General features: G+C 62.4%; 53 protein-coding genes. 11 read left to right on the forward strand and 42 right to left on the reverse strand.

Annotated features, from left to right (window positions below; all coding sequences use genetic code 11):
* Positions 1-756: 756 nt before the first annotated feature.
* The 3 genes from tyrS to KSW38_RS12315 all read right to left on the reverse strand — a co-directional run bounded on the left by tyrS (position 757) and on the right by KSW38_RS12315 (position 5115).
* The gene (gene tyrS, locus KSW38_RS12305) at positions 757-2067 is read right to left on the reverse strand and encodes a tyrosine--tRNA ligase (protein WP_216925215.1); all 1311 of its coding nucleotides are present in this window, start codon (positions 2065-2067) and stop codon (positions 757-759) included.
* 37 nt (positions 2068-2104) lie between these two features.
* The gene (locus tag KSW38_RS12310) at positions 2105-4333 is read right to left on the reverse strand and encodes a HelD family protein (protein ID WP_216925216.1); all 2229 of its coding nucleotides are present in this window, start codon (positions 4331-4333) and stop codon (positions 2105-2107) included.
* Positions 4334-4467: 134 nt separating this feature from the next.
* Positions 4468-5115 carry a DNA-3-methyladenine glycosylase gene (locus KSW38_RS12315; protein ID WP_216925420.1) on the reverse strand — a complete coding sequence of 216 codons (648 nt, stop codon included), beginning with the start codon at positions 5113-5115 and terminating at the stop codon, positions 4468-4470.
* A 94-nt stretch (positions 5116-5209) separates the two neighbouring features.
* On the opposite strand from KSW38_RS12315, the gene KSW38_RS12320 reads away from it, so the two are divergent.
* Positions 5210-6685, forward strand: a complete 1476-nt coding sequence (locus KSW38_RS12320) for an AlkA N-terminal domain-containing protein (RefSeq protein WP_216925217.1) — start codon at positions 5210-5212, stop codon at positions 6683-6685.
* Between the two features lie 548 nt (positions 6686-7233).
* On the opposite strand, the gene KSW38_RS12325 is transcribed toward KSW38_RS12320, so the two are convergent.
* The 9 genes from KSW38_RS12325 to argC form a co-directional block, all read right to left on the reverse strand.
* Entirely contained in the window at positions 7234-7971 is a 738-nt protein-coding gene (locus KSW38_RS12325) for a maleylpyruvate isomerase family mycothiol-dependent enzyme (RefSeq protein ID WP_216925218.1), read from the reverse strand.
* A gap of 76 nt (positions 7972-8047) precedes the next feature.
* Positions 8048-9463 carry an argininosuccinate lyase gene (gene argH / locus KSW38_RS12330; RefSeq protein ID WP_216925219.1) on the reverse strand — a complete coding sequence of 472 codons (1416 nt, stop codon included), beginning with the start codon at positions 9461-9463 and terminating at the stop codon, positions 8048-8050.
* A complete protein-coding gene (locus KSW38_RS12335) occupies positions 9463-10668 on the reverse strand; it encodes an argininosuccinate synthase (RefSeq protein WP_211711897.1) in 1206 nt (401 codons plus the stop codon). Before KSW38_RS12335 ends, argH begins: the two co-directional genes overlap by 1 nt.
* A 74-nt stretch (positions 10669-10742) precedes the next feature.
* Complete coding sequence (locus KSW38_RS12340) at positions 10743-11279, reverse strand: arginine repressor (RefSeq protein WP_216925220.1); 537 nt, start codon at positions 11277-11279, stop codon at positions 10743-10745.
* On the reverse strand, positions 11279-12286 hold the full coding sequence (argF, locus tag KSW38_RS12345) for an ornithine carbamoyltransferase (RefSeq protein ID WP_216925221.1): 1008 nt from the start codon (positions 12284-12286) through the stop codon (positions 11279-11281). Before argF ends, KSW38_RS12340 begins: the two co-directional genes overlap by 1 nt.
* Entirely contained in the window at positions 12283-13548 is a 1266-nt protein-coding gene (locus KSW38_RS12350; RefSeq protein ID WP_216925222.1) for an acetylornithine transaminase, read from the reverse strand. Before KSW38_RS12350 ends, argF begins: the two co-directional genes overlap by 4 nt.
* Positions 13545-14489 (reverse strand): acetylglutamate kinase, encoded by a 945-nt coding sequence (gene argB / locus KSW38_RS12355; protein ID WP_216925223.1) that lies wholly within the window; start codon positions 14487-14489, stop codon positions 13545-13547. Before argB ends, KSW38_RS12350 begins: the two co-directional genes overlap by 4 nt.
* Before the next feature lie 10 nt (positions 14490-14499).
* Positions 14500-15666, reverse strand: coding sequence for a bifunctional glutamate N-acetyltransferase/amino-acid acetyltransferase ArgJ (argJ, locus tag KSW38_RS12360; RefSeq protein ID WP_216925224.1), 1167 nt, complete (start codon positions 15664-15666; stop codon positions 14500-14502).
* Positions 15663-16694 (reverse strand): N-acetyl-gamma-glutamyl-phosphate reductase, encoded by a 1032-nt coding sequence (gene argC, locus KSW38_RS12365; RefSeq protein ID WP_216925225.1) that lies wholly within the window; start codon positions 16692-16694, stop codon positions 15663-15665. The genes argJ and argC overlap by 4 nt, the downstream gene beginning before the upstream one ends.
* A 178-nt stretch (positions 16695-16872) precedes the next feature.
* Here argC and KSW38_RS12370 point away from each other — a divergent pair, with 178 nt between their 5' ends.
* On the forward strand, positions 16873-17961 hold the full coding sequence (locus KSW38_RS12370) for a fatty acid desaturase family protein (protein WP_216925226.1): 1089 nt from the start codon (positions 16873-16875) through the stop codon (positions 17959-17961).
* 85 nt (positions 17962-18046) lie between these two features.
* The gene (locus KSW38_RS12375) at positions 18047-19012 is read left to right on the forward strand and encodes a quinone oxidoreductase family protein (protein ID WP_216925227.1); all 966 of its coding nucleotides are present in this window, start codon (positions 18047-18049) and stop codon (positions 19010-19012) included.
* A 113-nt stretch (positions 19013-19125) separates the two neighbouring features.
* On the opposite strand, the gene pheT is transcribed toward KSW38_RS12375, so the two are convergent.
* From pheT to KSW38_RS12390, 3 genes are all read right to left on the reverse strand, one after another.
* On the reverse strand, positions 19126-21669 hold the full coding sequence (pheT, locus tag KSW38_RS12380) for a phenylalanine--tRNA ligase subunit beta (protein ID WP_216925228.1): 2544 nt from the start codon (positions 21667-21669) through the stop codon (positions 19126-19128).
* A gap of 2 nt (positions 21670-21671) precedes the next feature.
* Entirely contained in the window at positions 21672-22733 is a 1062-nt protein-coding gene (pheS, locus tag KSW38_RS12385; RefSeq protein ID WP_216925229.1) for a phenylalanine--tRNA ligase subunit alpha, read from the reverse strand.
* A 152-nt stretch (positions 22734-22885) separates the two neighbouring features.
* Positions 22886-23818: an LppM family (lipo)protein gene (locus tag KSW38_RS12390; protein ID WP_216925230.1), complete on the reverse strand. Its 933-nt coding sequence runs from the start codon at positions 23816-23818 to the stop codon at positions 22886-22888.
* 107 nt (positions 23819-23925) lie between these two features.
* Here KSW38_RS12390 and KSW38_RS12395 point away from each other — a divergent pair, with 107 nt between their 5' ends.
* Positions 23926-24345, forward strand: coding sequence for a hypothetical protein (locus KSW38_RS12395; RefSeq protein WP_216925231.1), 420 nt, complete (start codon positions 23926-23928; stop codon positions 24343-24345).
* A complete protein-coding gene (locus tag KSW38_RS12400) occupies positions 24342-24974 on the forward strand; it encodes an SIMPL domain-containing protein (protein WP_216925232.1) in 633 nt (210 codons plus the stop codon). The genes KSW38_RS12395 and KSW38_RS12400 overlap by 4 nt, the downstream gene beginning before the upstream one ends.
* Here KSW38_RS12400 and pcp read toward each other — a convergent pair.
* Positions 24943-25590, reverse strand: coding sequence for a pyroglutamyl-peptidase I (gene pcp / locus KSW38_RS12405; protein ID WP_216925233.1), 648 nt, complete (start codon positions 25588-25590; stop codon positions 24943-24945). The genes KSW38_RS12400 and pcp overlap by 32 nt on opposite strands.
* Positions 25591-25667: 77 nt before the next feature.
* Between pcp and KSW38_RS12410 the strand changes: the two genes are divergently transcribed.
* Positions 25668-26762, forward strand: coding sequence for an Rv2578c family radical SAM protein (locus KSW38_RS12410; RefSeq protein WP_216925234.1), 1095 nt, complete (start codon positions 25668-25670; stop codon positions 26760-26762).
* A gap of 25 nt (positions 26763-26787) precedes the next feature.
* On the opposite strand, the gene KSW38_RS12415 is transcribed toward KSW38_RS12410, so the two are convergent.
* Positions 26788-27222, reverse strand: coding sequence for a (deoxy)nucleoside triphosphate pyrophosphohydrolase (locus tag KSW38_RS12415; protein ID WP_216925235.1), 435 nt, complete (start codon positions 27220-27222; stop codon positions 26788-26790).
* Between the two features lie 134 nt (positions 27223-27356).
* On the opposite strand from KSW38_RS12415, the gene KSW38_RS12420 reads away from it, so the two are divergent.
* Positions 27357-28568: an MFS transporter gene (locus KSW38_RS12420; RefSeq protein ID WP_216925236.1), complete on the forward strand. Its 1212-nt coding sequence runs from the start codon at positions 27357-27359 to the stop codon at positions 28566-28568.
* Positions 28569-28677: 109 nt separating this feature from the next.
* Here KSW38_RS12420 and KSW38_RS12425 read toward each other — a convergent pair whose 3' ends face one another.
* The 5 genes from KSW38_RS12425 to infC form a co-directional block, all read right to left on the reverse strand.
* Positions 28678-29595, reverse strand: coding sequence for a cation diffusion facilitator family transporter (locus KSW38_RS12425; protein WP_216925237.1), 918 nt, complete (start codon positions 29593-29595; stop codon positions 28678-28680).
* Between the two features lie 92 nt (positions 29596-29687).
* Positions 29688-30608, reverse strand: a complete 921-nt coding sequence (locus KSW38_RS12430) for a TrmH family RNA methyltransferase (RefSeq protein ID WP_216925238.1) — start codon at positions 30606-30608, stop codon at positions 29688-29690.
* A gap of 26 nt (positions 30609-30634) precedes the next feature.
* Entirely contained in the window at positions 30635-31315 is a 681-nt protein-coding gene (gene rplT / locus KSW38_RS12435; protein WP_216925239.1) for a 50S ribosomal protein L20, sunset domain variant, read from the reverse strand.
* Between the two features lie 119 nt (positions 31316-31434).
* Positions 31435-31629, reverse strand: coding sequence for a 50S ribosomal protein L35 (rpmI, locus tag KSW38_RS12440; RefSeq protein WP_059387794.1), 195 nt, complete (start codon positions 31627-31629; stop codon positions 31435-31437).
* Between the two features lie 119 nt (positions 31630-31748).
* Positions 31749-32924, reverse strand: coding sequence for a translation initiation factor IF-3 (gene infC / locus KSW38_RS12445; RefSeq protein WP_308169360.1), 1176 nt, complete (start codon positions 32922-32924; stop codon positions 31749-31751).
* A gap of 225 nt (positions 32925-33149) precedes the next feature.
* Between infC and KSW38_RS12450 the strand changes: the two genes are divergently transcribed.
* Positions 33150-33554: a DUF1844 domain-containing protein gene (locus KSW38_RS12450; RefSeq protein WP_216925240.1), complete on the forward strand. Its 405-nt coding sequence runs from the start codon at positions 33150-33152 to the stop codon at positions 33552-33554.
* A 169-nt stretch (positions 33555-33723) separates the two neighbouring features.
* On the opposite strand, the gene KSW38_RS12455 is transcribed toward KSW38_RS12450, so the two are convergent.
* From KSW38_RS12455 to KSW38_RS12490, 8 genes are all read right to left on the reverse strand, one after another.
* On the reverse strand, positions 33724-35028 hold the full coding sequence (locus KSW38_RS12455) for an MFS transporter (protein ID WP_216925241.1): 1305 nt from the start codon (positions 35026-35028) through the stop codon (positions 33724-33726).
* A gap of 53 nt (positions 35029-35081) precedes the next feature.
* Complete coding sequence (locus KSW38_RS12460) at positions 35082-36011, reverse strand: SseB family protein (RefSeq protein WP_216925242.1); 930 nt, start codon at positions 36009-36011, stop codon at positions 35082-35084.
* Positions 36011-36754 carry a bifunctional 1-(5-phosphoribosyl)-5-((5-phosphoribosylamino)methylideneamino)imidazole-4-carboxamide isomerase/phosphoribosylanthranilate isomerase PriA gene (gene priA, locus KSW38_RS12465; protein WP_216925243.1) on the reverse strand — a complete coding sequence of 248 codons (744 nt, stop codon included), beginning with the start codon at positions 36752-36754 and terminating at the stop codon, positions 36011-36013. The genes KSW38_RS12460 and priA overlap by 1 nt, the downstream gene beginning before the upstream one ends.
* Positions 36755-36788: 34 nt before the next feature.
* Positions 36789-36947, reverse strand: a complete 159-nt coding sequence (locus tag KSW38_RS12470; RefSeq protein ID WP_216925244.1) for a hypothetical protein — start codon at positions 36945-36947, stop codon at positions 36789-36791.
* On the reverse strand, positions 36948-37709 hold the full coding sequence (gene hisH / locus KSW38_RS12475) for an imidazole glycerol phosphate synthase subunit HisH (protein ID WP_216925245.1): 762 nt from the start codon (positions 37707-37709) through the stop codon (positions 36948-36950).
* A complete protein-coding gene (gene hisB, locus KSW38_RS12480) occupies positions 37706-38332 on the reverse strand; it encodes an imidazoleglycerol-phosphate dehydratase HisB (protein ID WP_216925246.1) in 627 nt (208 codons plus the stop codon). The genes hisH and hisB overlap by 4 nt, the downstream gene beginning before the upstream one ends.
* A 46-nt stretch (positions 38333-38378) precedes the next feature.
* Positions 38379-39497, reverse strand: a complete 1119-nt coding sequence (locus KSW38_RS12485) for a histidinol-phosphate transaminase (RefSeq protein WP_216925247.1) — start codon at positions 39495-39497, stop codon at positions 38379-38381.
* 77 nt (positions 39498-39574) lie between these two features.
* Complete coding sequence (locus tag KSW38_RS12490) at positions 39575-39934, reverse strand: LysM peptidoglycan-binding domain-containing protein (protein ID WP_216925248.1); 360 nt, start codon at positions 39932-39934, stop codon at positions 39575-39577.
* A gap of 354 nt (positions 39935-40288) precedes the next feature.
* Here KSW38_RS12490 and lexA point away from each other — a divergent pair, with 354 nt between their 5' ends.
* The gene (gene lexA / locus KSW38_RS12495) at positions 40289-41032 is read left to right on the forward strand and encodes a transcriptional repressor LexA (protein WP_216925249.1); all 744 of its coding nucleotides are present in this window, start codon (positions 40289-40291) and stop codon (positions 41030-41032) included.
* Between the two features lie 9 nt (positions 41033-41041).
* Here lexA and KSW38_RS12500 read toward each other — a convergent pair whose 3' ends face one another.
* A complete protein-coding gene (locus KSW38_RS12500; protein WP_216925250.1) occupies positions 41042-43099 on the reverse strand; it encodes an ATP-dependent DNA helicase in 2058 nt (685 codons plus the stop codon).
* Positions 43092-44654, reverse strand: a complete 1563-nt coding sequence (hflX, locus tag KSW38_RS12505) for a GTPase HflX (RefSeq protein WP_216925251.1) — start codon at positions 44652-44654, stop codon at positions 43092-43094. Before hflX ends, KSW38_RS12500 begins: the two co-directional genes overlap by 8 nt.
* A 490-nt stretch (positions 44655-45144) precedes the next feature.
* Between hflX and KSW38_RS12510 the strand changes: the two genes are divergently transcribed.
* A complete protein-coding gene (locus KSW38_RS12510; protein WP_216925252.1) occupies positions 45145-45759 on the forward strand; it encodes a class I SAM-dependent methyltransferase in 615 nt (204 codons plus the stop codon).
* Here the strand turns inward: KSW38_RS12510 and dapF are convergent.
* The 6 genes from dapF to KSW38_RS12540 form a co-directional block, all read right to left on the reverse strand.
* Positions 45740-46708 carry a diaminopimelate epimerase gene (dapF, locus tag KSW38_RS12515; protein WP_216925253.1) on the reverse strand — a complete coding sequence of 323 codons (969 nt, stop codon included), beginning with the start codon at positions 46706-46708 and terminating at the stop codon, positions 45740-45742. The genes KSW38_RS12510 and dapF overlap by 20 nt on opposite strands.
* A 61-nt stretch (positions 46709-46769) precedes the next feature.
* Positions 46770-47675: a tRNA (adenosine(37)-N6)-dimethylallyltransferase MiaA gene (gene miaA, locus KSW38_RS12520; RefSeq protein ID WP_216925254.1), complete on the reverse strand. Its 906-nt coding sequence runs from the start codon at positions 47673-47675 to the stop codon at positions 46770-46772.
* A gap of 20 nt (positions 47676-47695) precedes the next feature.
* Positions 47696-49279: a tRNA (N6-isopentenyl adenosine(37)-C2)-methylthiotransferase MiaB gene (gene miaB, locus KSW38_RS12525; RefSeq protein WP_216925255.1), complete on the reverse strand. Its 1584-nt coding sequence runs from the start codon at positions 49277-49279 to the stop codon at positions 47696-47698.
* On the reverse strand, positions 49279-49821 hold the full coding sequence (locus KSW38_RS12530) for a regulatory protein RecX (protein ID WP_216925256.1): 543 nt from the start codon (positions 49819-49821) through the stop codon (positions 49279-49281). The genes miaB and KSW38_RS12530 overlap by 1 nt, the downstream gene beginning before the upstream one ends.
* The gene (gene recA / locus KSW38_RS12535) at positions 49811-50851 is read right to left on the reverse strand and encodes a recombinase RecA (protein WP_216925257.1); all 1041 of its coding nucleotides are present in this window, start codon (positions 50849-50851) and stop codon (positions 49811-49813) included. The genes KSW38_RS12530 and recA overlap by 11 nt, the downstream gene beginning before the upstream one ends.
* Before the next feature lie 267 nt (positions 50852-51118).
* Positions 51119-51343 (reverse strand): DUF3046 domain-containing protein, encoded by a 225-nt coding sequence (locus tag KSW38_RS12540; RefSeq protein WP_216925258.1) that lies wholly within the window; start codon positions 51341-51343, stop codon positions 51119-51121.
* A gap of 41 nt (positions 51344-51384) precedes the next feature.
* Between KSW38_RS12540 and KSW38_RS12545 the strand changes: the two genes are divergently transcribed.
* Positions 51385-51933, forward strand: a complete 549-nt coding sequence (locus tag KSW38_RS12545) for a MarR family winged helix-turn-helix transcriptional regulator (RefSeq protein WP_216925259.1) — start codon at positions 51385-51387, stop codon at positions 51931-51933.
* Positions 51934-52054: 121 nt separating this feature from the next.
* On the opposite strand, the gene KSW38_RS12550 is transcribed toward KSW38_RS12545, so the two are convergent.
* From KSW38_RS12550 to KSW38_RS12565, 4 genes are all read right to left on the reverse strand, one after another.
* The gene (locus tag KSW38_RS12550) at positions 52055-52489 is read right to left on the reverse strand and encodes a helix-turn-helix domain-containing protein (protein ID WP_216925260.1); all 435 of its coding nucleotides are present in this window, start codon (positions 52487-52489) and stop codon (positions 52055-52057) included.
* Between the two features lie 138 nt (positions 52490-52627).
* Complete coding sequence (locus KSW38_RS12555) at positions 52628-53140, reverse strand: CinA family protein (RefSeq protein ID WP_216925261.1); 513 nt, start codon at positions 53138-53140, stop codon at positions 52628-52630.
* A complete protein-coding gene (pgsA, locus tag KSW38_RS12560; protein WP_216925262.1) occupies positions 53137-53739 on the reverse strand; it encodes a CDP-diacylglycerol--glycerol-3-phosphate 3-phosphatidyltransferase in 603 nt (200 codons plus the stop codon). The genes KSW38_RS12555 and pgsA overlap by 4 nt, the downstream gene beginning before the upstream one ends.
* Positions 53740-53748: 9 nt before the next feature.
* The gene (locus KSW38_RS12565) at positions 53749-56613 is read right to left on the reverse strand and encodes an FtsK/SpoIIIE family DNA translocase (protein ID WP_216925263.1); all 2865 of its coding nucleotides are present in this window, start codon (positions 56611-56613) and stop codon (positions 53749-53751) included.
* Between the last annotated feature and the right edge of the window lie 67 nt (positions 56614-56680).

Genomic DNA, 56680 nt, shown 5'->3' on the forward strand with positions numbered 1-56680 from the left:
TGCGCAACGGCCCGGCCATAATTTCAACCAATCAAAAAACAATCGGCATCAACAAACTTGGCACACTATTGAGTTCTCAAACAACAGGTCACTATTCCAGAGCAGTACCAACCAAAACCCAAAAGGCCTCAGAATCGCTCCGGAGCAACTTTTCAAACTTACCCGATCAACCAGATCTTTGCAAATCAGCGTTTCCGCGATTTCCGATCCAAGTCTCGGCCCCACCATCACAGGCACGCTCAAAAGCGGACCATATTCCAGGCTGTTATCAAAGGGGGTCGGCCCCCGCAGCTCTCAGCACCAGGCTGTCTCACTCGCGGCGACTCAGAAGACATTACACGCCCACCAGCCCCGACACAAATCCACCCCCACACCACCCAAAACCCCGCAAACACACGCCAAACACCCCCACCCAAGACCCAAAACCAGCCCAAAACCACCAAAACAACTTTCCGTGAAGCCCGTCACACCAACCAAACCCCATCACCCCGCCCACCAAACACCAAACCCAGCCACCGCCGTCGAACCCTGCTCCCCCCAACCTCCATCCCGACAGAACCTGAGACAACAAACCCCAAAACCCGTCGCGATGTGAGAGAAGGATGCTCGAAAACAACGACGATGTGAGAGTAGGATGCTCGAGAACAACGACGATGTGAGCGAGCAACTTTCCCCAGCAAAACACCGCTTAAACGCAGAAAAGGCCGGCAACCATAACGGTTGCCGGCCCTTTCAGGTAGACCGATGATCGGGAAATTAGGCTGAAACCTCAATGGTCGCCAGGTTCTTCTTGCCGCGTCGAAGGAGCAGGTACCGGCCATGAAGGAGCTCGTCCTGGGCGATGACGGCGTCGGGATCGGACACCTTCGTGTTGTTCACGTAGGCGCCGCCTTCCCCTACGGTGCGGCGTGCTGCCGACTTGCTGTCGGACAAACCGGAGGCAACCAGCAAGTCAACGATTCCGAGACCATCGGCGCCGATTTTCGCTGACGGAAGTTCCGCCGTCGCTGATTCCAGGGTGCGCTCGTCCAGAACGGTGAGGTCGCCGTTGCCGAATAGAGCTGCGGAAGCGGCGATGACCTTTTCGGTTGCGTCGATGCCGTGCACCAGTGAGGTGACCTCGAACGCAAGCTTCTTCTGGCCTTCGCGTGCAAAAGGGCGCTCGGCAACAGACTGGCCAAGCTCTTCAATTTCTGCCCGCGACAGGAACGTGAAGACCTTCAGCCGGTCGACAACATCGGCATCGGCCGTGTTCAGCCAGAACTGGTAGAACGCGTACGGACTGCACATTTCTGGGTCCAGCCAAATGGCGTTGCCCTCGCTCTTGCCGAACTTAGTGCCGTCCGAGTTGGTGATGAGAGGCGTACCCAGAGCGTGGACGCTCTTGCCCTCCACCTTGCGGATGAGTTCGGTGCCGCTGGTGAGGTTGCCCCACTGGTCCGACCCGCCGGTCTGCAGCGCGCAGCCGTAGTCGCGGAACAGCTGGAGGTAGTCCATGCCCTGCAGGATCTGGTAGCTGAACTCGGTGTAGCTGATGCCCTCGTCGGAGCTCAACCGCGACGCGACAGCATCCTTGCGCAGCATGGTGCCCACCCGAAAGTGCTTGCCGATTTCACGCAGGAAGTCGATGGCGCTCAGCGGGGCAGTCCAGTCCAGGTTGTTGACCATGCGCGCCGCGTTGTCGCCCTCAAAGCTTAGGAAACGGCGTACCTGGCCCTGAAGGTAGCCGACCCACTCCGCAACGGTGTCCTTCGTGTTCAAGGTGCGTTCCGCCGTCGGACGTGGATCGCCGATCAGGCCCGTGGATCCGCCAATCAGGCCGAGCGGCTTGTGGCCGGCCAGCTGCAAGCGACGCATGAGAAGGAGCTGCACCAAGTTGCCCAGGTGAAGCGACGGGGCGGTGGGATCAAAGCCACAGTAATACGTGATCGGGTCCCCGGCGAGCAGCTTTTCCAGTTCCGTTTCATCGGTGGAAACGTGGACAAGGCCGCGCCATTTGAGCTCCTGCCAGATGTTGGCAAAGGCGGGATCGTTGTGCTGGGACTCGATGTTGTTTACGTGTGACACGAGATCTAAGTTAGCAGGATTGTTGAGTTGGCTTTTCCTAGCGTTCGATGCCGGCAGGGAGCGGCGCCGCGGCGATGAGCCTGAGCCGCTGGGTGGGCCGGGTCATAGCAACGTAGAGGTCACCCACCTTGCCGTGCTCATGGTTGAGCATTGCTGCCGGTTCCAGGACGATGACGCCATCAAATTCAAGGCCCTTCGCTTCCTTGGGACTGATGACCACGATGTCCTGCTCGTAGCTTCCGGCTCCAGTGCCGATACGACGGCCATAGATCCCACGAAGTGCCGCAGCCGCCTCGGGCAGCAGCGGCCCGTCGGCAATCACAGCGAGCAAGCCGCCGTCGATCGCTTCGACTTCCTCCGGCAGGACCTCGACCAGGCGCGCAACGATGCCGTCCGCTTCGACTCGGTCCACGATGGGTGACCATTTGCCTTCGCGAACCGCCTTGGGGGCGGAGACCACAAGGCCCGCGCGGTTGGCCATCCGGACAGCGGCCTCGGCAATCTGGGATGGCGTGCGGTAGTTGACGGTGAGTTCTTCAAGCTGCCAGCGGTCACCGAACGACGGCGCCAGCGCGCTTTGCCACGAATTGGCACCAGCCGCGGCACTCGTCTGGGCGATGTCCCCCACGATCGTGAAGGACTTCAGGGGGCAGCGCCGAACGAGGAGCCGCCACTGCATGGCCGAAAGTTCCTGCGCCTCATCAACCACGATGTGGCCGAAAGCCCAAGAACGGTCGCTCGTGGCACGCTCGGCTGCGGTGAGCCGGTTCTCACGTTCCTGGTTCTGGTCTGCCAGTTCTTCGGCGCTCACCAGGACATCCACGCCCATGGCTTCCATGTTGGCCAGGGTCTGCTTGGCGTTGGCGAGATCGCGGGCGCGGTCGGCTTCCTGCTGGGCCAATCCCCTGCCCGCGGCAGGATCCAGCTCACCCAGCAGCTCGGCAGCTTCGTCCAGGAGCGGCACGTCCGCCTCGGTCCAGGGAGCATCTGCTGGCCGTTGCAGGAGGGATCGCTGTTCCGGCGTGAGGTGCGGTGTACAGGCTTCGAGGATGGCGGGCTTGCTGAAGAGCTCGGAGATCAGCTTCTCCGGTGTCATCGGCATCCAGCACAGGTTCAATGCGATACGGACGTCCCGGGCAGACCGGACGTCTTCGGCGAGGTAGGCGCGATCGGCGTTATTGCCGATGTTCGATTCCTCGACGAGGTCCGTTAGCTGCTCCGTGAGCTCACGGAGGAGGATCTTGACGAACGTCAGCCGGGCTTCGTTGTGGGGTTTGCCGGTGGCCCGGGCCTTTTCCCGTGCGCGGCGGACCTGGCGGACGGTCAGCGTCAACTTGCGGGAATCCACTTCGAGAATGCGATCTTCTGCTGGGGTACGCTGCCGGTTTGCTACAGCGTTGGCCACCACCGTGGCCATGTCGAGCTTGCCCTTGAGCGCAGCGACGTCAGGATCTTCCTCGGGAACAGCGTGAATTCCGGGCATGAGTCGGCCAAGACTGGCCATGACGACGCCGGTCTCGCCGAGCGAGGGCAGCACACGCTCGATGTAGTGCATAAAGGACGACGACGGTCCCACCAGCAGCACGCCGGCACTCTTGAGGCGATCACGGTGCGTGTAAAGGAGGTAGGCCGCGCGGTGCAGTGCCACTGCGGTCTTACCAGTGCCCGGACCTCCCTGCACAACGAGCGCGCCCGAGATCGAGGACCTGATGATCCTGTCCTGCTCGGACTGGATGGTTCCCACGATGTCCGACATGCGGCCCGTGCGCTTGGAATTCAGGGCCGCAAGGAGTGCGCCCTCGCCTTGCAGGGAATCGTTGTCCGCGAGCATCCCGGCATCCAGGACATCGTCCTCGATCGCCTTCACGTCGCGGCCTTGCAAGATCAGGTGCCGACGGCGGCGCACACCTTGGCGGTCGAACGCGGTGGCCTGGTAGAAGTGGCCGGCTTCGGGGGCGCGCCAGTCAACCATGAGCCGCTGGAGATCGGCCGTAGACAGCCCGATGCGGCCAATGTACTGAGCCTCACCTGAGTCCAGGTCCAGGCGGCCGAAAACCAGACGGTCATCGACGGCGTCGAGCTGGGCAAGGCGGTCCTCGTACAGTGCCGCGAACGCGTCACGTTCCGAAACGTTTTGCATGGTTCCCACTGCACCGGCCTTGCGCACCTGCGCCAGCTGGGCGCGCTTTTCTGCGCGCAGCTCATCGAGCCGGGCGTACAGCCCGGCAACGTATTCCTGCTCGTGGACCAAATCAGCGTCGTGCATCGAACCGTAACCCCTATCGCAAAAGACAGACCTACCATTCTACAGCGATTTTGGTAAACATGTGGGGTGCGGGCCATATGGCGGACCAGCGTCCCAGTCAGCCCCAGTTGCTTCGTTCACGCCCCGTTGCTTGTTCAGGCCCGGTTGCGGGGCCGTGCCGCTTTGTACCGTGAAACCGTCGGATCATCTTCGATCCAGAAACGCCAGGGATAGTCGGTACTTCCACCGGGCCCGGCCACTCCAACCCTCGGTCCGCTGGCCACCGCCGCTGCCGGCGTCCTGGGCAACCACAGGCTGAATGGTGAGGCGAGCGCGTCACGGCCGGTGTCCGCCGTCGTAAGTCCCAGTGCCGAGGCGAGCCGCGCCGGTCCACTTGCCAAATCTTTGTGGGCTTTGGAGGCAGGCCTACGTAGGGTGGCGAGCCCCTCCCCTTCGACAATCTCCCCGGCCCGCAGAAGCAACGCCGACGGCGAGCCTCCGGGACCGCAGACGATGTTGGCGCAGTAGTGCATTCCGTAAGTGAAGTAGACGTACAGGAACCCCGGCGGTCCGAACATGGGCGCGTTACGGGCAGTGGGACCTCCGAAAGTGTGCGATCCAGGATCGGGGTGTTCGGAATCGCGGGGGCCCATATAGGCCTCCACTTCAGTGAGTCTCACCGCGACAGGTCCGGCTTCGGACTTGTGCGTGAGCACCGCGCCGAGGATCAGTGGGGCGATGAGACGGGGGTCGCCCTCGAGGAACTTACGCACTTTTTCGGGATCGCTGACTCCCTTCTCCATGGACGAGCTCATGCCCAGACCCTAGCAAAAATCGTGGAACGGCCATGTCCGATTTCCGCTAGCAGCGGACGTGGACTCCTGACAGGATGAAGGAATGGACTTCTGGCAGCGCTACCGGGCAATTGATGCCCGCGACACCCGCTTCGACGGACAATTCTTCACAGCCGTCAGTTCGACTGGTATCTACTGCCGGCCGTCCTGCCCCGCCCGGACGCCTAAGGCCGAGAACGTCACGTTCTACGAGACCTCAGCCGCTGCCCACGAAGCCGGGTACCGCGCTTGCAAGCGATGTCTCCCCGAGGCCGTCCCCGGAACACCGGCTTGGAACATCCGATCTGACGTTGCCGGCCGTGCAATGCGTTTGATCAACGACGGCGTTATCACCCGCGAGGGGGTTGACGGCCTGGCGCACCGCCTGGGCTACTCGGCGCGCCAGCTCAACAGGATCCTCAGCCACGAACTCGGTGCCGGTCCCCTCTCGCTGGCGCGGGCAAGCAGGGCCCAGACTGCCAGGACGCTGCTGGTCTCCACAGACATGCTCCTCGCCGACGTCGCCTTCGCTTCCGGCTTCAACAGCGTGCGGCAATTCAACGACACCATTGGTGAGGTGTTCGCGATGACGCCGACGGCGTTGCGTGCCACGGGTGCGAAATCGGGAGTTCGTCGGGGTGCTGCCGCGCCGACTGCACTGACGCTTAATCTGCCTTACCGGGAGCCATTTGATCCAGGCATCTTCGACTTCCTGGCCGTCCGTGCGATTCCCGGAATTGAAGTGGCACGTTCCGAAGCCGACGGAACCAGAAGCTACGGGCGCACGCTCCGCCTCCCCCGAAGCACCGCCTCCTTCTTCGTGGTGTACAACCCCTCGACGCCGGGCAAGCCGTTGCAATTGACGGCCACTGCCGTGGACCTGCACGATCTTCCTGCCTTGTTGAGCCGCGTCCGGAGATTATTCGACCTGGACGCGGACCCGCAGGCAATCGACGAAGCCCTCGGCATGGACCCTCGGCTCACGGGTCGCATTAAGACGATTCCCGGAATTCGCGTGCCGGGTGCGGTCGACCCCCAGGAATTACTCATCAGGGCAATGATTGGTCAGCAAATAACAGTTGCTGCTGCTCGAACGGCACTGACTCAGTTGTCCGTCGTTGGCTCCCTCGCGGGGGCGCCTTCGCCCGGGCTGGAACGGCTGTTTCCGACGGCGGCTGAAATCGCCGAACACGGACGCGAGCTGCTGCGGGGACCTCGGCGGCGCATCGAGTCCGTCATAGCTGCGGCCGAAGCTATGGCCACAGGGGCCCTTGAGTTGGGCTACGGCGACGACGTTGCCGCGCTGGAGCGCAAGCTGCTGCCGCTGCCAGGAGTTGGGCCATGGACTGTAGGGTACGTCGCCATGCGGGTGCTCGGAGCGCCGGACGTTTTCCTGGCTAATGACGCGGCAGTTCGCAACGGGTTGAGAGTACTCCCGCCTGGCGCTGACCTCAGCCCTGACTTCGGGGAAGTGAGCCCTTGGCGGTCATACGCCACCATGCACTTGTGGCGGGCGGCAGCAAAGCCCAAAGATTCGTAGCTCCCGTTTCCTCTCGCACATCCCGGCGCCCTTCCGCGATTCCTCTCGCACATCGCGGCGCCTTTTCTCGATTCCTCTCTCACACCCCAACACCTTTTCGCGGTTCCTCTCTCACACCCCAACACCTTTTCGCGATTCCTCTCTCACACCCCCAACGCGGCAGCAAGTGAGAAAGGAACCTGGAAGGGAGTGTCCGTTTAACGGTGGATTCGGGTGCTGGCGTTCATGTGATTCTGCCTTCGAAGGTGATGACCTGGAAAACCACCGCGGAAAGTGAGAGAGGAACCGGGAAAACACCGCTGGAAGTGAGAGAGCGTCGCCGAAAACGCTTCAGGATCTGAGAGAACATTTCCATAGGGACAACGACTCGTAGCTCCCTTCCTCTCCTATAACCCGGCTTCTCCCATAACCCCGCGTCGGCATTCAGCCGCGAGCCGACGTCGTACTCTTTCCCTGAAACGTCGGGAAGTGAGAGAAGAACCGGCAAAACGCGGCGGGAAGTGAGAGAAGAACCGGCAAAACGCCGCAGGAAGTGAGAGAGCATCGCCCTAGCGGGCTGCGGGAAGTCCTGCGGGCCATGGGAGTAGGTCGGGCAAGTCGACGCCGTCGGCAGCCGCGGTAGCTCGCAGGCTTCCCAGGCTCGGTTCGCGGCCGGCGAGCCATGCAGCAATATCCGTAAGCATGCCCGTGATGGCAATCGATGTACTGCCGGTGCCAATGACCTGCTGGGGCAGTCCCGTGGGCTGCAAGACAAATTTGTACTTCTCCGGAACGCGCGCCTCGAGGAAAGTGAACAGGTGCTCGCAGAAGGGGCGGCTCCAGGTTTCCGGACCGTAGCCCAAGCCCACGTCCGAAGCGTGGATGGTAAGTTCGCGCCACAGCGCCAGACCGCCGTCGAGGACGGTTCCGTTCCGGTAGCTGACGCGTGCTTCCCAGTCGTCCGGTTCCAAGGCGTCGAACGCGGCGAGTGCGGACTCCAGCGCAGCGGTAACACTTGCCGTGTGCTGCGCGAGGCTGTGCCCGGCGGCCAGCTCGATGGCCTTGTTACGGCCCTCCATGCCGCCGTCGTACAGTTCCACAGCCTCACCGCGCCGAGCGTACTCGAGCTGGCGGGCCATGGCGCGCGAAATCCCGGCAATATGGGCAAGGACGTGGCCACGTGTCCAACCCGGGAGCTCCGACGGTTGGGTCACGGAGGGCTCGTCCAGTTTGGACAGGATGCGGGTAACGATGTCGGCGGCTTTGTGAAGCTCTTCGGGCAGCGCCCCAGTGGTGATCTGAGTCATAGCGCCATGCTAACGCACCCCTTAAAGCCCTGTGGGACAGCACGTGATGTGCCATCCCACAGGATTGATGGTGCGTTTAGCCGGCGTAACTGCGCGCTGCGTCCAGTTCTGCCTTGAGCGCCACCAATTGGCGTTCGACGGCGGCCGGTGCAGTTCCGCCCTGCGAGTTGCGGCTGTTGAGCGAACCTTCGGTGCTGAGCACGCTGCGGACCTCGGGAGTCAAGTGCTCCGAGATCGCTGAATACTCTTCATCTGTCAGGTCCCACAGTTCAACGCCACGGCTTTCGGCCTGCTTGACCGCAGCGCCGGACAGCTCGTGTGCTTCACGGAAGGGGACTCCCTGGCGGACGAGCCATTCGGCGATGTCAGTAGCCAGCGCAAAGCCCTGGGGAGCCAGGGACTCCATGCGCTCGGTGTTGAACTTGAGGGTGGCGATCATGCCGGACACGGCCGGAAGCAACAGCTCCAACGTGTCGGCGGCGTCGAAGACCGGTTCCTTGTCCTCCTGCAGATCGCGGTTGTACGCGAGAGGCAGGCCCTTGAGCGTTGCCAGCAGTCCGGTCAGGTTGCCGATGAGACGCCCAGCCTTGCCACGGGCCAGCTCGGCAACGTCCGGGTTCTTCTTCTGCGGCATGATCGAGGACCCAGTGGAGTACGAGTCGTGCAGCGTCACGAAGGAGAATTCCTTGGTTGCCCAGAAAATGACTTCCTCGGAGATCCGGGAAAGATCAACGCCAATCATGGAGCAGACCCACGCGAACTCGGCGAAGACATCGCGGGAGGCAGTGCCATCGATCGAGTTGTGGACGGCCGAGAAGAAGCCCAAATCGGCTGCCACGGCCTCGGGATCCAGTCCCAACGACGAACCCGCCAGGGCACCCGAACCGTACGGCGAAACTCCCGCACGCTTGTCCCAGTCCTGGAGGCGCTGTACATCGCGCAGCAATGCCCACGCGTGGGCAAGGAGGTGATGGCTCAGCAACACCGGCTGGGCATGCTGCAGGTGCGTCCGGCCAGGCATGGCCACACCTGGGTGTGCCTGGGCCTGATCGACAAGGGCATCAATGGTGGCAAGGACCCCACTGGCAATGATCCGTGCGTGATCGCGCAGGAACATGCGGCCGAGCGTTGCCACTTGATCGTTGCGGGAACGGCCGGCACGGAGCTTGCCGCCCAACTGTGTTCCGGCACGCTCGATCAGGCCACGTTCCAGCGAACCATGAACGTCTTCATCGCTCTCGGCTGGCAGGTAGGCGCCGCTGGCCACGTCCTCGTCCAGCTGGGTGAGGGCGGCAAGCATGCCTTCAAGCTCGGCGTCGTCCAGCAGTCCGGCCTTGGCCAGCACGCGGGCGTGAGCCTTGGAGCCAGCGATGTCGTAGCGGGCAAGCCGCCAGTCAAAGTGCGTGGACTTGCTCAGTGCGGCCAGCGCATCGGCGGGGCCGCCGGCGAACCGGCCGCCCCACAATGCGCCTTCGTTTGTCGCCGACGTCATTACTCGCCTGCAACCCGGAGGTCGCGGCCCGAGGCAACCTTGGAGGACATGCCCCACAGCTCGATGAAGCCACGCGCCATGGACTGGTCGAAGGTGTCGCCCGTGTCGTACGTGGCGAGGTCGAAGTCGTAGAGCGAGGTCTCGGAGCGACGACCGTTGACGATTGCCTGGCCGCCGTGGAGAACCATGCGGATGTCACCGGAGACGTACTTCTGGGTGTCCTCGATGAAGGCGTCCAAGGAACGCTTCAGCGGGGAGAACCACTGTCCGTCGTAAACCAGTTCTGCCCAGCGCTGGCCAACCGTGGCCTTGAAGCGGGCCTGCTCGCGCTCAATGGTGATGTCCTCTAGGTGCTTGTGCGCAGTGATCAGCGCCATGGCACCCGGAGCTTCGTAAATTTCGCGGGACTTGATGCCCACCAGACGGTCCTCGACGACGTCGATGCGGCCAACGCCTTGTGCGCCTGCACGGCGGTTCAGTTCCTGGATGGCCTGCAGCGGGGTGACCTTGACGCCGTCGATGGCTACCGGCACGCCAGCCTGGAAGGAAATGGTGACCTCATCCGGAGCCGGCGGGAATTCCGGGGTGGCGGTGTAGTCGTAGATGTCCTTGGTGGGGGCGTTCCAGATGTCCTCGAGGTAGCCGGTCTCGACGGCGCGTCCCCAGACGTTCTGGTCGATCGAGTACGGGTTCTTCTTGGTGGTCTCGATCGGCAGACCCTTTTCCTCGGCGAAGGCGATGGCCTTGTCGCGGGTCAGGGCGAGGTCGCGGACCGGTGCGATGCACTTCAGGTCCGGACCGAGGGTCTGGATGCCAACTTCAAAGCGAACCTGGTCATTGCCCTTGCCCGTGCAGCCGTGAGCGACGGTGGTGGCACCAAATTCGCGGGCAGCCTTCACCAGGTGCTTCACGATCACCGGACGCGAGATAGCCGAAACCAGCGGGTAGTGGCCCTGGTAGAGGGCGTTGGCCTTCAGCGTGGGCATGGCGTATTCGTTGGCGAACTCATCGCGGGCGTCGGCCACGTAAGCCTCGACGGCGCCGCAACCCAGGGCGCGCTGGCGGATGGTCTCCAGGGACTCGCCGCCCTGTCCGACGTCGACGGCCACAGCGATGACCTCGGCGCCGGTGGCTTCACCGATCCAGCCGATGGCTACGGACGTATCAAGGCCACCGGAGTAGGCCAGAACAATGCGCTCAGTCACGAGAGTGCTCCTTTGTTGTTGCTTGGTTCATTTGAAATCAATGCTGTAAAAGTCATGGGCCGCGTCCACGGCGGTTAGTTTCCGGGTCCGGCTTCCTCGGCCAGTTGCAGGAAACGAGCCGCGAGTTCCGCCCCGCCGTCGGGATCCCTGGCAACCAACAGCAGAGTGTCGTCGCCTGCGATCGTACCCAATACCGACGGCATGACGGAGTGGTCGATGGCCAGTGCCAGGAAGTTCGCGGCCCCAGGAGGGGTTCGCAGGACCACAATATTGCCCGATGCCTCCGCGGTAACGAGCAGTTCTCCGCATAGCCGGGAAAGCCGTGCGTCCAGAATTTCCTGAGTGACGCCGCTCTTGGCATTGCGGTCACCGCCCTCCCCCGGAACGGCGTAGACCAGGGCGCCTTCCTTGCCCCGAACCCTTACCGCGCCAAGTTCCACAAGGTCGCGGGACAGCGTGGCTTGGGTGACCTGAACGCCGTCGTCCGCCAGCAGAGCTGCAAGCTCTGCCTGGGAACGCACGGACTCACCCGTCAGGATCGCGGTGATACGCGCCTGACGGGCAGTCTTGGTGGCCGGGCTTGCGCCCGGAACCGACGGATTCGTGGACACTAGAACGTGCTCTCCCCAGTGCCCTCAACTGGAGAAAGACCGTCAACGAATGCCAGGCCGGAGCGGTGCATCAGCCAGGCCATGAGGGCCTTCTGGGCGTGGAGGCGGTTCTCCGCCTCGTCCCAGACGATCGACTGCGGGCCATCAATGACGCCGGCCGAAATCTCATAACCGCGGTAAGCCGGGAGGCAGTGAAGCACCACGGCGTCGGGCGCGGCCTGTGCCATGGCGGCCTCGTCCACGGAGTAGTCGCGGAACAACTGCATCCGGGCTTCCTTCTCGGCTTCCTGGCCCATGGACACCCAGGTATCCGTGGCCACGACGTCGGCGCCCTTGAGGGCCTCGGCCGCGTCGCTGGTGATCAGCACCGAGCCGCGGGTCTCAGCGGCGCGCTCTTCTGCAGCGGCGACGATGTCGGCTGCCGGCAGGTAGCCTTCGGGGCCGGAAATGCGGACGTGCATCCCTGCGGTCACGCCGGCAAGCAGGTAGGAGTTGGCCATGTTGTTGGCGGCGTCACCGAGGTAGGCCATGGTCAATCCGGCCAGCTCGCCCTTGTGTTCCTTGACCGTCAGGAGGTCGGCCAGGAGCTGGCAGGGGTGGTAATCGTCGCACAGGGCGTTGATGACGGGCACTTTGGAGTTTTCGGCCATGGCCACCAGACCGGAGTGGGCCCCGGTACGCCACACGATGGTGGAGACCATGCGCTCCAATACCTTGGCAGTGTCCTCCACGGATTCCTTGTGGCCGATCTGCGCTTCACCGGGATTGATGATGAGCGCGTTGCCGCCCATGTCGGCAATGCCGGTGGCGAAGGAAACACGGGTGCGGGTGGAGGTCTTGTCGAAGATGACAGCCACGGTCTTGCGGCCGTTGCCTTCGGCGGCAAAGGGTTGGACGCTGTACGGCGCCGCCTTCATGCGGACAGCCAGTTCAAGGACCTCAGCCTGCTCAGCAGGGCTCAGGTCGGTGTCCTTCAGGAAGTGCCGGGTGCTGGTGGAAGTTGTCACTGTGCGTCCTTAGCGGTGGTGGCGGTAGCCGTTGCGATCAAGGAAGGGAGGGCGGCAAGGAACCGGTCAGCCTGTTCGGTGGTCAGGATGAGTGGTGGTGCCAGACGGATGGTCCGCGGGCCGGGGCTGTTGATGATGAACCCGGCGTCCAAAGCGGCCGTGACCATTGCCGGGGCAATGTCGGCTGTCAGGTCGATGCCTATCAGCAAGCCCTCTCCGCGGACTTCGGCAACAGCTTCGACGGCGGAGATTCCGGCACGCAGGTACTCCCCCACAGACTGCACGTTCTGCAGCACGCCCTGGCTTTCGATGGCGTGCAGCGTCGCGAGCGCCGCTGCGGTTGCCACCGGGTTTCCGCCGAAAGTGGTTCCGTGCTGCCCGGCGGTGAGCAGGGCCGACGTCGTACTTCCAAACGTGAGGAGGGCTCCGATCGGGAAGCCGCCACCCAGGCCTTTGGCGAGGGTAATGGCGTCCGGAACGATTCCGGCGTCCTCGCTGGCCAGCCACTTGCCGGTGCGGCCGATGCCGGTCTGGACCTCGTCCAAAATCAACAGGGCGCCAGCCGCCGTGGTGGCTTCGCGGGCTGCCTGCAGGTATTCGGCGCTCAGCGGCCGGACGCCCGCTTCACCTTGGATTGGTTCCAGGAAGACGGCTGCTGTGGATTCGTCGACGGCGGAGCGCAGCGCTTCAATGTCACCGAACGGGATATGGACCACGCCGCCGGGCAGGGGCTCGAACGGTGCCCGGTAGGCTTCCTTGGCCGTGAGCGCGAGGGCGCCCATGGTGCGGCCATGGAAAGCGCCTTCAAGGGCGATGATCTTGGTGCGTTTGGCGTCGCTGTTCCGGCGGGCCAGCTTGAACGCGGCCTCGTTGGCTTCCGTGCCGGAGTTGGCAAAGAAAACCTTGGAACCCGCGGGAGCATTGGTGATGGCCAGGAGCTTTTCGGCCAACGCGATCTGCGTGGGGCTCGTGAAGAAGTTGGAGACGTGTCCCAGCGTGGCGAGCTGGCTGGAGATCACTGAGGTGACGAAGGGGTGGGCGTGGCCCAGCGCGTTCACGGCGATGCCACCGAGGAGATCCAGGTATTCCTTGCCGTCGGCGTCCCACACGAGGCACCCCGCGCCGCGGACCAGGACCCGCTGTGGGGTGCCGAAGACACCCATCAACGACGAGTTGTAGCGGGCCAGCCAGTCGGCGCCTGAGCTGTGGCCGGTGATGGCGTCTGCCGGGGTTTCCACCAGTTCTGCTTCGTTAGCGGTCATGCGGTCACTTCCTCGTCAGGAACAACCTGCGTGCCGATGCCCGCGGTCGTAAAGGTTTCCAGCAGCATTGAGTGCGGCAGCCGGCCATCCACGATGTGCGCGCGTTCCACGCCTTCGTCGATCGCCTTCAGGCACGCAGCCATCTTGGGGATCATGCCCGACTCGAGCCGGGGCAGCATTTCGCGGAGTTCGGTCGCCGTCAGCGATGAGATCAATGACGATTTGTCCGGCCAGTTCGCATAGAGGCCCTCGACGTCGGTCAGGATGACGAGTTTCGTAGCGCCCAGCGCCGAAGCAACAGCTGCGGCCGCTGTGTCCGCGTTGACGTTCAGGACCTGGCCGGTAGTGGGACCGGAACCGTTGCCGTCGTCGAGGATTTCCGGGGCGACCGTCGAGATCACCGGGATGCGGCCGGCGTCGAGGATGTCCTTGATCCCGGCGGGGTCCACGCCTACAACTTCGCCCACCAGGCCGAGGTCGACTTCCTCGCCGTCCACCACCGTGCCAGTGCGGACTGCGCGCAACAGGCCGCCATCCTCGCCGGACATACCAACAGCGTACGGACCATGGGAATTGATCAAGCCCACCAGTTCGCGTCCCACCTGACCGGTGAGGACCATGCGCACCACGTCCATGGCTTCCGGAGTGGTGACGCGCAGTCCACCCTTGAACTCGGACTCGATGCCAAGCCTGCCCAGCATGGAGTTGATCTGGGGGCCGCCGCCGTGGACCACCACAGGGTGGATGCCCACGTGGTGGAGGAACACGATGTCCTCGGCGAAGGCACGGCGGAGATCATCGTTGACCATGGCATTGCCGCCGTATTTGATGACCATGGTGGTTCCGTCGAAGCGCTGGATCCAGGGCAGGGCCTCGATGAGAGTTCCCGCTTTGTCCTGGGCGTCAGACATGGATGTGGTTTCCCGGGTGTGCGCAGTCATAGTCATCCGCTCAGCTCGAGTATGCACTGTTCTCATGCACGTAGTCGTGCGTGAGGTCATTGGTCCAGATGGTTGCCTCGGCGTCGCCGGCCTGAAGGTCGATGTCGACGTGCACTTCACGCGGTTCCAGGTCAACCAGGTTACGGTCCTCGCCGATGCTGCCGTTGCGGCAGATCTGCACGCCGTTCATGGACACGTTGAGCTGGTCCGGCTCGAACACGGCATCCGTGGTGCCCACTGCGGACAGCACCCGCCCCCAGTTGGGGTCCTTGCCGAAAATGGCGGCTTTGAAGAGGTTGGAACGTGCAACGGCGCGGCTAACGATCTCGGCGTCGCGTTCGCTGGCTGCGTTGAAGGTACGGATAGCGATATCGTGGCTGGCACCTTCGGCGTCGCCAATGAGCTTACGTGCCAACTCCGCGCAGACCTTCGTGATGGCCTCGCTCAGCTGCTCCGCTGAGGGCAAAGCCTCCGAGGCGCCGGATGCCAGCAACACCACGGTGTCGTTGGTGGACATGCAGCCGTCAGAGTCCGCGCGGTCAAAGGTGACCCGCGTGGCATCGCGGAGGACGACGTCGAGCTCGTCCGACGGTACCTGGGCGTCAGTAGTGAGGACAACCAGCATCGTTGCCAGGCCGGGGGCCAGCATGCCGGCACCCTTGGCGATGCCGCCAACGGTGAATTGCTTGCCCTCAGCATCAGTTCCCGCGAAGACAGCTTCCTTGGAGACGCTGTCCGTAGTCATGATGGCTGTTGCAGCAGCCGAACCGCCGTCTGCCGAAAGCTCGCCGAATGCGGCTTCAACGCCCGGAAGGATCTTGTCCATGGGCAGTTGCTCACCGATGAGGCCAGTGGAGCAAACCACGACGTCGGAAGCTGAGACTCCCAGTACTTCCGCCACTTTCTCGGCCGTGGCGTGCGTGTTCTGGAATCCCTGCGGACCAGTGCAGGCGTTGGCTCCACCGGAGTTAAGGATCACGGCGTCCACGCGTCCGTCGCTGACCACCTGGCGTGACCAGTGAACGGGAGCAGCGGCTACACGGTTTGAGGTGAAGACAGCAGCAGCGGACTTTTGCGGACCGTCGTTCACAACAAGGGCCAGGTCCGGGTTGCCGGATGCCTTGATGCCCGCTTTGATGCCGGAAGCCCGGAATCCCTTGGGTGCGGTAATGGTCACGGTGCAACTCCCTGCAGGTTCAGGCCGGCGGTTTCGTCCAGGCCGAGGGCAATATTCATGGACTGCACGGCTCCGCCGGCAGTTCCCTTGGTGAGGTTGTCGATGGCGCACGTCACGATCACACGGCCCGCGTGCTGGTCAAAAGCCACCTGCATGACGGCATGGTTGGAACCCTGCACCGACTTGGTAGTGGGCCAGTGGCCTTCCGGCAGGAGGTGGACGAACGGTTCGTCGTCGTAGGAGTCCGCCCAGGCTTGGCGCAGCTCCGCGTAGGTAACGCCGTGACCAACTTTTGCAGTGGCCGTGGTGAGGATGCCACGGCTCATAGGCGCCAAGGTGGGAGTAAAGGAGACGGTCACCGGCTCCCCTGCAGCGTTGGATAATCCCTGCTCGATTTCCGGCGTGTGCCGATGGCCTCCGCCAACACCGTAAGGACTCATGGAACCCATGACTTCGGAGCCGATCAGGTTAACCTTTGCGGCCTTGCCAGCACCGGAAGTACCGGACGCAGAGACAATCACGACGTCGTCCGTCAGGAGGAGATTATTGGCGAACCCGGGAGTCAAGGCGAGCAGGGCCGACGTCGGGTAGCACCCGGGAACGGCGATGCGCTTGGCACCCTTGAGGGCGTCGCGCTGTCCCGGCAATTCAGGGAGCCCATACGGCCAGGTGCCGGCATGGGCGGAGCCGTAAAACTTTTCCCACGTAGCCGCATCCTGCAGGCGGTGGTCCGCCCCGGCGTCGACGACAACCGTGCCTTCCGGCAGTTGGGCAGCGATCTCCGCAGAAGCGCCGTGCGGGAGTGCCAGGAAGACGACGTCATGCCCGGACAGGTTCTCCACAGTGGTGTCTTCCAGAATCCGGCTGGCCAAACCGTGGAGATGCGGCTGCAACTCCCCTAGTCTGGAACCGGCGTTGCTGTGCGCAGTGATAGCACCGATAGTGACGTTCGGATGGCCTGCAAGCAGGCGCAGCACTTCTCCCCCGGCGTAGCCGCTGGCACCGGAGACGGCAACAGAAATAGTCATAGCTCCACTGTACAGCAAAACTATTCATGGTTGCCGATATTTATGCATGCCGTCTTCTGGCAAGTGCAAGGCGTCACATAGGTTAGTGCCGACAGCGTATGCTTAGTGGAGGGTGATCCAGACCGTGCAGTCCGAACGTCGGCTGCAGCGTTGCCCGTTAGCGATACGGGGCACATATATGGCACCCACGTCCACCGCTGAGCGCCCCAAGACACGCGCAATTCAGCCAAACCCCGTTGTTCAAAGCTATTCGGAGCTCCTTAAGAGCGTGAAGGCTGCCGGTCTTCTCGAACGGCGCAGCGGGTTCTACATCTGGCTCTTCGTAGCCCTCATGATCCTCATGGCCGCCACCTGGACAGGCTTCGCCCTCTTGGGTGATTCCTGGTTCCAGCTCCTGATCGCAGCCGCCGTGGGTATCTTCTGTACACAGTTGAGCTTCCTGGCCCACGAGGCCGGACACAAGCAGATCTTCGCTTCCCGTCGTGCGAACGATTGGTCAGCCCGCCTCCTGGCAACAGGAGTCGCAGGCATCAGCTACTCCTGGTGGGAGCAAAAGCACGGTGCCCACCACAACCATCCCAACGTCATTTCCAAGGACCCAGACATCCGGAACAACGCGCTGGTCTTCTATGAAGATGCAGCCGCCGAACGCAAGGGACGCCTGGCCTTCCTGACCAAGAAGCAGGGCTGGTTCTTCTTCCCGCTCCTCACGCTCCTTGGCCTGAGCCTGCAATTCGACTCACTTCGCTTTGTCTTCGGCAAGCAGAAGGTCCGCCACCGCTGGGTGGAGACGCCTATCCTGGTGGCCCGTCTCACCGCTCTTCCGGTCCTCGCATTCACCTTCCTGCCCATCGGTATGGCCTTTGCGTTCCTCGGCGTGCAGATCATGGTGTACGGCTTCTACATGGGTGCTTCGTTTGCTCCCAACCACAAAGGCATGCCCGTCCTTCCCAAGGACAGCCGCGTCGACTTCCTCAACCGCCAGATCCTTACCTCCCGCAATATCTCGGGCGGACGCTTCATGGACTTCCTGCTGGGCGGACTGAACCGCCAGGTTGAACACCACTTGTTCCCTGACATGGCCCGGCCGCACCTTCACAAGGCAGCAGGAATCGTCCGCGAGTTCTGCACGAAGCACTCCATCCCCTACACGGAAACCACGCTGATTCAGTCCTACGGGATAGTAGTCAGCTACCTCAACGACGTAGGCCTGGCAGCTGGCCGCGGCTTCGACTGCCCTGTGGCTTCGACGCACGGACGCTTCTAGGCCTCCACAACCAAGGGCGGCATCCTTCATAGGATGGGTTCTGGAACCGGGCACCGGAAGGACCGTCCCGGAGTAAGGAGCCACCATGACGCACGCCATCGTTGCCCAGCAGCCCGGAGGACCTGAAGTCCTCGAATACGCCTCCGTGGAGCCTCCCACACCTGGTCCCGGGCAGCTGCTGATCAAGGTCGCAGCTGCCGGGGTCAATTTCATAGAGACGTACCAGCGCCGCGGCACCTACAAGGTTGACTACCCCTTCACCCCCGGCGCGGAAGCCGCCGGAACGATCGAAGCGATCGGTGAGGGCGTAGAGGACTTCTCGGTAGGTGACAGGATTGCCACGGCGGAGGCTTCGAAAACCTACGCTGAATACGCCGTCGTGGATGCTTCAAAGGCGCTCCCTGTTCCGGCCGGAGTCGACGACCATACGGCGGCTGCCCTGCCGCTGCAAGGAATCACCGCGCACTACCTCATGAACTCTTCCTTCCGCGTGGAACCCGGCCATACGGTGCTCCTGCACGCAGGAGCCGGCGGCGTGGGACTGCTTCTGACCCAGCTCCTGAAGGCCCGCGGTGCCAGGGTTATCACCACAGTTTCTTCGGATGAAAAGGCCGACCTCTCCAAGCTCGCCGGCGCGGACGAAGTCCTTCGCTATGAAGGCTTCGCGGACAAGGTCCGCGAGCTTACCGACGGCGAGGGGGTGAACGTGGTGTACGACGGCGTGGGCAAGGATACGTTTGACGACTCCCTGCGAAGCCTGCGGATCAGGGGTGCCATGGTGCTCTTCGGCGCCGCGTCAGGGCCGGTCCCCCCGTTCGATCCCCAACGCCTGAATTCCGGCGGGTCCCTGTCATTGACCCGCCCCACGATGGGCCATTTCGTCCAGAACGTCCACGAGCGGCGTTGGCGTTCAGCTGAGATCTTCGAGGCCGCAGCGAACGGTACGCTGGCGGTTCGCGTCGGCGCTACCTACCCCTTGGCCGAAGCGGCCCAAGCGCACCGGGACCTTGAAGGACGCCTCACCACAGGAAAGCTCCTCCTGCTTCCCTAATCGCCCCGCTCAGGGACCGGTCAACGCCGAGACCGCATCCAGCTACTTGGGCAGGCAAGTGAAAAAATCCCCGGAACCAGGAGGTTCCGGGGATTTCGTCGTATAAGAAGGCGTTACCGCTGGACTGCTCCAAAGCGCTCCGCAGCAACTGCTACTGCACCGGCCCGGGCTTCAGAAGCCTCGTCCGCAGTGAGGGTGCGGTCAGCAGCACGGAAGCGAAGGCCGAAGGCCAAGGATTTCTTGCCTTCCTCAATGCCCGGTCCAACGTAGACATCGAACAATGCGACGTCTTCAAGGAGTTCGCCTGCACCTTCACGCAGCGCGGCAAGCACTTGGTCAGCCGGTACGTCCTGCGGAACCACCAAGGCCACATCTTGGGTGGCCACTGGGAATCCGGAGATGTGCTTGGCCACAATGACGTCGGCAGCAGCTTCGAAAAGAGCCTCTACGTTGACCTCGAGGGCCACAGAGCGGGCAGGCATGTCGTGGGCTGCGAGGAGCTTCGGGTGCAGCTCACCGGCGTAGCCCACAACGTCGCCGGATCGCAGCGCGAGCTGGGCTGCACGTCCCGGGTGATATGCCTGGTGGCTTCCCTGGCTGACTGCAAGTTCAACGCCGAGAACGTCGGCGATGAGCCGGGCTACGTCCAAAGCATCGGCCCAGTCCCAGGCACGAGGCGTGTGCGTTGCCGCCGCCGGCGAATCATGGCCAGTCAAGACAGCGGCGATGTGCAGCGGCTGATGCGGGACGCCGTCGTACAGTGCATCCAGTACCTCATCCGAAGGCTTGACGCCCAGCGGTGGGATGGATTCGGTGCCGAGCCTCTCGCCGGGGAGGAAGACCGAACCGGCCTCGTAGAGTGCCAGGTCACGGAAGCCGCGGGAGTGGTTGCGGCGGGCAACCTCGATCAGTCCCGGCAGGATGGACGTACGGAGGTAACCGTGTTCCTCGCTGATGGGGTTCGCCAGCTTCAACGCCGGACGTTCTTCGCTCTCTTCAGGCACACCGAAGGTGTCATTGGCGGCCTTCGAGACGAACGGATAGGACAGGACTTCCGTGAGTCCGGCGTCTGCCAGTGCCTGCACAACGCGGCGCTTCTGCTGTTGGCTGCGGCTCAGGCCACGGCCGGGAGGTGCCACAGGCAAGGTGGCCGGAATGTTGTCATAACCAACCAGGCGGGCAATTTCCTCGGAGAGGTCTTCCTTGGTTTCGAGGTCGTTGCGCCAGCTTGGAGCTGTTACCAGATAACCAGTGGCAGTCTTTTCCACGGCAGCGCCAAGATCCACTAGGGACGTGGTGATTTGCTCTTCCGTGAAGTCGATCCCAATCCGGGCGGCAGCGAACTCTGCCGGCAGTTCGATGGTGACGGCGTCAGGCGCGGTTCCGACGTCGGTGCCGGTCTCGTCGGCGGTGCCACCAGCGAGTTCAACCAAGAGGTCCACGACGCGCTGGGCGGCGATATTGGCGACGTGCCAGTCAACGCCGCGCTCGAAACGCTTGGAAGCCTCGGACGGGAGCTTGTGCCGACGACGCGAACGGGCGATCGATACTTCATCGAAGTGCGCAGCTTCCACCAGGATGTTGGTGGTGGAATCTGAAACCTCTGTGTGGGCACCGCCCATGACCCCGGCGATGCCGATGGCTCCGGAGTCATCGGTGATCAGCAGGTCTTCGACGTCGAGCGTGCGCTCTTTGTCGTCCAGCGTGGTGATCTTCTCCCCCGCAACGGCGCGGCGAACCACGATGTCGCCGGCAAGTTTGTCGAGGTCGTAGCAGTGGTTCGGCTGGCCGAGTTCAAGCATGACGTAGTTGGAGATATCAACCGGCAGGGAGATGGAACGGACGCCGGCCAGGCGAAGACGTGCGGACATCCACGGCGGGGTGGGACGGGAAGCATCCACGCCACGCACCGTCCGTGCCACGAAGCGGTCACAGCCCGGCTTGCCGTAGATGGGGGCGTCGTCGTTGAGCTTGACGCCGTACCCGCCTTGGAGGCTGGCCGGAGCGTTGACCTTGGAGGCCGGGTCAACGAAGGATGTCCCGGTGGCGTGTGCGTACTCGCGTGCCACACCGCGAATGGAGAAGGCGTAGCCGCGGTCCGGCGTGACGTTGATTTCTGCAGCCTGGTCATAGAGACCAAGGAGTTTCATCGCGTCCGTGCCGATTTCCGGATCCAGCCCGATCCGTGAGAGGACCAGGATTCCATCGTGGTCATCGCCGATACCCAGCTCGCGGACGGAAGCGATCATGCCCGCAGACAGGTGACCGTAGGTCTTCCGTGCCGAAATCCGGAAGTCGCCGGGCAGCACAGCTCCGGGAAGCGTGACAACAACTTTGTCGCCTTCCACGAAGTTGTGGGCGCCACAAATGATGCCCTGCACGCCGGAAGGATCGATTCCCTCGCCAGTCAGGGTCTGTTCCTGCCCTTCAGGGACAACACGGACCTGGCACCAGTTGATGGTCTTGCCATTGGATTGCGGTTCCTTGACCAGGCTCAGCACCTGGCCCACCACAATGGGACCCGTGAGTTCATCCGTGGGACGGTGGACTTCTTCTTCTTCAAAACCGACCTTGACCAGGTCCGCCATGACATCTTCGGCCGTAGCATCGGCCGGAACCTGCGCAAATTCACGCAACCAGGAAAGTGGGATACGCACTGTTAGATCTCCATCCCGAAGTGCTCGCTGAAACGTACATCGCCCTCGATCATGTCGCGCATATCGCCGACCTCGTTACGGAACATGAGCGTGCGCTCGATGCCCATGCCGAAGGCAAAACCTGAATACACGTCCGGATCGATGCCGGCAGCCCGGAGGACGTTGGGGTTGACCATGCCGCAGCCACCCCATTCAATCCAGCGGGGACCACCCTTGGCACCGGGGTGCCAGATGTCCAGCTCAGCAGACGGCTCGGTGAACGGGAAGTAGTTCGGGCGCAGGCGAATGGAGGCTTCGTCGCCAAACATCTGGCGGGCGAAGTGCTCCAGCGTTCCACGGAGGTCGGCCATGCTCAGGTTCTTGTCGATCGCCAGGCCTTCGAACTGGTGGAAGACAGGCGTGTGCGTTGCATCGAGTTCATCCGTGCGGAACACCTTGCCCGGGCACAGCACGTAGATGGGCACTTCGCGCTCCAGCATGGAACGCACCTGCACAGGTGAGGTGTGGGTGCGCATCAGCAGATGCGCCTCGGGAGGCTCCACGAAGAACGTATCCTGCATTTCACGTGCCGGGTGGTCAGGTTTGAAGTTCAGGGCGTCAAAGTTGAACCACTCGGACTCGACCTCGGGACCTTCGGCAATCTCCCAGCCCATGCCGACGAAGATGTCCGAAACACGGTCCTGCAGTGTGGACAGAGGATGACGAGCGCCGGCCCGGCGTCGACGCGGAGCAGCCGTGACATCAACGGTTTCCTCCACCAGGATCCGGGCGTCGTTCTCGGCTTCCAGGACTTCGGTCCGCGCTGCGAGCGCTTGGTTGACCCGGCCGCGCGAGGACCCCATGAGCTTTCCGGCGGCAGCCTTGTGCTCCTTGGCGAGGCCACCGATTACACGGTTGGCCAGGCTCAGGGGCGACCTCTCTCCGGTGTGGGCGAGGCGGACAGCCTTGAGTTCTTCGAGGGAGGAGGCAGCCGCAATCGCGGCGATCGCATCCTCAACGGCGGCGTTGATGGCGGCTTCATCCAGCGGATTCGGGATGGCAGCGCCTGGCAAAGTGTCAGTCATCTACTGTTCTTAGCTACGAGTCGGGAGCGGCCGGCATGGCTGGCCTGCAAAACGAAAGGGCAGTGCTCACCGCGGACGGCAGACACTACCCTTCAGTCTAGTTGAAGCTCACAGGCGGAACTTAACCCCGTCGGCTTACTCCCGTCAGCACCCTAAGTACCCGACGTCGGTGGTGCGGCAGGTGGAGGAGGCACCTGGCCGTCGTCGGGCTTTGGTTCTTCCGCCTGCCACTGCGGAGGCTGCGGCGCTTGTGGCTGAACGGGCTGCGCCCCTGGCGTGTAACCCTGCCCTGCCCAATTTTGCTGGGGCGGCTGGAAACCTTGCTGGCCAGGCTGCTGAGGCGCGTAGCCGGGCTGCTGAGGTCCATAACCAGGCTGGTTGTATGGAGTCGCGCCTGCGGGCGCCAGTGCCTGCTGGCCTGACCTCCTGCGCAGCAACACGAACAGGAGCACCAAGGCTGCGGCGATCACCAGTACGGCTACGAGCACCCAGATGATCCACATTGGAACGCCGGGACTGGCCTCAGCCTTTGCCTGGACGGTGGTTTCGTTGATGGCGAGCATGTCGAAGGTGGCCGTATTACCGTCCACCACAGCCCCCTTTGCCTCAACAACCTTGCCCGGGAACGTGAATTTGACGGTTGCTTCGTCGAAGATGGATTTGGCCATTCTGGCTGCGGAGGGATCGCTGCCGCCCGAGCCAGTGACTCCGCCCATGGTGATGACGTAGAAGTCCCCATCCTTCTTCAGCTCGAACGGCGATTCCGAACTCGATGCTTCGGCAAGCTTGGCCGGATCCAGATTAACCGCGCTGATCCGCTTCCCTTTGTACTTATCGTCCTCGTAGTCCACGACTGTGGAGCCCTCGGGGATGTCCATGTCTTCACTGCCGTTGCCATTGGCTTGCATGAATTCGTCGAAGGGCTTCTCGCCAAGGACCGATTTTTGGATGGCGTAGACAACCTCGTAATCGAGGCTCTTTTCGTTGTTGACCTTCACCGCCATGTTGAGCTTGAAGCAACCGGTCAGAGCCACCATGACTGCGATCATCACACCGACGACGCCGATGGCGCGTTTGACGTTCATTTTCCCTCTTCCCCCTAGAGTGCGTAGGCACCAGGCGCGCCCGGTGCGTGAACAGCGTATCCCCGCCGATCCTGCCGTGCCATACGCCACGGGTCTAGCATGTCTTCATGACTCCCGGGCAGCGACTAAGGCAAGTCGCAAACTTCCTGAACCTAACCACTCCGTTGGGGCTCATGGTCGCGCGAGCCTCCCGATCACGCATTTCGCGTGGGCCCCGCGGACTGCTGATAGCAGCAGGGTACGCGTGGAAGCTTCCACACGCCGGAGCGTTCACCGTGGGGAACGTCGTCCTCTACCGTGCAGCGCACGGCGTGGCAGGACGCAATGAGCTGCTCCTTGCCCACGAGGAACGGCACAGCACTCAGTACGCCTATTGCCTGGGGTTGCCGTTCCTCGTTTTCTACGGTGTCGCCGCCGGCTGGTCGATGCTGCGCACGGGCAATCCGGCGTCGAGGAATTTCTTTGAACGGCAGGCTGGACTCGCAGCAGGCGGCTACATTGACCATCGAATCGAGGCCGAAGCATGAAACGCACGATTACCGTTACGGGAACGGCGAGCGCCAAGGCAGTTCCGGACCTGGTGACGCTGACTCTGGGCGTCGAGACGCGGAGGGAGACTGCATCCAAGGCATATGACGACGCCGGTAAGGCGGCCGCCGCCGTCGCCACCAGTTTGCGGGCGGCTGGCGTGCAGGATGCGGATCTTCGCACCAGCGGCTTGAACCTTCGAGCAGACCTGGTGTGGGTGGAGGGGCAAGGACAGAAGGTCGCCGCCTATGTAGCGTCCACTAATGTGCGCGTCGGCATCCGCTCACAAACGCAAGCGGGTGCCACCATCGCTGCGGCCGTGGCCGCCGGTGGGGACGAGATCCGGATCAACGGGATAGAGCAAGGATTTGCGGATATCTCTCCGGTCACCAGCCAGGCGCAGGAAGCAGCGTGGCAGGACGCGTTTCAGCGGGCGGCGCAGTACGCGTCCTTGGCGTCCGCCCGGCTGGGCCCGGTGGTTTCCATTTCCCAGCACCCTCTGCCGGGCTCCCCCATTCCGATGGGTGGACTCCTCAGGGCCTCCGCTGCTGAAGCACTTCCCATCGAGGCTGGCGAGTCGTCCGTGGCGGCAAGCGTCACCGTGGAATGGGAACTCTTGAAGCCCTAGGTCCATCCACCGGGGCCTGAACTGCCGTCCGCACCACCACTGCGATGCCGGCAGCCATGGCCTCGAGCGGCATGGACGGCGTCGCGCTCCCCACGGACACCTGCTGCGGAAGGTAGGGAAGATGGACAAATCCTCCCCGGACACCGTCCTTGGTTGCGAGGGCATGCATCAGTGCATAGAACACGTGGTTGCACACGTAGGTGCCCGCAGACTGGGAGATCTCACCCTTGATGCCTTCGATCTGAAGATTCCGTAGGGCGGCTTTGATCGGCAGCGTCGAGAAGTAAGCTGCCGGGCCGCCAGGAACCACTTCCTCGTCGATGGGCCGCTTGCCCTTGTTATCCGGGACGCGGGCGTCATCGCAATTTATGGCTACACGCTCCAGCGAGACCCTTTCCCGCCCTCCCGCCAATCCAGCGCACACCACGACGTCCGGTGTCAGGGATTCGATGGCTGCCAGCAGGACTGTCGCCGCTTCACCGAACACGCAAGGCAGCTCTAAAGCTTCCACCTTGTGCCCCTCCGAACGAAGGATGTCGCGAGCGCGCTGGACGGCCTGCCAGGAAGGGTTAACGTTCTCTTCGCCAAACGGTTCGAAGCCAGTCAGCAGAATCATGGGCCAACCTTAGCAATGTCCGGAATCGGCATTCGAGGTCCTTGACATTTATTCGAACATACATTCGAATAGAGTGCATGAGATGGGACGCACAAGCACTTTCGCCAACTCGTAGACCGGCGTCCGAAAGCCTTGACAGTATGGCTCCTGGCCCTGCCCCGGCCATGGACGCCCTGCTGCCTCTGGCCGGGCTTGTGCGTTCCATCTCAACACCCGAATTCTCCGGAGTCACCTTCCATGAGGTCACCGCAAAGTCAGTGCTCAACAAGGTGCCTTCGGGTTCCAATATGCCTTTCGAATGGACAGTGAATCCCTACAGGGGCTGCAGCCATGCCTGCGTCTATTGCTTCGCCCGGAAGACGCACACCTACCTGGAGTTCGACCCCGGACGCGACTTCGACTCCCAGGTGGTAGTTAAGATTAACGCGGCAGAGGTCCTTCGGAAGGAACTGGCCAAACCCTCCTGGGAACGGCACCAAGTTGCCCTCGGAACCAACACCGACCCCTACCAGCGCGCCGAAGGCCGATACGCGCTGATGCCGGGGATCATCCGGGCACTTGCCGATTCCGGCACACCGTTTTCAATCCTGACCAAAGGCACGTTGCTTGCCCGGGATATTCCCCTGCTCAAGCATGCGGCTACCCAGGTACCCGTGGACCTGGGTATCTCGCTGGCCATGACCAACGAGGACCTTGCAGAGATTGTTGAACCCGGCACTCCATCCCCGAGGGCCCGCCTCAAGCTCATTGCGCGGCTACGTGAGGCAGGTCTGGGTTGCGGAGTCATGGCTATGCCCATCCTGCCTTGGCTCACGGATTCAGACGAAGCCCTTGAGTCCTTGTTCTCGGAACTAGCCAACGCCGGCGCCACAGGCGTCACTGCAGGGGCCCTCTACCTTAAGCCGGGTACACGTGAGTGGTACATGAAGTGGCTCGCCGCCCACCACCCCGAACTTGTAGGACGGTACCGTCGCTTGTACGGGCAGGGATCGTATGCGTCAAAAGAGTACCGCTCCTGGTTGTCGGCCAGGGTCAATCACTTCAAAGCCAAGCATGGCTTTACCGGAACGCAAGGCTTCAGCCACCGCAATGCCCGGTCAGCCACCACCCCGGCCTCGGGCCCGGAGCCTGCAGTTGGGACGCCGCTGCCAGGGCAAGAACCACTTTTCTAAGCTTCTAGGCCCGTTTTCCAAGCAGCTAGGCCAGTGCAGTCACGCGTTCCAGCAACGCCCGGACTATAGGGAAGTCAGCCGGGATCCAGGCCAGGCCAAGAGCTTCTTCGTCATCAAGCAGGGATACCCAGCGCAGCTCGTCGTGATCCTCAAGAGCACGAGGTGTGCCTTCAGCGAGTTCCGCCAACCAGACACGCATAGCCGCGCGCTCATTGAGGGGCCACCCCGCGGCCTCACCAGACTCCAGCTCCGCCCCCAGCCGGACTGTAACTCCCAGCTCCTCTGCGAGCTCCCGATGAAGGGCAGCTTCGGCCGACTCACCCTCCTCTACTTTGCCGCCGGGAAATTCCCACATTCCGGCGAACTGCGGGGGTGCAGTGCGGCGGGCTACAAGGAGTCGGGCCGGGGCGTCCAGGGAGTCGACGACGGCGGCGCCCACCACGTTTATCAGTCCAGTCACTGAAACAGTCTATGGGTGGCGCCTAGCATGGGCATCGTCACATACCGACGTCAAGTCGCGGTCACGGGACTAAGCTTGTTATCGGATTTTCTCCACCTTTTCCCAGCCCTCAAGGCACCTCACGAAGCAGGCTCATGACTATCACTGTGTCCCCACCCGCCGTCGCCAAAACAGCAAGGCGCCACCTGGGCTTGGCCATCCTCGCGCTGGCCACGGGCGGGTTCGCCATCGGCACCACTGAGTTCGCCATGATGGGTCTTCTCAAGGAAATCGAGGAAGGACTGGGCATCAGCACTCCCGAGGCCGGCAACCTCATCTCCGCCTATGCCTTGGGCGTTGTCATCGGAGCGCCCATCTTCGCTGCATTCGGAGCCAAGCTTCCCAGGAAGTACCTGGCGCTGGGGTTGATGCTGTTCCTCTCCATCGCCAACCTGACCTCTTTTATTGCTCCCGACTACGGTTTCATGCTGCTCTCCCGCTTCGCTTCCGGGCTCCCCCACGGCGCGTTCTTCGGTGTGGCTGCCGTCATTGCTGCCGGCTTGGTGGCACCCACAAAACGCGGTTGGGCCATCTCCATGGTGATGGCAGGCCTCACCGTCTCCAACGTCATCGGCGTGCCTGTGGCCACCTGGGTCGGGCAGACCTTCGGGTGGCGCCTTCTCTTCATCATCGTGGGGGCCATCGGCCTGCTGACCGTGGTCATGGTCTGGAAATTCGTCCCCTTCGAAGCAGCACACCCTGAGGCGAGTATTCGACGCGAACTCGGTGCCCTCAAGCGGCTTCAAGTATGGCTTGCTTTACTGATCGGCATCATCGGCTTTGGTGGGTTCTTCGCCGTCTACACCTACATCGCGCACACCATGACCGGCGTGGCAGGGATACCCGAAAGCCTCATTCCGGCAGTCGTGGCGCTCTACGGACTGGGCATGGTTGCGGGCAACATCATCGGTGGCCGCATCGCGGACAAGTCCGTTATGGGCACCATCTATTGGGTCATGCCGGGCATCGCCGCAGCATTGGTGGTTTACGCCATTGCCGCCCACTGGGCTTGGTCCGCCTTCATCATGGCCTTCGTCGTTGGCGGCATAGGCTCCATGCTCACGCCAGCGTTGCAGACCCGTCTCCTGGATGCCGCTCCAGGCGCTGCCTCGCTCGCTTCGTCTCTGAACCACTCCGCCCTTAACATTGCCAATGCACTGGGGGCCTTCCTCGGCGGGACCGTGATTGCCTGGGGTTGGGGCTATGTGGCTCCGGCCCTTGTGGGTGCCGTCCTTGCCATCCTCGGCTTGGGAGTTGCCATCATCAGCGGACTGCTGGAACGCAAGAAGCCGCTGGCTACCTCATGAATCGCTAGAGCGTGATCCAACTGCTGGATACCGCAACAAAGAAGGATGGGCTCTTCAGTTTGAAGAGCCCATCTTTGGTTAACGCTGACTTAGCTTAGTGCTGACCTGACTAAGCCTGGACGCGCTCAACATCGGGTTCAAGGTAGATGACCCGGGCGATCGGTACGGCCGCCCGGATCCGCTGCTCGGCGTCGTCAATCACACGGGCAATTGCTTGACCGGTATCGGCGGCGCCCATGGTGATCTTGGCTGCAACCAGCAGTTCCTCCGGCCCCAGGTGCATGGTCTTGAGGTGGATGATCCGGGTGCCATCCGCCTGCAGTGCCTCGGTGATGCGTGCGACGTCGTCTTTGGTGGCCGACTCACCCAGCAGGAGCGATTTGGTCTCCACCGCAAGGATGACAGCAATCGCGACAAGCAGCAGGCCGATCATGGCCGTACCGAAGGCGTCCCAAATGCCATCGCCGGTTACGAGAGTCATGCTGACGCCGAACAAGGCGAACACCAGGCCCAGCAAGGCGCCGAAGTCTTCCAGGAGGATGACCGGCAACTCGGGCTGCTTGGCGTTGCGGATGAACTTGGCCCACGTCTGCTTGCCACGGATATGGTTCGACTCCACGATGGCGGTTCGGAAGGAGAACGACTCGGCGATGATGGCGCCAACAAGGACAGCCAACGGTACCCACCAGAAGTCGCCTTCGATGCCATGCGGGTGCTGGAACTTCTCCCACGCCTCGTACAGGGCGAAGAGGCCACCCACGCTGAACAAGACGATGGACACGATGAACGCGTAAATGTACCGTTCGCGGCCGTAGCCAAAGGGGTGCTCGGGACTTGCCGCACGCTGTGCGCGCTTGCCTCCTACCAGGAGAAGGATCTGGTTGCCGGAGTCGGCCACTGAGTGAATGGCCTCAGCGAGCATGGACGATGACATCGTCAGGACGAATGCAACGAACTTCAGGACAGCGATGGTCAGGTTCGCGGCGAGGGCCGCCACGATCGCTTTGGTACCGCCACTTGCAGCCACGAAAGCTTCACCTCTTCGGTTTTGGGAAAGTTTGGAATGGGCCAGGAAGAGTCGTCATCGTGACGATCTTGCAAGAAATACCGTACCGGGCGTCAGGCTGTTTCTACATTCCCGGCCCGGGCGCCCTGCTGCGAACGGGCGCTGGCATAGAGGCAAACTGTGGCCGCTGTGCCTAGGTTCAGGCTCTCGGCCGCGCCATAAACAGGGACGGCTACGCGGTGATCCGCGAGTGCCAGTTCTGCATCGGACAGCCCTTGCGCTTCGTTCCCGAACAACCAGGCGGTGGGTGCCTCAAGGGCGTAATCCGAGGCTACATCGCCGTTTCCGAGCCTCCGGGCAGCACTCTCGTCCTGGAGCTGGTCAAGGTTTACCGTCCCATACCCGTCGGCGGCCAGGATCCCAATACCCAGTTCCCGGCAGCGCGCGACAAGATCTTCAACGTCAGCCCCCAGCACCACCGGCAGGTGGAACAACGAACCGGCCGTGGACCGTACCGCCTTGGGGTTGTATATGTCCACGCTTGAGCCGGTCAGGATCACGGCGTCGGCACCTGCGGCGTCGGCCGCGCGCAAAACGGTCCCTGCGTTGCCGGGGTCCCGGACCTGGCACATGACGGCGATAAGGCGAGGACCGGCGTCGAGCACCGATTCGAGGCTGACATCCACGAAACTACACACGGCAACAATGCCCTGCGGGTTGACGGTGTCCGCCATGGCGGCCAGGACGTCGTCGCTGGCCAGCCGAAGATGTGTTCCTTCTGCAAGGTCCGCGAGTTCCGGGAGCCGCTCCAGGCATGCCTCGCTCGCAAAGACTTCATGCACGACGGCGGAACCGCCTGCCGCAGTACGTTCCCGGTGCAGGGTCAAAGCCTCGCGAACCGCCTGTGGACCCTCAGCCAGGAAACGGCCGCGCTTTAAACGGGCCGGGCGCCCGGCAAGCTTTGCAACGTCCCTCACCCGATCTGCTCGGGGGTTGGTCATCGGAAAGTCTTGCGGGCGCCCGGTTTCGTTCATATAAAGAACTTTAGTGGCAGTTGCGACTAGTTCTTGATCTGCTGGCGGGCTTCGCCGCCGGCCGGCTCGAAGCCAGCAGCCTTTGCAGCCTCAACCGTGGAGAACCAGTATTCTGCAGCAGTGTTCTCGTACCAAGTGGAACCCGGTACGTGGTACTTCTTGGACTCGGCGTTGCCCTTGATGGCGTGGCCTTCCGGAGCACCTTCGCCGTCAACGGCAGCAATAGCGCCATCGATAGCGGGCTTCTCGGAGACAGAAGCCTTGACAGCCGTTGCGGTAGCAGCAGCGGGAGCAACCTTGGCAGCCTTCGGTGCGGCAACCTCGGCCTTAGCAGCCGGAGCAGACGTGTCGGCCGGGAGGGCAGCCTTGGCAATGTTCACCAGAGCGGCGAATGCGTTGGCGTCCGAAACAGCCAGTTCGGCCAGCATACGGCGGTCAACCTCAACCTCAGCGGCCTTCAGGCCCTGGATCAGGCGGTTGTAGGTGAGGCCGTTGGCGCGGGATGCAGCGTTGATGCGCTGGATCCAGAGGCGACGGAAGTCACCCTTCTTCTTACGGCGGTCGCCGTAGCTGTACACAAACGAGTGCAGCAGCTGCTCTTTGGCCTTGCGGTACAGGCGCGAACGCTGACCGCGGTAACCCTTGGCGCGTTCGAGGATAACCCGGCGCTTCTTGTGGGCGTTTACCGCCCGCTTCACACGTGCCACGTGCGTACTCCTTCAGAAATCTTTATCCCAAGCTGCTACTGCCGGAGATCCGGCCGGCCTGAGAAGGCTTTTGGTGTAGTCGGCCGCTACCGGATGGCAGCAACCAAAGAACTTGGAACTTAGACGCCGAGCATCTTCTTGATGACCTTGGCATCGCCCTTGAAGACGATCTTGTCGCCGGCGAGGCGACGGGTCAGCGTGGAGGACTTGTGCTCCAGGTAGTGGCGGCGGTTGGCCTGCTGACGCTTCAGCTTGCCGGTGCCGGTCAGCTTGAAGCGCTTCTTAGCACCGCTGTGGGTCTTCATCTTCGGCATGGGGACCGATCTCCTTACGTATCCACGGACAAAGTCCGCAGTTCTTTCGTGCAGCCGGCCTACGAGGGCCGGCGTGCTGGTTGCTTGCCGTTGGAGGTCAGGACCTCCGGGGCGTTGAACTAGTTGGTCTTGCGTGATGCAGGCTTGGGCGCAGCCTTGGGAGCTGCGGGCCGAGCTGCCGGCTTGGGAGCTGCCGGCTTGGCGACGGGCTTCGGAGCCGAGGGAACTGCAGGCTTCGGGGCAGCTGCGGGAACAGCTGCCTTCGGAGCTGCCGGTGCGGGAGCTGCTTTGGGGGCCGGTGTTTTCTCCGCCGGTGCAGTCTTCACAGCCGGGGCTTTCTCAACCACGGGTGCTTCTTCGACTACAGGAGCTTCCTCAACAACCGGAGCCTCTTCGACTACGGGTGCTTCTTCAGCTACCGGTGCTTCCTCGGCTTCTTCAACAACCGGTGCCTCTTCAGCAACGGGGGTTTCAGCCTCGGGAGCGTCCACGGCTTCCTGCTTGGGCTCTTCTTCGGAAGCGAGCAGGCCTGCGGGCAGAAGGTCGCCCAGGGTCTGCGTCAGCGGAGCCTGCTCACCTGTGGTGTCCACGCGTCCGGATGCCTTGGCCTCATTCTGGGCCTTGGCTTCGGCACGCTGGGCTGCACGCCGGGCTTCTGCCTTGGCTTCGGCCTTGTTCTTCAGCGGGCCGATCACCATGACCATGTTGCGGCCATCGATGCGAGGGCTCGACTCAACAATGCCCACCTCTGCGACGTCTTCAGCAAACTTCTGAAGCAGGCGGATGCCCATTTCCGGACGCTGCTGTTCGCGGCCGCGGAACTGGATCATTGCCTTGACCTTGTCACCTGCACCGAGGAAGCGAAGTGCATGTCCGCGCTTGGTTTCGTAGTCGTGCTTGTCGATCTTGAGGCGGAAACGGATTTCCTTCAGAACCGTGTTGGTCTGGTTCTTGCGGGCCTCACGCGCCTTCACGGCAGCTTCGTACTTGTACTTGCCGAAGTCCATCAACTTGCAAACAGGAGGCTTAGCCTGCGGGGCAACTTCAACGAGATCGAGATCGGATTCGGCAGCAAGACGCAGGGCGTCCTCGATGCGGACGATTCCTACCTGTTCGCCGGCAGGGCCGACCAGCCGCACCTCGGGGACGCGGATACGCTCATTGATTCTTGGCTCGCTAATGTTAAAGCTCCTGTGGTTGTGGTGAGTTTCACCGGCAAATAGAGAAGGCCTCCAATTGCTGGTGCAATCGAAGGCCTCAAGGATCGGGTGTGCTCCTTTGAAGGGTGCACGCACTCCAGAGGCTACGCCTCCGTGTGTCCGACCAGTACCCGGCAACCTCTTGTTCCGTGAAGGAATCCTGTTCCCCGAAGGGAAAACGGCTGACGCGGGTGGGAGAGAACTCCGCTTGCAAACTGAAAATCAATTCTACAGAAATAACCCGCCAAGCGCACATTGCACGCGGCGGGAGCATTTAATGCGAATAACGACTTCCAGTCGGTCTGTGACAAGCTTACCAGTATGAGCACTGAAGACAGCAATTCGCGCAACTCCTACTCCGAGGACACAGCCACGGCCACCACAGCCGACGCCGGGGTTTCCCAGCAGATCCGTGACATCGCGGAAGTTCCGGCAGTAGAAGTCATCACCACCGGCGCGGTCCACCTGATGAGCGCCGCCGCTGTGAAAGTCGGCCTTGCCGATGACCCCAACGCAGAAGACCTCAAAGACCTCGACGAGGCCCGCAAGCTCATCACTGCACTGGCTGGCCTCGTAACGGCGGCCGCCCCCGAAATCGGTTCGCAGCATGCCGGGCCCTTGCGTGATGGACTGCGCTCCCTCCAGTTGGCATTCCGCGAAGCCTCCCTTATCCCTGACGCACCGGGCAAAGGCCCAGGCGAGAAGTTCACCGGGCCGGTGAACTAGCCAGGAACTGCCCAAAATACCTGCGACGGCGGCCCGACCACATGTGGTCGGGCCGCCGTCGTTAATCACTGGTATCGCGGCTCAGTGGGATTACCGCTCACTGGGATTACCGCTCACTGGGATTACCGCTCACTGGGATTACGGCCCCGAAGAATTAGCGACGCCGGAGCTACACCCGGGCGCGCCGACGCCTGGACATGAGGGCGAAGCCCGCGATGCAAAGTACGACTCCCGCGAAGCCGACGGAGGCAAATCCTCCGGACGGCCCGACGGTGTCAATAAATATCCCGGCAAGGGGCGCGCCGAAAGCAATCCCGGCCGTCAGCGCGGATCCGTACCAGCCCATGGCTTCGCCGCGGCGTTCCTCATCTACGAGGTCCGCCACCTTTTCCGATGAGGCCGACAACACCGGGGCGCAAAGAAGGCCAGGGAGAATCGAGAGCACGGCCAGCGTCCAGGTATCGTGTGCGAAACCCATCGGGATGGTGAGCGCGGCCATGCCCAACAACAGCAGCATGGGAGAGACCGAACGATTCATTGCGCCGTAGATGAGTCCGCCCACAACCGATGCCGCACACCAGAAGAAGAAGACGATTCCAATCTCGTTCTGGTGGCCGCCGCGCTCCAACAGGCCAACAATACTGACGTCCGAGCCGCTAAGTACCATCCCGGATCCCGCAGCTACGGCGAAAAGTGCCGCAACGGAAACCGTAAACCAGGTGAAATTGCGTGCCACGCGGTTCCGAAGGCCGGCTGTGCGGGACGTGGCTGCCGGTGCCATTTCAGACGCCGCCTCCTGCACATGGCCTGGCGCGGAAGCCACCATGGCCGCCTCGGCGGCGGCAAGGTCCGCGGCGGCCCGTGCCGCGGATTCCTCCGGAGTGCAAGTGGCATCGCTGCGGGTGGGAGGGTTGAACCAGATCAAAAACAGGCCAGCCACGGAAACAGAAATGCCCACCGCGGTAAGCCCCACGGCCGAGAAGCCGCTGGTTGCGACGATCGCGCCAACGGCGGGACCTATCATGAACACGAACTCAGTGGCGATGGAATCGAGCGCAAACGCCGAGCGTCGCTGGTCGCCGTCCACCATGACGCCCAACGATTGACGAACGACGCTAAAGATCGGCAACGTGAACAAGCCACCCACGAAGACCAAGGGAAGAAGCCAGGCGTAAGGGACGTGCGGAACAATGGACCAAATCACTGTTTCCGAGATGACGGATGGGATCAGCGCCTTACGCAGGCCCACCATGTCCACGCGCCGACCACGCCAGGGCGCCCCCAAGGCAATGCCTATGGTCATGACGGCGGCAGCGGCACCCGCGGCGGCGTAGCCCTGCCCCAGTGACAGGACAATGTGCAACGTCAGGAGCACGCCCGCCGCCGAATGCGGAATGCGGGCGATCATGCCCACCAGCAGGAGCCGCCGGACAGGGCGAATGGACAGCATCTCTTTGTAGAGAGCGAAATTCACGGGCTAATTCCTCTTGTTCCCCCAGGGCAGTCCCCGGTGGACGGGTACTGCCGTTAGTGCCGCCCAGGCTCCTGTGCCGCACGTTGCAGTTTTACTTCAACGGAATCGACGCCCTCGGCAAACGATTCCACCTGTGCCCACGCCTCGTTCAGGTCAGCCACCAGCGATTGGACGGCAGCGGCATCGAGTCCGTCCTCAAGGAAGAGCACTATCCGCAGTTCCGGGCCAGCGCCTCCGCCCGGGACCGTGCGGCCGTCCGCAGTCAGGGAGGCGACACCACCACCGGCCTGTGTTTCGAGCCGGCGCACCGCCGGAAACGCCTCGGCCTGTGAAGCGAGAGCAGACTCCAGTTGATCATCAAGGTATGACGGCGTCCAGTCCCGCTGCTGCGCCAACGCCCACATGGCTGGCCGCCGAACCACGAAGGTGAACGCCGAACCGGGGTCCAGCACCAACAATTGTGCGCCTTCGGAAACAGCCGAAAGGGCCGCCCTTGCCGCATAAACAGCTACGGGCCGGGCCTCTGCATGCCACGATTCAAGAGCGGCGGCCGTGGTGAACACCGGCATTGCCTTCCGGCCATCAGGCGCCTTAAGTGTGACTAATGCCATATCGGCCTGCTTGTCCGCGTGCAGCCCGTCAACGCCTTCGGCTTCCTCGGCGAGCTGGGCTACCACGGGAACGAAAACCCGGGCGGTAGCGAGTGAAGCCAGGACCTCCGCCTCACTGCCCGCCCCGTTCAGCAGTGCATCAACGGCGGCGAGGTAACCGGGGTCGGCACTGCCGTCGTCGTCTTCGAAATTGTGGATCCTGGCATCGTCACCAGTCAGGCTCCGGCCTTCCCAAGGTTGCCCCGCCGAGTCGGTAGCACCGCCGGCGCCGGCCAGGGCAGCGGCAATATGGCCTGGAAGTTCGCGTCGTCCGGCATCGCGGTTCCCCGGGTGGTTCTCCGGGCGGGAATCTGTGGGACGTGAAGCAGCCATCAGCGACGACCGGCTACATCCAGGGCTTCGGGCAAAGTGAAAGCGCCTGCATAAAGGGCTTTGCCAACAATCGCACCCTCGACGCCCAACGGCACGAGCTCGCGGAGCACGCGAAGATCCTCAAGGCTGGATATACCGCCTGAAGCCACCACCGGCTTGCCCGTCTTCTGCACCATCTGGCGCAGCAAGTCAACGTTCGGGCCCTGCAGCGTTCCGTCTTTGGTGACATCGGTGACCACGTAGCGTGCACAGCCAGCGTCCTCCAGTCGGGAAAGAACTTCCCAGAGGTCGCCGCCTTCTTTGGTCCAGCCACGACCAGCCAGGGTGGTACCACGGACGTCGAGGCCGACGGCGATCTTGTCACCGAAACGGTCAATGGCGCGCCTTGTCCACTCAGGGTTCTCCAATGCTGCCGTACCGAGGTTCACCCGCTCCACGCCCAATTCCAGGGCGCGTTCCAGCGACTCGTCATCCCGGAGACCGCCGGACAACTCAACCTTGACGTTGAGCTGGGAGACGACCTCGCTGATGAGGTCCGCGTTGTTGCCGCGGCCAAAAGCGGCGTCGAGGTCCACCATGTGCACCCACTCAGCACCGGCGTTCTGCCAGTTCAAGGCAGCTTCCAGAGGCGTGCCGTAGCTGGTTTCCGAACCTGCCTCGCCTTGCAGCAGGCGGACTGCCTGGCCATCAACGATGTCGACGGCGGGGAGGAGTTCCAGAACGGACTGGGCAGAGGTGGTCATGTGTGTCCTAGGAGTTGATGGGGACGCGAGGCATTCAGTTGCCCGGCAGCGTCAGGAGATAGGCGGCAAGCAGGGACATCCCCGCCAGTACATAGAAGGAAACGGAAACCCACAGTGGCTTCTTCTGCTGGTGGAAAGAGATACCTCCACCCACCAGCACGCCGGCAAGGCCCATAAGCACTACAGACCACACTTAGGCTGCACCACGATCGTCCGCTGCCGGAGCCTGTGCCACCTTGGATGCAGGCTTGCGAAGCCCGTCCACCCAGTTGCGCAGGAGGCGCGCCCCGGCGTCTCCGGATTTCTCGGGGTGGAACTGCGTTGCGCACAGGGGGCCATTTTCAACAGCAGCGATAAAGCGGGCACCGTGCTCGGACCACGTCACCAAAGGTGGAGCCATCCGGGGCTGAACGACGTCGAAGTTCCACTCCTGCACGCCGTATGAGTGAACGAAGTAGAAGCGTTCCTGCTCGACGCCTGCGAAAAGCTTGGACCCTTCAGGCACGTCCACCGTGTTCCAACCCATGTGGGGAACCACGGGGGCGGGCAGGAGTTCAACCTTGCCCGGCCACTCAGCCATGCCCTCGGACTCGGTTCCATGTTCGACTCCCGCTTCGAAGAGCACCTGCAGCCCAACGCAGATTGCCAGGACAGGCCGTCCACCCGCAACGCGTCGGCCAATCATGCGGATCGCATCGACGGCCTTGAGTTCCCTCATCACTGTTTCAAAGGCACCCACGCCGGGGACCAGCAGCCCGTCGGCATTCAGCACGTCCTCAGGCTTGGAGCTGAGAACCACCTCGGCGCCTGCCCGTTCCAGGGCGCGAACGGCCGAACGGACATTGCCTGAACCGTAGTCCAGCACCGTAACCGTGGGCTTGCCTTCCGGCGACTCCGGCTTGACGGTAGCCGAAGCGTCAGTAACCGCACCGTCCTTCAGGATTTGCCCGCTCATAGCGCGCCCTTGGTGGATGGGATGCCCTCGACGCGGGGATCCGACTCCACTGCCGAGCGAAGAGCCCGGGCAAAGGCTTTGAATTGGGCCTCGACGATGTGGTGGGGATCGCGGCCTGCAAGAACGTTCATGTGCAGGCAGATACCGGCGTGCAATGTGATGGCCTCAAAGACGTGGCGGGTCAGCGAACCCGTGAAGTGGCCGCCGATCAGGTGGTACTCCTGCCCTGCGGGTTCTCCTCCGTGCACCAGATACGGGCGGCCCGAAACATCCACGACAGCGTGCGCCAAGGCTTCGTCCAAAGGAACCGTTGCTTCGCCGAAGCGGCGGATTCCGGCTTTGTTGCCCAAGGCAGTACGCAAGACCTCACCAAAAGTAATGGCCACATCCTCAACTGTGTGGTGGGCATCAATGTGGGTGTCACCCGTGGCTTTGACGGTCATGTCAATCAGGGAGTGCTTGCACAACGCCGTCAGCATGTGGTCATAGAAGGGAACCGTGGTGCTGATGTCCGAGACACCGGTGCCATCCAGGTTGATCTCCACCAGGACGGAGGATTCGCTGGTGGTGCGCTCCATGCGCGCAGTGCGGTCAGCGGACGGCTTGGCGCCGGTTTCGCTCATTGGGACGTCCTTATACACGAAGAATGGGGTGGGTCTATTGACAAGTTTAGTTGGGTTGGGACGCAGGACTGTCCAGAAGGGCTTCCAAGGCTTCAAGGAAGGCCGTCGTTTCCTTTTCTGTTCCCGCTGTCACGCGCAGGTGCCCCGGAATGCCGACGTCGCGGATCAGGACTCCCGCATCCAGCAAGCCCTGCCAGATCGCGTGCGGGTTCGAAAGCCCACCGAAGAACACGTAGTTTGAGTCCGAGGCCGCCGGCTTGAGCCCCATTCGGAGGAGTTCGGTCACAATCCGGTCCCGTTGCACCTTGATGTCCTCGACGTCGGCCATGAGCGCTTCGCGGTGATTGAGGGCGGCCAGGGCCGTGGCTTGTGTGACGGCTGAGAGGTGGTAGGGCAGCCGAACGAGCCTGATGGCATCGGTAACCTCAGGCGCGGCGGCCATGTAGCCCAAGCGGGCACCTGCCAGGGCAAAGGCCTTGCTCATGGTTCGCGAGACGATCAAACGTTCGCGCCCGGGAAGCAGCGTCAGCGCGCTTGGCGTGTTGTCGTGCGCGAACTCGTGGTAGGCCTCATCTACGATGACGATCGCCTGGCTGGCCTCGCCGGCTTCGTACACGGCTTCTACGACGTCCAGGCCCAGTCCCGTTCCCGTGGGGTTGTTGGGCGAGCACAGGAACACGATATTTGCGCCAGTCTCCTTCACTTGGGCAGCAGCAGAAGCCGCATCCAGGCCATAGTCGTCAGCTCGCACTCCACGGACATACTCGGTGTCCGTGCCACTGGCAAGCAGCGGGTACATGGAATACGTGGGGGGGAATCCCAGAGCTTTGCGCCCCGGACCGCCAAAGGCCTGCATAATCTGCTGCAGGACCTCGTTGGAGCCGTTGGCTGCCCAGATGTTCTCCGCGGAAAGCCCGTGTCCGAGGTAATCGGCAAGGGATTCACGGAGTTCCGTGAATTCGCGGTCAGGGTACCGGTTCAGACCGGTGGCCGCAGCAGCAACAGCCTGGGTAATCGCCTCTTGCACGTCTGCCGGCACGCCATGGGTGTTCTCGTTGACGTTGAGCAAAATGGGGACGTCAAGCTGCGGCGCGCCATAGGGGCTCAATCCACGCAGGTTGGTCCGAAGGGGAAGGCGGTCAAGTCGCTCAAGCTGGTCACTCACCAAGACAGTTTAAGGTGCCGGTGCGACTGCAGAGTAACTGTGACGCCAGAGACGCCCACCCATAGGCCCACGGCCGCTCAATTGGCGGGAACGAACAGCTGCTGGCCGGGCTGGATGCGTCCCCCGCGGAGATCGTTCAACTGAATGATTTCTGCGATGACATCACGGGGGTCCCGCTCCGGCGCGGCCGCACCGGCGATGCCCCACAAGGACTGCCCGGGCTGGACAGTAACCGTAACGGCCACCGGCGGCTGAAGCTGACCTTGGGAATCAGAAGCTTTAGCCGGGGAGTTAATGAAGCCGGCGAGGCTCAGCAGCGCGGCAAGGAGCAGCATGATGGGGATCCCGAAGAACACGATCCTGCCGCGTTGGGTCAGCCGGAGACGCGCAGGAGCCGGAGTGTTGCGGAATTCATGGAACGTGGAGATTGCGGACATGAGCTGAGCCCTTCTGAGCGATTGCCTGCATCGGATGCCCGCTGCTGGCTGCCAATTCCTTGTGTTCGTTGGACCCGGCCCGAATATTCGAACACTTTCTTCGAACATCCGAACCCTGCTCAACTTCTATAGAACACATATTCGAACCTTGCTATGACATTTTTAGCACTTATCAACGAACGGTGTCGAGACTCGCTAGAACGAATGTTTGATAAACGCCTGTGCCTGGCCTAGGTTTGAGTGAAGAAACAGGCACTGTTTCAGTGGAACAGGAGGGTCTGACATTTTTCAGATCCAACATCCCCGGGCTCACTCCAGACTGTGACCGGGCGGAACGGAAGGGCATTGGCGAACATGGCAGCGAAAGCCACCGGCGGCGGGGTTCCCCTGCGGAGCCAACAGCCTCAAAAGAGTCCCAAAAGCCTGACTGTCCGGCAGAAGAAAATCCTGGAAACCATCCAGCGGTCCGTCAATGACAACGGGTATCCGCCCAGCATGCGCGAAATTGGCGACACCGTTGGTCTCGCGAGCCTCTCCAGCGTCACGCACCAGCTTTCCCAGTTGGAGAAGCTCGGCTACTTGCGCAGAGATCCCAAGCGCCCCCGCGCCATGGAAGTACTTATGCCTTTGACCCTTGACGGCGGGACAATTCCCGGAGTGGAAGCAACTACTACCCTCCGCAGTGCAGGCGGACTCGCCGTGACGGAGTTGGCCAGTGCCAGCGACACCGCGATGGTGCCCCTGGTGGGACGCATCGCAGCCGGTGGGCCCATCCTCGCTGACCAGACGATTGAGGACGTCCTGCCCCTGCCCCGGCAACTGGTGGGCCACGGCGAACTGTTCATGCTGAAGGTCGCTGGGGACTCAATGATCGATGCCGCCATTTGTGACGGTGACTGGGTAGTTGTCCGCCGCCAGAATGACGCCATCAACGGCGACATCGTGGCAGCACTCCTGGATGACGAAGCCACGGTAAAGACTTTCCGCCAGCGGGACGGCCATACCTGGCTGCTCCCCCAGAACACGCAGTACGAACCGATACTTGGAGACCAAGCCACCATTATGGGCAAGGTCGTCTCGGTCCTGCGCTCCCTCTAGGGCGTTCGCCTACGTTTTCTTTGCGCCCAAGCGTTCCAGGACGCCGCGCACCACGTTGCGGTCCGTCGTAGCCCAAAATGGCGGCAAAGCGGCCCGTAGGAACCCGCCGTACCGTTCGGTGGAAAGCCGTGAGTCCAGGACGGCGACCACGCCTTTATCGCCGGTGGAACGAATGAGGCGTCCTGCTCCCTGCGCAAGACGAATTGCCGCGTGCGTAGCTGACACCGCCATGAACCCGTTGCCCCCGGACTGTGCAACGGCTCGCGAGCGTGCGGTCATCAGCGGGTCATCAGGCCTCGGGAACGGAATGCGGTCAATCACCACAAGGCGGCAAGAACCGCCAGGGACGTCGACGCCCTGCCACAGGGACATCGTGCCGAAGAGGCAGGTGTCCGGTTCATCAGCAAATTGCTTCACCAGTGCTGCCATGGTGGATTCCCCCTGGCAGAGGATGTCCACATCCAGACGTGGGCGCATCGCGTCTGCAGCTTCCTCGGCCGCCCGACGTGAGGAGAAGAGGCACAGGGCTCCCCCACCGGATGCACGGATCAGGTCTTCAAGCTCATCCAGTGCCTCGGGAGAAGTGCCCCTACCGGGCTTGGGCAGGTGTTTGGCCACGTAAAGCACACCCTGCTTGGGGTAATCAAAAGGCGATCCGACGTCCAACCCGGTCCAGCTGGGCGCCCCATCTCCAATGAGCCCCAGGCCACCTGCTGCGGGCTCAAAGGCAGATCCAATAGCCAACGTGGCCGAAGTAAGCACCACAGTGTGCCCTGCGAAAAGGCCTTCCCGCAGCCGGCCGGCAACGCTTAGCGGGGCGATGTTGATCAGTGCCGGCGCGGTCTCGTCCGGGTGCGAGTACCCTTGCTGGGGATCGAAGGTACTGTTCCTGGAGAACCACACCACTTCGCGGTTCTCCTTGGCCGCGAGCATCCGCTCGCACAGTTCCAGAATGAGCATGAGCCGTGAGCGCGCAAGCTGCCTCCCGCCGTCGACGGCGTTTGAAGAGTCAGTCTTCGAGTCAGATAACGCGGCGCGGGTGGCATCGCGCAGTTGATCCAGGCAGTCCAGTTGTTCGTCGTTGAGCCCGTTGGGCAGCAAACCATTGGGAACTCCTGCAATGGCCATGTCGAGTCGATCGGCTGCCGCGTTCAGGGCGTCTACGGTAATAGCGGTGTGCTTGCGCGCGCTCGAAGCCGCGGCATGCACCATTGCCACGGACAGCTGACCGGTAACGGCCCCCGTGACCCTGTCCTGCAGCTCATGCGCTTCGTCAACCACAACGACGTCGTACTCGGGCAGGACAGCAAGCCCTTCGAAGGCACTCACGGCCAGCATGGCATGGTTGGTCACCACGACGTCGGCCTCAGCCGCCCGGGCCCGTGCCTGCTCGCTAAAGCACTCCTCGGCAAGTGGGCATTTTTGCGCTCCCAGGCACTCCATGGACGTCACGGAGACCTGCCGCCAGGCGCGGTCGGTAACGCCCGGCATCAGTTCATCGCGGTCGCCCGTGGCCGTCTTTTCGGCCCATTCACGCAGGCGGACCACTTCCTTGCCCAATTGCGACGACGGGCCGCCAACCGCCGCTGCAAAATGCGGCACGCTGGTGTCCTCACCCAGGGAAAAAAGTTGGCCCTCGGACGGCTCTTCGCTGGGGAAGCCGCCCTCCAGCTTTTGCAGGCAGACATAATTTGCCCGGCCCTTGACGAGTGCCACGTTCACGGGACGCTCAAGGGCCGGGCTTATGGTCTCCAACAGCCGGGGCAGGTCCCGGCCCACAATCTGTGTTTGCAGGGCCAAGGTAGCGGTGGACACAAGCGTCGGTTTGTCGCTGTCCATGGAATGGGCGATCAACGGAATCAGGTAGGCCAAAGACTTACCCGTTCCCGTTCCCGCCTGGACCAGCAAATGCTCACCGGACTCGATCGCCCTGGTGACTTGCCGTGCCATCTCGTGCTGGCCTGAACGGCTTTGACCGCCCATCCCGGCAACAGCTTTGTCCAACAGCTCGAGGGTAAACTTCTCCCCCACTGACTCGACGACGTCCGCCGCCACCTTCTCAACCATTGCTGACGAATGACTCCAGCTCGGCGGCCAATCCTTCACGAACCATGGCCACCACGCGGGTTCCGTTTTCCTCGTGCTCGAGGCTCAGGATTTCCGAATCGGAGTTGTGCAGCTTGTTGACCATGTCACCGCGGTCATACGGGATCAGCACCTCGAGGCGGACTCCCGGCCGGGGAATGGACCGGCTGATCTCTTCCAGGAGTTCAGGAATGCCCTGGCCCGTACGGGTGGAAACCACGGCGTGCCGCGGTTCCTTTTGCTTCAGGCGTTCCACCACGAAAGGATCCGCTACGTCCACCTTGTTCAGGACGATGATTTCCGGAACCTTGCGGGCGTCGACCTCGGTGAAGACAGCACGCACTGCCGCGATTTGCCCTTCCGGGTCCGGGTGGGAGGCGTCCACGACATGCAGGATCAGGTCTGCGTCCGCTACTTCTTCCAGTGTGGAGCGGAAAGCTTCCACCAGTTGCGTAGGCAACGAGCGGACGAATCCAACGGTGTCAGCCAGCGTGTAGCCGATACCATCCGGCGTCTGCGCCTTCCTGACCGTCGGGTCCAGGGTGGCGAACAGGGCGTTTTCCACCAGCACTCCAGCATCGGTCAGCCGGTTCAGGAGCGAGGACTTTCCAGCGTTGGTATAACCAGCGATGGCAACCGACGGTACGGCATTACGACGGCGGTTGGCCCGCTTGGTCTCGCGCGCCGGCTTCATGGCGGTGATCTCCCTGCGGAGCTTGGCCATGCGCGTCCGGATCCTGCGGCGATCGAGCTCGATCTTTGTTTCACCTGGACCACGGGAACCCATACCGGCACCGGCTCCACCCACCTGGCCACCGGCCTGGCGTGACATGGAGTCACCCCAACCACGAAGCCTGGGGAGCAGGTACTCGAGCTGTGCGAGTTCAACCTGTGCCTTACCTTCACGACTCTTTGCATGCTGCGCGAAGATATCCAGGATCAGGGTAGTCCTGTCCACCACCTTGACCTTGACGATGTCCTCAAGTCCGCGTCGCTGCGAGGGGGAAAGCTCGGTGTCGACCACCACGGTATCGGCTCCCGTGGCAGCCACGATGTCCTTGAGTTCCTGGGCCTTGCCCGAACCAAGGAACGTTCCCGGATCCGGCTTCGTGCGGCGCTGAACCAGGCCGTCAAGGACCTCGGATCCGGCAGTCTCTGCCAGTGCTGCGAGTTCGCGAAGCGAATTCTCGGCGTCAGCCAGGGTGCCTTCTGTCCACAGGCCAGCCAGGACAACGCGCTCCAGACGCAACTGCCGGTATTCAACCTCTGTGACGTCTTCGAGTTCGGTGGAAAGGCCGGCGGTACGGCGGAGGGCCCGGCGTTCGGCCAGGTCTTCCTGCTCGCCGTCGTAAATGCTGTGTTCCTGGTCAAGCGTGGAGATCGCTTGTGCCCTGCCGAAAACGCCTTTGGCGTCATTGTCATCGGATGCCTGTTCGGGTACATCCTTGGAAAGAATCCGGTCAATGACGGCCTGGATTTGTTCAGGACTCATGTCCTGGGCGTCGGAATCGGATCCGGAGTGCTTCTGGGTGGTCATGGTCTCCTTAGACTGTTCGGCATATCCAGAATAGTGCTGTTTGGTGTCCAATGGGACGGTATTCGCGCTGGGCTGACGGGCTTCGGCCATAGAGGGCCTCCTGTGGTGCTTGAATCGAGCGGGTTGGTCCGCGGGAGGTCCTGTCCTGCAGGAGAATTCATCGCCAAACCCTAAGCCAGGCGCTAACAGCAGATGGCTGGGCCACTGCTTTCGCGACAGCTGGGGGACATGTTCTACTGAGCAACCGCGATCCACCAACAATGGGAGGTGCGGAGTCTGCCGGACGGAACCTGCGGGCGGAATGGCCATGCGCTGGGCTGATATGCCAAGCGGGCCTGCATCGCGGGCAGGTGCCTTGCCGACGTGGTGGCCGGCTCGGGCTGATTACTCAAAGATCAAGAACATGCCTTCAACATTAGCAGCACTGTCAAACGGTCCTGGCCCGAGGGCAGTTTCCCAAGCCGACGATAGCCAACTAATCTGGCAAATTATGGAGTCTGCACACTATTTCAGCGCCCAACCGGCCGGTCCGTTCACCCGCAAGCCCCTCACAGTGGAACTGGCTGGAGCTACCCGTCACGTGCAGACCTCGTCGGGTATCTTCAGCCCCGACGGTGTCGACAAGGGTACCAAGGTACTTTTGGCCGAGGTTCCACCACCTTCGCCCCGTGGCAACCTGCTGGATATCGGGTGCGGCTGGGGCCCTGTTGCCCTCACCATGGGGCTCATGGCGCCCTTGGCACAGGTCTACGCCGTGGACGTCAACGAGCGCTGCATCGCCCTGACCAATGAGAACGCGCTTGCCCTGGGTTTGAACAACGTGAAGGCCAGCCTCCCGCACGAGGTAGACCCCGGCGTCGAATTCGACACGATCTGGTCCAACCCGCCAATCCGCATCGGCAAGGACGAACTACACACGCTGCTCCTGACGTGGCTGCCCCGGCTGGCACCTGGCGGCAATGCGTGGATGGTGGTTCAGAAGAACCTGGGTTCGGACTCCCTCCAACGCTGGCTGGCCAACGAACTGGACAAGTCCTTCACGGTCTCCCGGGAGAGCACCTCCAAGTCCTTCAGGATCCTTCGGGTCAGGAAAGCGTCCCACTAGCCACGATGACTGCAGGGCCGCTCAGCTCAACGTGTTCGCGGCCGTCCTCCCCCGGGAAGAACCTGACGTCCACCACGCCACCAGGAACGTTGACATGCCAGGCATTTGGGGCGCTGCTGCCAGCCCAATGACGGATCGCGACAGCGGCGGCACAAGCCCCGGTGCCACACGATTGGGTTTCGCCCACTCCGCGCTCGTGGACGCGCATGGTGATGGTTCCCACACCGTCGTGAACCAGCGGCTCTGCGGGCACCACAAACTCGACATTGGTGCCATTGGCAGGCTTGGGATCCACTACCGGCGCGGTGAACAACTTCGTGGCGGCGAGCTCGCCAAGCTCCGCAAGCGCTACCACCGTGTGCGGGTTGCCCATGCTGACCGAGAGCCCGGGCCGGGCCACCTCCAGACCGTCTGCGCTGACCAAGGCATCCATGGCTTTGCTTTGTGCTTCTGTGGGGAAAATGAATTCCCAAGGGCCCATATCCACGGCATAGCCGTCGGCCGTGCGCACAATCTTCTTAATGCCGCCACGTGTTCCGATGGTCAAGGACTGGCCCGGCCCGAGCTCAACCAGGCCTTGGGCGATCAGGAAATGCACGAACACGCGGACGCCGTTACCGCACATCTCCGACAGCGAGCCGTCGCCGTTTCGGTAGTCCATGAACCACCCGGCGGAGGCGTCCTGCTCGAGCAGGTCGCGGCCCTCAGGCAGGTAACGGGATGGGACAGCCCGGATGAGACCGTCACCACCTATCCCCCGATGCCTGTCGCACAGCTGTGCTACTTGCTCGGGAGAGATCTCGTGGGCATCACCGGGATCAGCAATCAGGACGAAGTCATTGCCCGTTCCATGGCCCTTGGAAAACGCCAAACCGGAAAGGCTGGCAGCGGGCACGGGGGCACCGGCAGCGGCGGACTGCTGGGCGGGAACTGCGGCGGTTTGATCCATGGGACTAGGCTACCCGCCGGGCAGGTTCGGCCAGAAATTGCTGTATGGAGTGCCAGCCCTGCTAGGCCAGCGCCACTGCCTTGGACACAAGGTCCGGGTCCTGCCAGTCAAGCCAGGTAATGCGGGGATCGGCCCGAAACCACGTCAATTGTCGCCGGGCGAACTGCCTCGTGGCCACAATGGTTTCCTCAGCTGCCTCCGGGACGCTGGCTTCGGCGTCGAGCACCCTGAGGAACTGAGCGTATCCCAAGGCACGCGAGGCTGTCTTGCCGCGCCGAAGCCCAGCCGCATCAAGCCGTTCCACTTCCTGCAGCAACCCCGCATCCACCATGCGGTGTACGCGGAGCGCCAGCCGCTCCCGCAGAACCTCCCGGTCCACAGACAGGCCAATCTGTAGGGCCGACTGGAAGTACTCGCGTTGCGGCATGAACGAGCTGAACGGCCGTCCCGTCATTCCATGGACCTCCAGGGCCCTGATCACCCGCCGGGCATCCCCCAGACGGCCGGCCGAGATCGGATCCACCTTTTCAAGCCGGGCCCGCAACGGCGCCAGACCGAAGGTTTCCCATTCGTCCTCAAGCCGTTTTCGCAAGACGGGGTCCGTGCCGGGGAACTCCAGTACGTCCAGGGCGGCCCGCACATAGAGGCCGGAGCCGCCCACCATGATGGCGCGCTTGCCCCGGGCATGGACGTCAGCAATGACGGCGCGGCATTCCGCTTGGAAGTCCGCCACGCTGGCTTCCTCCGTGACGTCCTTTATGTCCAGCAGATGGTGTGGCACACCCTTGCGCTCGTCCACAGTGATCTTGGCCGTACCGATGTCCATGCCCCGATAAAACTGCAGGGCATCAGCGTTGATGACCTCGCCATTGAGGGCAAGGGCCAGCTCGACGCCCAGATCCGATTTACCCGAGCCGGTTGGGCCGACGACTGCGATTACCGGCGGCGCGGCATGGGAGGGAGTCATTCGATCTCGAAGAATGGGCGTCAGGCGCCGCGAACAGGCAGCGACGGCATGCCCAAAGACACACCTTTCTTGCCCGGGGCCGAGCCCGCGCTCGGAACACCGCAGGAGTCTGCCTGCGAACGATCCCAGGCGTCTCCTGCCCTTGACCGGCGCAGCATGTAATCGTCCAGACCGGCAGGATCGGCGACCAGGTGGAATGCCGCGGCTTCGGTGATGGTCACGGTGACAAAGTCGCCGGGGCGTGGGGTTTCCGCACCATCAGGTACTGAGAAATGAACGAGTCGCTGATCCTTGGACCGGCCAGACAACCGGTGCGTTTCCTCTGCTTTGCGGCCGGACTGCGCCGTCACCAGAATTTCCACACGGCGACCCAGTTGCTTGGCGTTCTCCTCCGCGGCAATACGGTCCTGCAGGGCCGTCAGCCGTTCAAAACGTTCCTGGACCACTGCTTTGGGAAGTTGCTCCGGAAGCTCGGCAGCAGGCGTACCAGGCCGTTTGGAGTACTGGAAGGTGAAGGCTGAGGCGAACCGTGATTTCTCCACGACGTCAAGCGTCGCTTGGAAATCCTCTTCGGTTTCTCCGGGGAAGCCAACAATGATGTCCGTAGTGATGGCCGCATTGGGGATCCGCTCACGCACTTTGTCCAGGATGCCAAGAAACTTGCTGGAGCGGTACGAGCGCCGCATATCCTTCAGGACCTTGTCCGAGCCCGATTGAAGGGGCATGTGCAACTGGGGCATCACGTTGGGTGTCTCGGCCATCGCATCGATGACGTCGTCCGTAAACGCGGCAGGGTGCGGGCTGGTGAAGCGTACGCGCTCAAGGCCTTCGATGTCCCCACAGGCACGGAGAAGCTTTGAGAAGGCCAAGCGGTCACCGAATTCAACCCCGTAGGAATTCACGTTCTGGCCCAGCAACGTGACTTCCACGGCGCCGTCGTCCACCAAGGCCTGAATTTCCGCCAGGATTTCTCCGGGACGCCGGTCCTTCTCCTTGCCACGGAGCGACGGCACGATGCAGAACGTGCAGGTGTTGTTGCAACCTACTGAAATCGAGACCCAGCCGGAATACACGGAATCGCGCTTGGTGGGAAGGGTGGAGGGGAAGACGTCCAGCGATTCCAGGATTTCGAGTTGGGCCTCGTTGTTGTGCCGCGCCCGCTTCAGCAGTGCCGGAAGTGCTCCCACGTTGTGGGTGCCAAACACAGCGTCAACCCAAGGAGCCTTCTTGACGATGGTTTCCCGGTCCTTCTGGGCGAGGCAGCCACCAACGGCGATCTGCATGCCAGGGTTGGCTGCCTTGACCTGCCGAAGCTGGCCAAGGTTTCCATAGAGCTTGTTGTCGGCGTTTTCCCGAACGGCGCACGTGTTGAACACCACGATGTCAGCGACCTCACCCTCCGCCGGCACGTAACCAGCGTCCTCAAGGAGGCCCGCCATACGTTCGGAATCGTGGACGTTCATCTGGCAGCCGAAAGTCCGGACCTGATACGTCCTCGGTTCAAACGGGGAACGGGCATCCGTCACTTGGGCATCAGCATTTGTTGCCAATACTGATCCCGAAGGCGTGGTTTCTGCTGAGGGGGAAGGAATGGTCAAACTCACTACTCAAGGGTACCGGCTTGGGCAAGTACCTCGCCGACGATCCGGAAGGCCATGGAAGGGGCATATCCCTTCCGGGCAAGCATGGATGCCAGCCTGCGGGTGCACTTGTCACGTTCCGCACGATCGGAGAGATCCACGCCCGGCCTCAGTTTGCGCTCAACAAGCTCACGGGCGGCGATTTCCTCATCTTCATCGCTGAGCTGCGAGAGTGCTTCCGCGGCATCATCGAGCTCGATACCTTTCTCCGTTAGCTCACGGCGAATGGCACTTTTTGCCAGCTTTCGGCTTTGGGAGCGGCTACGCACCCACATTCTGGCAAACTCAGCGTCGTCAATGAGCTGGACTTCCTCGAAGCGGTCCAGCACAGCCTCAGCAACATCCAGAGGGACATTCCGCTCGGCCAGCTTGCGGAACAGCTGCAGCCGACTCCGTGGCGCCATCGTCAATTGCCTCAGGACGATGGCGCGGGCCACGGATTCGGGATCAGGCTCAGGATCGCCGGAGACGGAGGACTCCGGGTCCGGCCCGGTTCTAGCCGTCAACGGCCTTCAGCTTTGGGGAATCTTCCTCCGGCTTGACACCCACGCCAAGCTTTTCCTTGATAAGGCGCTCAAGTTCCTGTGCCAGCTCCGGATTATCACGCAGGAAGCGCCGTGAATTCTCCATGCCTTGGCCCAACTGATCGCCGTCGTACGTGAACCACGAACCGGATTTCTTGATGATGCCGTGCTCGACGCCCATGTCAATGATGCCTCCCTCGCGGGAGATGCCCTGGCCGTAGATGATGTCGAATTCAGCAATCTTGAAGGGCGGGGCCATCTTGTTCTTGACGATCTTGGCCTTGGTCCGGTTACCGACGGAGTCGGCACCTTCCTTCAGCGTCTGAATGCGACGGACATCGATGCGCACCGAGGCGTAGAACTTCAGAGCCTTACCACCGGTGGTGGTTTCCGGCGATCCAAAGAAGACGCCGATCTTCTCACGCAACTGGTTGATGAAGATGGCGGTGGTCTTGGTCTGGCTTAGGCGACCGGTGATCTTTCGCAGGGCCTGGCTCATGAGCCTCGCCTGAAGGCCGACGTGGGAGTCGCCCATCTCGCCCTCGATTTCAGCACGCGGGACCAAGGCAGCCACGGAGTCGATGACGATAATGTCCAGTGAGCCGGAGCCCACCAGCATGTCCATGATTTCCAGGGCCTGCTCACCAGTGTCAGGCTGCGACACGAGCAAAGCGTCTGTGTCCACCCCAAGCTTGGCGGCGTAGTCGGGGTCAAGGGCGTGCTCGGCGTCGATGAAGGCCGCGATGCCACCGTTACGTTGCGCATTGGCTACAGCGTGGAGCGCAACTGTGGTCTTACCAGAAGATTCCGGGCCGTAGATCTCTACGACGCGGCCACGGGGCAGGCCGCCAATGCCAAGGGCGACATCCAATGCAATGGATCCAGTAGGAATGACTTCGATCGGGGCGCGGGTGTCATCACCCAAGCGCATGATGGAGCCTTTGCCGAACTGCTTGTCGATCTGGGCAAGCGCTGCTTCGAGCGCCTTCTCACGATCCGGGGTTGCCGCCATGGTTCACACCTCTGATGCTTTCTCGCTGTGGAGTGGCCTGAATGGCCGCTTTCCTGTCATGTCAGACGCTATTACGGCTCCCTGACATTTTTTGAAGCCGACGTGGGCTATGTGGATAACCAACCCTCGGATTGCTTGTGGAATGCGTCCTTCAGGAACAATTTTCCTCTCACAGGAGCATATCCCCATCCGAACAGATATTCGAACAATGCAGCGGGCGTGTCACCACCACAGAGCTGGAAGTCCCTTGGCAAACATGGCCGGACGTCAGTTGGCCGCAGGCTTGATGTCCCTGCCGAGCCTGCGCTCCATGGGGACATCCTGGACTTCGCAAATGGCCAACCACACTTCCCGTGGCTGGTAGCCGGCGGCAAGCGCCTCTACGGCGGTACGCCCTCCCACGCCGGCCAGCACCAGGGAATCGGCCAGGACGCGGGAATAGCCTGCCCCAAATTCATCGTCCATCAATCGCCAGAAGTCACTTGCCCTCACGGATAGAGTCTCTCACGACGCCGGACTCTAGAATGGTTGCCATGAGCAATCCTCTCCAGAGCATGCCCCCCGAGGCCGTGCCAGGTGACACCATAGACGACGCCCTTCAGCAGGTGGAACACCAGCTGAGCCTGCTCTGGCGCCGTGCCCGTTCCATCTCGCATCAGTTGTCCCGCCAGGTCCACCCGGACATGGAGCCTGCCGCGTACGGACTGCTGACCATCATTCGCCGCGAAGGCCCCATCCGCCTGACGGACCTTGCCTCGTGCATCGGCGTAGGCAAACCCTCAGTCAGCCGCCAGATCGCATTTCTGGAAAGTATCGGCCTGGTCTACAAGGAGGCCGATCCGCAGGACGGACGGGCTCAGTCCATCCGCCTGACGGAAAAAGGCGAAGAGAAGATGCACCAGGTCCAGGACGCCCGCCGGCAGGTATTCCGTGAGCGACTCGGTGAGTGGCCGCTGGAGGATGTCCAAACCTTGGCCGACTACATGGGCCGGCTCAACGCCGTCTACGGTGACAGCGTCATCAAGGACGCCACCCTGAAGGAGACCGAGTCCGGGGAGACTGCCAATCCCGCAGAGGACTGACCCGCGTCCCAGCCCCGCTTTGGACCACAGAGCAGCACAAACGAATGGTCACCAGACGCGAAAGGCCCCCAGCCGTAGGCTGGGGACCTTTTCTTGATAATTCCTGGTCTGGGTGTGACCTCTACCGGGCTCCGGAGAGCATGCCCTGCGGGAAGTCGTCGGTAAGGTCAAGATCGCGACCGTAGCGCTGGGAGAATTCCTGCGGAACGGTATCCGGAACAGCTACGCCCTCCGCAACGGCCACGCGGTCGCTGACTTCGCGGAGCATGCTGGACAACGGAACGTCCAGGGCGGTGCAGATAGAGGACAGGAGCTCGGAAGAAGCCTCCTTTTGGCCGCGTTCAACCTCACTCAGGTATCCGAGTGAAACACGGGCGCTGTGCGAGACCTCGCGGAGGGTGCGGCCCTGACGCTGGCGGACATCGCGCAGTACATCACCGATCTCGTGGCGTAGTACAACCATTTTGCGCTCCTTCTGTTCGCTCTGTGCCTGCTTAGCCAAGCCCACATCCTTCCAGCGGACAACGCCGTTTACGGATACGGGCTGCTTTACCATCTGTATCGCCTTGCTCCCTCGTTCATCCGGTTCGCTGGCTGGCGGACCGGTGTGGTTTTCTACATCCTAGGCGCCCCGGCTGTTCCGAAGCGACACAATGACACAACTATTGGCAATGAGTTTTTGTTCCCGACTACTTTACGAACGGTAACCAACCCCTTCCAGTGCATCAATCAGGCGCGCCAGCGCAGCTTCACAGGCTTGTTGCCTGATGCTTTGCCTGTCCCCAGAAAAGCTGAATTCAAACGAACCCGTGCCAGTACTCGTAGCGACGCCGACGAATACGGTTCCCACGGTTTTACCGTCATGGGGCTCCGGACCAGCCACCCCTGTAGTGGATATTCCGACGTCGGCCGTACAGGCGCGCCTGGCGCCCTCGGCCATCGCCGCGGCTACGGCCCCATCCACCGAACCAACAGCAGCAATCAGCTCCGTTGAAACGCCGAGGACGGAGGCCTTCACGGAGTTCTGATAAGCAACCACGCCGCCCTGCAACATTCCGGACGCACCGGGCGTGTTGGCCAGGCTGGCCGCCACCATTCCCGCGGTCAGCGACTCCGCCGTGGCCACCGTCAGGCTCTTTCCCAGCGCCAAGACCACTGCCGCCGTCGCTAGCTCTGCCGCTTTGGCAGCGTCTCCGGGGTGACTCATGCGCGGCGTCCCGCGGCACGAAGCCGGAGCGCCTGGACGACGTATTCCACTCCGGTCCATAGCGTGATGGCAAGGGCGGCCATCATGACCCAGAAGGCCACAACAACCAGCCACGGTGCGATCGCCTCGAGCGGCAGGATATACAGGAAGATGGCCACTGTCTGGATGACTGTTTTCAGTTTTCCGCCGCGTGAGGCCGGCATGACGCCGTAGCGGATCACAAAGAACCTCAGTGCCGTGATGCCCCACTCGCGGACCAGGATGAGGATAGTCACCCACCAGGGCAGTTCCCCGAGGATGGACAAGAGCACCAGCGCTGAACCGATGAGCAATTTGTCCGCAATGGGGTCCGCGATCTTGCCGAAATTGGTGATGAGGCCACGCGCGCGGGCGATATCGCCGTCGAGCTTGTCGGTGTAGATCGCCACGGCAAAGGCCACAACAGCCGCCCACCGCCAGATACCTTGATGGTTGTCATCCGCCACGAGGAACCAGACGAAAAACGGAACCAGGACGATGCGGAGCATCGTGAGGATATTGGGAAGGTTCCAGACGTCGGAGCTGCTGGAAGAGGCGTTGTCACCTTCGGCTGTAGTCACCCCTCTAGGCTACCGTCCGGTGAGCGACCAGGCGTCCTCGCCGCCCTCGTCCTCGTCATCGGAGACGTCCGCGCCGTCGAAATATTCAACAGCTTGGGTCCGGTTGTCCAGGTCCGCTGCAACCAGGTCCTCGGCATAACCGCCGACGGCGATGTTGGAGTTCGCGTTATCGCTCAGGGCCGCAGTGTGGGCGTCAGGCGCAGCCGGGGATTCCTGTCCCTTCATGGCAGCAAGCACGGCAGCGAGATCATCCGGCTTGACCAGGACGTCCCGGGCCTTGGACCCTTCGGAGGGACCCACGACGCCGCGGGACTCCAGGAGGTCCATAAGGCGGCCGGCCTTGGCAAAGCCGACACGAAGCTTGCGCTGCAACATCGAGGTGGAACCGAACTGGGTGGTGACCACCAATTCGGTGGCCTGAAGAAGCACCTCGAGGTCGTCTCCGATGTCGTCGTCGATCTGTTTCTTGGGGGCCTCGGCAGCGACGTCGTCCCGGTACACGGCCTGCAACTGGCCCTTGACGTGTTCCACAACTTTGTGGATTTCTGATTCCGTCACCCAGGCACCCTGCACGCGCATGGCCTTGGAAGCGCCCATCGGCAAGAAGAGCGCATCACCTTGGCCAATAAGCTTTTCGGCGCCCGGCTGGTCCAGCACCACGCGGGAGTCCGTAACGGAGGAGGTGGCGAACGCCATGCGGGAGGGCACGTTGGCTTTGATGAGGCCCGTGACGACGTCCACGGAAGGTCGCTGCGTAGCCAACACCAAGTGAATGCCCGCGGCACGTGCCAGCTGGGTAATGCGGACGATCGAATCTTCGACGTCGCGTGGCGCCACCATCATGAGGTCCGCGAGCTCGTCCACGATGACCAGCAAGTACGGGTAGGGCTTGATGACACGCTTGGAGTCAACCGGCGGAGTGACCTTTCCTGCCCTGACCGCCTTGTTGAAGTCGTCGATGTGCTTGTAACCGTAGTTGGCGAGATCGTCATAGCGGGCGTCCATCTCGCGAACCACCCATTGCAGGGCTTCTGCTGCCTTCTTGGGATTGGTGATGATCGGCGTGATCAGGTGTGGAACGCCTTCATACGCAGTCAGTTCCACGCGCTTTGGGTCCACCATGACCATGCGGACTTCGTCAGGCGTAGCGCGCATCAGGATCGAGGTGATCATCGAGTTCACGAAGCTTGATTTACCAGCGCCTGTAGCACCGGCCACCAGGAGGTGGGGCATCTTGGCCAGGTTGGCGACGACATAACCACCCTCAACGTCCTTGCCGACACCCATGACCATGGGGTGGTCCGTGCGGCGTGCGTTCTGGCTCCGCAGCACATCACCCAGGGAGACCGTTTCGCGGTCTGTGTTGGGAATCTCGATACCGATTGCGGACTTGCCGGGAATGGGGCTCAGAATGCGGACGTCGCTGGATGCCACCGCGTAGGAGATGTTCTTGGACAGCGCCGTTACGCGCTCCACCTTGGTGCCGGGAGACAGTTCGATTTCATAGCGTGTCACCGTGGGGCCGCGACTGAAGCCGGTTACGGCGGCATCGACGTTGAACTGCGTCAGCGTGTCCGTCAGGGCGGCCACGACGGCGTCATTGGCCTCGGTGCGCTCCTTGGGAATGGAACCCGGCGTGAGGAAGTCAGAGGCTGGCAGGGTATACGTGACGTCCCCTGCCAGGGACAGTTGCTCTGTGCGCTGCGGAATTGGCGTGGGCGGCGGAGGTGGCGTTGCCGGTCTGGCCGGCACCTGGGCCGCTGTGGGTGAGGTCATCTCAGGGGTGAGGACCGGAATGGCCTCGGTGGGGTTGTCGATGCCGGGAGCAGCGCCCAAGCCTTGGGCAGCCTTGATCTTTCCCACCGCTATCTCGGCCTGGGTGGGGCGGCGTACGCCCGGCGGAACGCGGGGTGCAGACGGTTGGGGAGTTTCGTCGTCGTCGACTATCGCGTGCTCAAAGGCCTCGTCACCGACGTAGCCTTCCAAACCGGCGTCGGTCTCCTCATCCTTGCCGAAGAGACGCATCCGCTTCTTCTTCTTGGGCTCTGCAACAGCCCCGTTTTCATAGAGGTAGCTGCGATCATGGGCATCCTTGCCGGACTCGGCGTCCATGAGGTCCACGCCCATGAGGTGCTCGTAGGCGGAGCGGATCCTGGAGGGGATCGCTCCGAACGGCGTGGCTGTAACGATCAGGACCGACACGAAGGCCAGCAGGCTGTAGACAATCACCGGGACAATGGCATGAATTGCAGCCAGTGGGGACGCCGCAAGGAAGCCCAGCATTCCGCCCGCCCTGCGCAGTCCATCGAAGCCATCAGCCACGGTGGGCTGGCCGCCAATAATGTGGGCCAAGCCGGAACCGGCAAAAGTCATGATCATGAAGCCGATGCCAACGCGGTTGTTGCCGCGGCCATCCTGCGGTTTGCGGAAGAGGCGGAAAGCGCAGATGAAAAGCATGAAAGGCAAAACAAGCGACATCCAGCCGAAAGTGCCATTGACCACGCTGTAGACGGCGTCAGGCAGCCATCCTGTCAGACCCCACCAGGCGAATGTTGCAATGCCGATTCCCAGCACGAGGTTGAACAGGGCTGCGCCGTCGCGGCGATCGGCGGGATCGAGATCGCTGACGTCGTATCCGATCCGGCGGACTCCTGCGCCCACAACGTGGCCAATACCCTGCCAGGCGCCTGCGAGCATGCGCAATGGCAGCGGTGCATGGGGCTCGACGGCGGCCGGCTGCTTGGAGCGAGCGCTGCTGCCCCGACCGTTCCTGGGCGTGGCTGCACTGCTTTTGGATGCAGCTGCGCCCCGGCCTGTGCCGCCGGATTTACTACTGGAGCTGCCTCGTGGCGTGGAGGAAGTACGGGTCGCCATGATTGCCACGCTACCCCAAGGGGGCCTGAAATCCGCGGATTTCGGGCCCCCTTGGATGCATGTTGCC

This window comes from Paenarthrobacter aromaticivorans, from assembly GCF_019038615.1.
In the GTDB taxonomy this organism is placed as follows: Bacteria; Actinomycetota; Actinomycetes; order Actinomycetales; family Micrococcaceae; genus Arthrobacter; species Arthrobacter aromaticivorans.

What these genes read in the sequence shown, in the direction of transcription:
- miaA (WP_216925254.1), bottom strand. Translation starts at nt 47,675, where the DNA reads ATGACTCCCTCCCATGCCGCGCCGCCGGTAATCGCAGTCGTCGGCCCA.
- KSW38_RS12430 (WP_216925238.1), bottom strand. Translation starts at nt 30,608, where the DNA reads ATGAACGAAACCGGGCGCCCGCAAGACTTTCCGATGACCAACCCCCGA.
- KSW38_RS12510 (WP_216925252.1), top strand. Translation starts at nt 45,145, where the DNA reads ATGGAGTCTGCACACTATTTCAGCGCCCAACCGGCCGGTCCGTTCACC.
- KSW38_RS12410 (WP_216925234.1), top strand. Translation starts at nt 25,668, where the DNA reads ATGAGATGGGACGCACAAGCACTTTCGCCAACTCGTAGACCGGCGTCC.
- KSW38_RS12390 (WP_216925230.1), bottom strand. Translation starts at nt 23,818, where the DNA reads ATGAACGTCAAACGCGCCATCGGCGTCGTCGGTGTGATGATCGCAGTC.
- pheS (WP_216925229.1), bottom strand. Translation starts at nt 22,733, where the DNA reads ATGACTGACACTTTGCCAGGCGCTGCCATCCCGAATCCGCTGGATGAA.
- KSW38_RS12315 (WP_216925420.1), bottom strand. Translation starts at nt 5,115, where the DNA reads ATGGAGAAGGGAGTCAGCGATCCCGAAAAAGTGCGTAAGTTCCTCGAG.
- KSW38_RS12550 (WP_216925260.1), bottom strand. Translation starts at nt 52,489, where the DNA reads ATGGTAAAGCAGCCCGTATCCGTAAACGGCGTTGTCCGCTGGAAGGAT.
- KSW38_RS12545 (WP_216925259.1), top strand. Translation starts at nt 51,385, where the DNA reads ATGAGCAATCCTCTCCAGAGCATGCCCCCCGAGGCCGTGCCAGGTGAC.
- KSW38_RS12400 (WP_216925232.1), top strand. Translation starts at nt 24,342, where the DNA reads ATGAAACGCACGATTACCGTTACGGGAACGGCGAGCGCCAAGGCAGTT.
- KSW38_RS12500 (WP_216925250.1), bottom strand. Translation starts at nt 43,099, where the DNA reads ATGGTTGAGAAGGTGGCGGCGGACGTCGTCGAGTCAGTGGGGGAGAAG.
- hflX (WP_216925251.1), bottom strand. Translation starts at nt 44,654, where the DNA reads ATGACCACCCAGAAGCACTCCGGATCCGATTCCGACGCCCAGGACATG.
- hisH (WP_216925245.1), bottom strand. Translation starts at nt 37,709, where the DNA reads ATGAGCGGGCAAATCCTGAAGGACGGTGCGGTTACTGACGCTTCGGCT.
- KSW38_RS12370 (WP_216925226.1), top strand. Translation starts at nt 16,873, where the DNA reads ATGGCACCCACGTCCACCGCTGAGCGCCCCAAGACACGCGCAATTCAG.
- lexA (WP_216925249.1), top strand. Translation starts at nt 40,289, where the DNA reads ATGGCAGCGAAAGCCACCGGCGGCGGGGTTCCCCTGCGGAGCCAACAG.
- hisB (WP_216925246.1), bottom strand. Translation starts at nt 38,332, where the DNA reads ATGAGCGAAACCGGCGCCAAGCCGTCCGCTGACCGCACTGCGCGCATG.
- dapF (WP_216925253.1), bottom strand. Translation starts at nt 46,708, where the DNA reads ATGGATCAAACCGCCGCAGTTCCCGCCCAGCAGTCCGCCGCTGCCGGT.
- priA (WP_216925243.1), bottom strand. Translation starts at nt 36,754, where the DNA reads ATGACCACCTCTGCCCAGTCCGTTCTGGAACTCCTCCCCGCCGTCGAC.
- KSW38_RS12325 (WP_216925218.1), bottom strand. Translation starts at nt 7,971, where the DNA reads ATGACTCAGATCACCACTGGGGCGCTGCCCGAAGAGCTTCACAAAGCC.
- pcp (WP_216925233.1), bottom strand. Translation starts at nt 25,590, where the DNA reads ATGATTCTGCTGACTGGCTTCGAACCGTTTGGCGAAGAGAACGTTAAC.
- KSW38_RS12310 (WP_216925216.1), bottom strand. Translation starts at nt 4,333, where the DNA reads ATGCACGACGCTGATTTGGTCCACGAGCAGGAATACGTTGCCGGGCTG.
- rpmI (WP_059387794.1), bottom strand. Translation starts at nt 31,629, where the DNA reads ATGCCGAAGATGAAGACCCACAGCGGTGCTAAGAAGCGCTTCAAGCTG.
- KSW38_RS12350 (WP_216925222.1), bottom strand. Translation starts at nt 13,548, where the DNA reads ATGACCGCTAACGAAGCAGAACTGGTGGAAACCCCGGCAGACGCCATC.
- KSW38_RS12320 (WP_216925217.1), top strand. Translation starts at nt 5,210, where the DNA reads ATGGACTTCTGGCAGCGCTACCGGGCAATTGATGCCCGCGACACCCGC.
- KSW38_RS12450 (WP_216925240.1), top strand. Translation starts at nt 33,150, where the DNA reads ATGAGCACTGAAGACAGCAATTCGCGCAACTCCTACTCCGAGGACACA.
- KSW38_RS12395 (WP_216925231.1), top strand. Translation starts at nt 23,926, where the DNA reads ATGACTCCCGGGCAGCGACTAAGGCAAGTCGCAAACTTCCTGAACCTA.
- argC (WP_216925225.1), bottom strand. Translation starts at nt 16,694, where the DNA reads ATGACTATTTCTGTTGCCGTCTCCGGTGCCAGCGGCTACGCCGGGGGA.
- argH (WP_216925219.1), bottom strand. Translation starts at nt 9,463, where the DNA reads ATGACGTCGGCGACAAACGAAGGCGCATTGTGGGGCGGCCGGTTCGCC.
- KSW38_RS12490 (WP_216925248.1), bottom strand. Translation starts at nt 39,934, where the DNA reads ATGTCCGCAATCTCCACGTTCCATGAATTCCGCAACACTCCGGCTCCT.
- argB (WP_216925223.1), bottom strand. Translation starts at nt 14,489, where the DNA reads ATGACTGCGCACACCCGGGAAACCACATCCATGTCTGACGCCCAGGAC.
- KSW38_RS12565 (WP_216925263.1), bottom strand. Translation starts at nt 56,613, where the DNA reads ATGGCGACCCGTACTTCCTCCACGCCACGAGGCAGCTCCAGTAGTAAA.
- KSW38_RS12375 (WP_216925227.1), top strand. Translation starts at nt 18,047, where the DNA reads ATGACGCACGCCATCGTTGCCCAGCAGCCCGGAGGACCTGAAGTCCTC.
- KSW38_RS12460 (WP_216925242.1), bottom strand. Translation starts at nt 36,011, where the DNA reads ATGGCTGCTTCACGTCCCACAGATTCCCGCCCGGAGAACCACCCGGGG.
- KSW38_RS12555 (WP_216925261.1), bottom strand. Translation starts at nt 53,140, where the DNA reads ATGAGTCACCCCGGAGACGCTGCCAAAGCGGCAGAGCTAGCGACGGCG.
- KSW38_RS12420 (WP_216925236.1), top strand. Translation starts at nt 27,357, where the DNA reads ATGACTATCACTGTGTCCCCACCCGCCGTCGCCAAAACAGCAAGGCGC.
- recA (WP_216925257.1), bottom strand. Translation starts at nt 50,851, where the DNA reads ATGGCGGCAACCCCGGATCGTGAGAAGGCGCTCGAAGCAGCGCTTGCC.